Annotated in this window: 59 protein-coding genes and 1 tRNA gene (2 of these 60 running past the window's edge); 27 read left to right on the top strand and 33 right to left on the bottom strand. The window is 53.1% G+C overall.

From position 1 onward, the window contains the following. Together GOV45_RS13280 and GOV45_RS13275 are read right to left on the bottom strand one after the other, a co-directional pair. A protein-coding gene (locus GOV45_RS13280) for an ABC transporter transmembrane domain-containing protein (protein ID WP_170478605.1) crosses the window boundary here: on the bottom strand, positions 1-1,426 show its 5' portion. Its footprint begins 383 nt before the window's first position; only the first 1,426 of its 1,809 coding nucleotides appear in the window; its start codon is at positions 1,424-1,426; the stop codon falls past the left edge of the window. Positions 1,427-1,586: 160 nt separating this feature from the next. Next, a tRNA-Gly gene (locus tag GOV45_RS13275) sits at positions 1,587-1,660 on the bottom strand. Between the two features lie 208 nt (positions 1,661-1,868). Between GOV45_RS13275 and GOV45_RS13270 the strand changes: the two genes are divergently transcribed. Further along, the gene (locus GOV45_RS13270; protein WP_170478602.1) at positions 1,869-3,317 is read left to right on the top strand and encodes a hypothetical protein; all 1,449 of its coding nucleotides are present in this window, start codon (positions 1,869-1,871) and stop codon (positions 3,315-3,317) included. A gap of 295 nt (positions 3,318-3,612) precedes the next feature. Here GOV45_RS13270 and GOV45_RS13265 read toward each other — a convergent pair whose 3' ends face one another. Continuing rightward, the gene (locus GOV45_RS13265; RefSeq protein ID WP_170478599.1) at positions 3,613-3,945 is read right to left on the bottom strand and encodes a hypothetical protein; all 333 of its coding nucleotides are present in this window, start codon (positions 3,943-3,945) and stop codon (positions 3,613-3,615) included. 196 nt (positions 3,946-4,141) lie between these two features. On the opposite strand from GOV45_RS13265, the gene GOV45_RS23635 reads away from it, so the two are divergent. After that, positions 4,142-5,383: a PqqD family protein gene (locus GOV45_RS23635; RefSeq protein WP_170478596.1), complete on the top strand. Its 1,242-nt coding sequence runs from the start codon at positions 4,142-4,144 to the stop codon at positions 5,381-5,383. Between the two features lie 64 nt (positions 5,384-5,447). Here the strand turns inward: GOV45_RS23635 and GOV45_RS13255 are convergent, their stop codons facing one another. Further along, positions 5,448-5,765 (bottom strand): hypothetical protein, encoded by a 318-nt coding sequence (locus GOV45_RS13255; RefSeq protein ID WP_170478594.1) that lies wholly within the window; start codon positions 5,763-5,765, stop codon positions 5,448-5,450. Between GOV45_RS13255 and GOV45_RS13250 the strand changes: the two genes are divergently transcribed. From GOV45_RS13250 to GOV45_RS13240, 3 genes are read left to right on the top strand one after another with little or no spacing between them, the layout of a single operon-like run. Next, positions 5,764-6,021: a PepSY domain-containing protein gene (locus GOV45_RS13250; protein WP_170478591.1), complete on the top strand. Its 258-nt coding sequence runs from the start codon at positions 5,764-5,766 to the stop codon at positions 6,019-6,021. The genes GOV45_RS13255 and GOV45_RS13250 overlap by 2 nt on opposite strands. After that, complete coding sequence (locus GOV45_RS13245; protein WP_170478588.1) at positions 6,022-6,687, top strand: response regulator; 666 nt, start codon at positions 6,022-6,024, stop codon at positions 6,685-6,687. After that, complete coding sequence (locus GOV45_RS13240) at positions 6,684-8,039, top strand: sensor histidine kinase (RefSeq protein ID WP_170478585.1); 1,356 nt, start codon at positions 6,684-6,686, stop codon at positions 8,037-8,039. Before GOV45_RS13245 ends, GOV45_RS13240 begins: the two co-directional genes overlap by 4 nt. A gap of 245 nt (positions 8,040-8,284) precedes the next feature. On the opposite strand, the gene GOV45_RS13235 is transcribed toward GOV45_RS13240, so the two are convergent. Together GOV45_RS13235 and GOV45_RS13230 are read right to left on the bottom strand one after the other, a co-directional pair. Continuing rightward, positions 8,285-8,851, bottom strand: a complete 567-nt coding sequence (locus GOV45_RS13235; protein ID WP_170478582.1) for a tetratricopeptide repeat protein — start codon at positions 8,849-8,851, stop codon at positions 8,285-8,287. Between the two features lie 30 nt (positions 8,852-8,881). Next, on the bottom strand, positions 8,882-9,370 hold the full coding sequence (locus tag GOV45_RS13230) for an Lrp/AsnC family transcriptional regulator (protein ID WP_170478579.1): 489 nt from the start codon (positions 9,368-9,370) through the stop codon (positions 8,882-8,884). A 102-nt stretch (positions 9,371-9,472) separates the two neighbouring features. Here GOV45_RS13230 and putA point away from each other — a divergent pair, with 102 nt between their 5' ends. Further along, positions 9,473-12,874: a bifunctional proline dehydrogenase/L-glutamate gamma-semialdehyde dehydrogenase PutA gene (gene putA / locus GOV45_RS13225; protein ID WP_170478577.1), complete on the top strand. Its 3,402-nt coding sequence runs from the start codon at positions 9,473-9,475 to the stop codon at positions 12,872-12,874. Between the two features lie 42 nt (positions 12,875-12,916). Next, entirely contained in the window at positions 12,917-13,660 is a 744-nt protein-coding gene (locus GOV45_RS13220; protein WP_170478575.1) for a rhomboid family intramembrane serine protease, read from the top strand. Positions 13,661-13,685: 25 nt separating this feature from the next. Here the strand turns inward: GOV45_RS13220 and GOV45_RS13215 are convergent, their stop codons facing one another. Then, complete coding sequence (locus GOV45_RS13215; protein WP_170478572.1) at positions 13,686-14,471, bottom strand: inositol monophosphatase family protein; 786 nt, start codon at positions 14,469-14,471, stop codon at positions 13,686-13,688. A gap of 96 nt (positions 14,472-14,567) precedes the next feature. Then, positions 14,568-15,473, bottom strand: a complete 906-nt coding sequence (locus tag GOV45_RS13210; RefSeq protein WP_170478569.1) for a LysR family transcriptional regulator — start codon at positions 15,471-15,473, stop codon at positions 14,568-14,570. A 96-nt stretch (positions 15,474-15,569) separates the two neighbouring features. Between GOV45_RS13210 and metF the strand changes: the two genes are divergently transcribed. Beyond that, positions 15,570-16,436, top strand: coding sequence for a methylenetetrahydrofolate reductase [NAD(P)H] (gene metF / locus GOV45_RS13205; protein WP_170478566.1), 867 nt, complete (start codon positions 15,570-15,572; stop codon positions 16,434-16,436). A gap of 295 nt (positions 16,437-16,731) precedes the next feature. After that, complete coding sequence (locus GOV45_RS13200) at positions 16,732-17,397, top strand: J domain-containing protein (protein WP_170478563.1); 666 nt, start codon at positions 16,732-16,734, stop codon at positions 17,395-17,397. Between the two features lie 68 nt (positions 17,398-17,465). Here the strand turns inward: GOV45_RS13200 and GOV45_RS13195 are convergent, their stop codons facing one another. Then, positions 17,466-17,984: a YHS domain-containing (seleno)protein gene (locus tag GOV45_RS13195; RefSeq protein WP_170478560.1), complete on the bottom strand. Its 519-nt coding sequence runs from the start codon at positions 17,982-17,984 to the stop codon at positions 17,466-17,468. A gap of 244 nt (positions 17,985-18,228) precedes the next feature. On the opposite strand from GOV45_RS13195, the gene yghU reads away from it, so the two are divergent. After that, complete coding sequence (gene yghU, locus GOV45_RS13190; RefSeq protein WP_170478557.1) at positions 18,229-19,104, top strand: glutathione-dependent disulfide-bond oxidoreductase; 876 nt, start codon at positions 18,229-18,231, stop codon at positions 19,102-19,104. 13 nt (positions 19,105-19,117) lie between these two features. Here the strand turns inward: yghU and GOV45_RS13185 are convergent, their stop codons facing one another. Both GOV45_RS13185 and GOV45_RS13180 read right to left on the bottom strand, forming a co-directional pair. Next, entirely contained in the window at positions 19,118-19,906 is a 789-nt protein-coding gene (locus GOV45_RS13185) for an SseB family protein (protein ID WP_170478555.1), read from the bottom strand. Beyond that, positions 19,899-20,486 (bottom strand): uracil-DNA glycosylase family protein, encoded by a 588-nt coding sequence (locus GOV45_RS13180; protein WP_170478552.1) that lies wholly within the window; start codon positions 20,484-20,486, stop codon positions 19,899-19,901. The genes GOV45_RS13185 and GOV45_RS13180 overlap by 8 nt, the downstream gene beginning before the upstream one ends. 217 nt (positions 20,487-20,703) lie before the next feature. On the opposite strand from GOV45_RS13180, the gene GOV45_RS13175 reads away from it, so the two are divergent. The 4 genes from GOV45_RS13175 to GOV45_RS13160 are packed head-to-tail and all read left to right on the top strand — an operon-like array spanning position 20,704 to position 25,260. Continuing rightward, on the top strand, positions 20,704-21,363 hold the full coding sequence (locus GOV45_RS13175; protein WP_170478550.1) for an ABC transporter ATP-binding protein: 660 nt from the start codon (positions 20,704-20,706) through the stop codon (positions 21,361-21,363). Continuing rightward, complete coding sequence (locus tag GOV45_RS13170) at positions 21,341-22,909, top strand: capsule biosynthesis protein (RefSeq protein ID WP_170478547.1); 1,569 nt, start codon at positions 21,341-21,343, stop codon at positions 22,907-22,909. The genes GOV45_RS13175 and GOV45_RS13170 overlap by 23 nt, the downstream gene beginning before the upstream one ends. Before the next feature lie 5 nt (positions 22,910-22,914). Then, complete coding sequence (kdsA, locus tag GOV45_RS13165) at positions 22,915-23,748, top strand: 3-deoxy-8-phosphooctulonate synthase (protein WP_170478544.1); 834 nt, start codon at positions 22,915-22,917, stop codon at positions 23,746-23,748. Positions 23,749-23,763: 15 nt separating this feature from the next. Then, positions 23,764-25,260 (top strand): phosphomannomutase/phosphoglucomutase, encoded by a 1,497-nt coding sequence (locus GOV45_RS13160; RefSeq protein WP_170478541.1) that lies wholly within the window; start codon positions 23,764-23,766, stop codon positions 25,258-25,260. A 39-nt stretch (positions 25,261-25,299) separates the two neighbouring features. Here the strand turns inward: GOV45_RS13160 and GOV45_RS13155 are convergent, their stop codons facing one another. Next, on the bottom strand, positions 25,300-27,258 hold the full coding sequence (locus GOV45_RS13155) for an AsmA family protein (protein ID WP_170478538.1): 1,959 nt from the start codon (positions 27,256-27,258) through the stop codon (positions 25,300-25,302). A 99-nt stretch (positions 27,259-27,357) separates the two neighbouring features. Between GOV45_RS13155 and rimO the strand changes: the two genes are divergently transcribed. Further along, the gene (rimO, locus tag GOV45_RS13150) at positions 27,358-28,755 is read left to right on the top strand and encodes a 30S ribosomal protein S12 methylthiotransferase RimO (protein ID WP_170478536.1); all 1,398 of its coding nucleotides are present in this window, start codon (positions 27,358-27,360) and stop codon (positions 28,753-28,755) included. Positions 28,756-28,764: 9 nt separating this feature from the next. Here the strand turns inward: rimO and GOV45_RS13145 are convergent, their stop codons facing one another. Together GOV45_RS13145 and GOV45_RS13140 are read right to left on the bottom strand one after the other, a co-directional pair. Further along, positions 28,765-29,121 (bottom strand): diacylglycerol kinase, encoded by a 357-nt coding sequence (locus tag GOV45_RS13145; RefSeq protein WP_170478533.1) that lies wholly within the window; start codon positions 29,119-29,121, stop codon positions 28,765-28,767. Between the two features lie 133 nt (positions 29,122-29,254). Then, positions 29,255-29,443, bottom strand: coding sequence for a hypothetical protein (locus GOV45_RS13140; RefSeq protein WP_170478530.1), 189 nt, complete (start codon positions 29,441-29,443; stop codon positions 29,255-29,257). Between the two features lie 228 nt (positions 29,444-29,671). Between GOV45_RS13140 and GOV45_RS13135 the strand changes: the two genes are divergently transcribed. Further along, positions 29,672-29,914, top strand: a complete 243-nt coding sequence (locus GOV45_RS13135) for a CDGSH iron-sulfur domain-containing protein (protein WP_170478527.1) — start codon at positions 29,672-29,674, stop codon at positions 29,912-29,914. A gap of 6 nt (positions 29,915-29,920) precedes the next feature. On the opposite strand, the gene GOV45_RS13130 is transcribed toward GOV45_RS13135, so the two are convergent. From GOV45_RS13130 to GOV45_RS13115, 5 genes are all read right to left on the bottom strand, one after another. After that, a complete protein-coding gene (locus GOV45_RS13130) occupies positions 29,921-30,178 on the bottom strand; it encodes a DUF6455 family protein (RefSeq protein WP_170478524.1) in 258 nt (85 codons plus the stop codon). After that, positions 30,178-30,447, bottom strand: coding sequence for a DUF6455 family protein (locus GOV45_RS23630; protein WP_367648680.1), 270 nt, complete (start codon positions 30,445-30,447; stop codon positions 30,178-30,180). Before GOV45_RS23630 ends, GOV45_RS13130 begins: the two co-directional genes overlap by 1 nt. 14 nt (positions 30,448-30,461) lie before the next feature. Beyond that, a complete protein-coding gene (locus GOV45_RS13125; protein WP_170478521.1) occupies positions 30,462-30,713 on the bottom strand; it encodes a DUF6455 family protein in 252 nt (83 codons plus the stop codon). Positions 30,714-30,791: 78 nt separating this feature from the next. Then, on the bottom strand, positions 30,792-31,151 hold the full coding sequence (locus tag GOV45_RS13120) for a YigZ family protein (protein WP_170478519.1): 360 nt from the start codon (positions 31,149-31,151) through the stop codon (positions 30,792-30,794). Beyond that, entirely contained in the window at positions 31,148-31,852 is a 705-nt protein-coding gene (locus GOV45_RS13115) for a M48 family metallopeptidase (RefSeq protein WP_170478516.1), read from the bottom strand. The genes GOV45_RS13120 and GOV45_RS13115 overlap by 4 nt, the downstream gene beginning before the upstream one ends. A 122-nt stretch (positions 31,853-31,974) precedes the next feature. Here GOV45_RS13115 and GOV45_RS13110 point away from each other — a divergent pair, with 122 nt between their 5' ends. From GOV45_RS13110 to GOV45_RS13100, 3 genes are all read left to right on the top strand, one after another. Next, on the top strand, positions 31,975-32,223 hold the full coding sequence (locus GOV45_RS13110) for a hypothetical protein (protein WP_170478513.1): 249 nt from the start codon (positions 31,975-31,977) through the stop codon (positions 32,221-32,223). 148 nt (positions 32,224-32,371) lie between these two features. Beyond that, a complete protein-coding gene (locus GOV45_RS13105) occupies positions 32,372-32,950 on the top strand; it encodes a nitroreductase family protein (protein WP_170478510.1) in 579 nt (192 codons plus the stop codon). Continuing rightward, positions 32,947-33,639: an EI24 domain-containing protein gene (locus GOV45_RS13100; protein WP_170478508.1), complete on the top strand. Its 693-nt coding sequence runs from the start codon at positions 32,947-32,949 to the stop codon at positions 33,637-33,639. Before GOV45_RS13105 ends, GOV45_RS13100 begins: the two co-directional genes overlap by 4 nt. A 9-nt stretch (positions 33,640-33,648) precedes the next feature. On the opposite strand, the gene GOV45_RS13095 is transcribed toward GOV45_RS13100, so the two are convergent. Further along, positions 33,649-33,924, bottom strand: coding sequence for a DUF1467 family protein (locus tag GOV45_RS13095; RefSeq protein WP_170478505.1), 276 nt, complete (start codon positions 33,922-33,924; stop codon positions 33,649-33,651). A gap of 9 nt (positions 33,925-33,933) precedes the next feature. Then, positions 33,934-34,338, bottom strand: coding sequence for a methylmalonyl-CoA epimerase (mce, locus tag GOV45_RS13090; protein ID WP_170478503.1), 405 nt, complete (start codon positions 34,336-34,338; stop codon positions 33,934-33,936). A 135-nt stretch (positions 34,339-34,473) separates the two neighbouring features. Here mce and GOV45_RS13085 point away from each other — a divergent pair, with 135 nt between their 5' ends. Further along, entirely contained in the window at positions 34,474-35,190 is a 717-nt protein-coding gene (locus tag GOV45_RS13085) for a response regulator (RefSeq protein ID WP_170478500.1), read from the top strand. A 251-nt stretch (positions 35,191-35,441) separates the two neighbouring features. On the opposite strand, the gene aspS is transcribed toward GOV45_RS13085, so the two are convergent. From aspS to GOV45_RS13065, 4 genes are all read right to left on the bottom strand, one after another. Continuing rightward, positions 35,442-37,217: an aspartate--tRNA ligase gene (gene aspS, locus GOV45_RS13080; protein ID WP_170478498.1), complete on the bottom strand. Its 1,776-nt coding sequence runs from the start codon at positions 37,215-37,217 to the stop codon at positions 35,442-35,444. Between the two features lie 77 nt (positions 37,218-37,294). Then, positions 37,295-37,966 (bottom strand): CPBP family intramembrane glutamic endopeptidase, encoded by a 672-nt coding sequence (locus GOV45_RS13075; RefSeq protein WP_367648677.1) that lies wholly within the window; start codon positions 37,964-37,966, stop codon positions 37,295-37,297. Beyond that, a complete protein-coding gene (locus GOV45_RS13070; RefSeq protein ID WP_170478495.1) occupies positions 37,963-38,610 on the bottom strand; it encodes an aminotransferase class IV family protein in 648 nt (215 codons plus the stop codon). The genes GOV45_RS13075 and GOV45_RS13070 overlap by 4 nt, the downstream gene beginning before the upstream one ends. Further along, positions 38,565-39,686: an aminodeoxychorismate synthase component I gene (locus tag GOV45_RS13065; protein ID WP_254448003.1), complete on the bottom strand. Its 1,122-nt coding sequence runs from the start codon at positions 39,684-39,686 to the stop codon at positions 38,565-38,567. Before GOV45_RS13065 ends, GOV45_RS13070 begins: the two co-directional genes overlap by 46 nt. 184 nt (positions 39,687-39,870) lie before the next feature. On the opposite strand from GOV45_RS13065, the gene carB reads away from it, so the two are divergent. Together carB and GOV45_RS13055 are read left to right on the top strand one after the other, a co-directional pair. Then, positions 39,871-43,215, top strand: a complete 3,345-nt coding sequence (gene carB, locus GOV45_RS13060) for a carbamoyl-phosphate synthase large subunit (protein ID WP_170478490.1) — start codon at positions 39,871-39,873, stop codon at positions 43,213-43,215. Positions 43,216-43,327: 112 nt separating this feature from the next. After that, the gene (locus tag GOV45_RS13055) at positions 43,328-43,738 is read left to right on the top strand and encodes a VOC family protein (protein ID WP_170478487.1); all 411 of its coding nucleotides are present in this window, start codon (positions 43,328-43,330) and stop codon (positions 43,736-43,738) included. 19 nt (positions 43,739-43,757) lie between these two features. Here GOV45_RS13055 and GOV45_RS13050 read toward each other — a convergent pair whose 3' ends face one another. From GOV45_RS13050 to GOV45_RS13040, 3 genes are read right to left on the bottom strand one after another with little or no spacing between them, the layout of a single operon-like run. Further along, positions 43,758-46,799 carry an efflux RND transporter permease subunit gene (locus GOV45_RS13050; protein ID WP_170478484.1) on the bottom strand — a complete coding sequence of 1,014 codons (3,042 nt, stop codon included), beginning with the start codon at positions 46,797-46,799 and terminating at the stop codon, positions 43,758-43,760. Positions 46,800-46,810: 11 nt separating this feature from the next. Then, positions 46,811-47,848 (bottom strand): efflux RND transporter periplasmic adaptor subunit, encoded by a 1,038-nt coding sequence (locus GOV45_RS13045; RefSeq protein ID WP_170478481.1) that lies wholly within the window; start codon positions 47,846-47,848, stop codon positions 46,811-46,813. Continuing rightward, positions 47,845-48,312, bottom strand: coding sequence for a MarR family winged helix-turn-helix transcriptional regulator (locus GOV45_RS13040; RefSeq protein ID WP_170478478.1), 468 nt, complete (start codon positions 48,310-48,312; stop codon positions 47,845-47,847). The genes GOV45_RS13045 and GOV45_RS13040 overlap by 4 nt, the downstream gene beginning before the upstream one ends. A 156-nt stretch (positions 48,313-48,468) precedes the next feature. Here GOV45_RS13040 and GOV45_RS13035 point away from each other — a divergent pair, with 156 nt between their 5' ends. After that, positions 48,469-49,593, top strand: coding sequence for a beta-ketoacyl-ACP synthase III (locus tag GOV45_RS13035; RefSeq protein ID WP_170478475.1), 1,125 nt, complete (start codon positions 48,469-48,471; stop codon positions 49,591-49,593). 56 nt (positions 49,594-49,649) lie between these two features. On the opposite strand, the gene GOV45_RS13030 is transcribed toward GOV45_RS13035, so the two are convergent. Continuing rightward, positions 49,650-50,111: a hypothetical protein gene (locus tag GOV45_RS13030; protein WP_170478472.1), complete on the bottom strand. Its 462-nt coding sequence runs from the start codon at positions 50,109-50,111 to the stop codon at positions 49,650-49,652. Between the two features lie 357 nt (positions 50,112-50,468). Here GOV45_RS13030 and GOV45_RS13025 point away from each other — a divergent pair, with 357 nt between their 5' ends. Further along, on the top strand, positions 50,469-51,047 hold the full coding sequence (locus tag GOV45_RS13025) for a thymidine kinase (protein WP_170478469.1): 579 nt from the start codon (positions 50,469-50,471) through the stop codon (positions 51,045-51,047). Between the two features lie 137 nt (positions 51,048-51,184). On the opposite strand, the gene GOV45_RS13020 is transcribed toward GOV45_RS13025, so the two are convergent. From GOV45_RS13020 to GOV45_RS13005, 4 genes are all read right to left on the bottom strand, one after another. After that, positions 51,185-51,523, bottom strand: a complete 339-nt coding sequence (locus GOV45_RS13020; RefSeq protein ID WP_170478467.1) for a tRNA-binding protein — start codon at positions 51,521-51,523, stop codon at positions 51,185-51,187. Then, entirely contained in the window at positions 51,516-52,331 is an 816-nt protein-coding gene (gene proC / locus GOV45_RS13015; protein ID WP_170478464.1) for a pyrroline-5-carboxylate reductase, read from the bottom strand. Before proC ends, GOV45_RS13020 begins: the two co-directional genes overlap by 8 nt. A 38-nt stretch (positions 52,332-52,369) precedes the next feature. Continuing rightward, a complete protein-coding gene (locus GOV45_RS13010) occupies positions 52,370-52,870 on the bottom strand; it encodes a YbjN domain-containing protein (RefSeq protein ID WP_170478462.1) in 501 nt (166 codons plus the stop codon). Positions 52,871-53,193: 323 nt separating this feature from the next. After that, positions 53,194-53,442, bottom strand: coding sequence for an accessory factor UbiK family protein (locus GOV45_RS13005; RefSeq protein ID WP_170478459.1), 249 nt, complete (start codon positions 53,440-53,442; stop codon positions 53,194-53,196). A 97-nt stretch (positions 53,443-53,539) separates the two neighbouring features. Here GOV45_RS13005 and lgt point away from each other — a divergent pair, with 97 nt between their 5' ends. The 3 genes in view from lgt to pgeF are tightly spaced (each overlapping or abutting the next) and all read left to right on the top strand, a layout consistent with a single transcriptional unit that may run on beyond the window. Beyond that, the gene (gene lgt / locus GOV45_RS13000) at positions 53,540-54,427 is read left to right on the top strand and encodes a prolipoprotein diacylglyceryl transferase (RefSeq protein ID WP_170478456.1); all 888 of its coding nucleotides are present in this window, start codon (positions 53,540-53,542) and stop codon (positions 54,425-54,427) included. Next, on the top strand, positions 54,424-55,491 hold the full coding sequence (locus tag GOV45_RS12995; protein WP_170478452.1) for a class I SAM-dependent methyltransferase: 1,068 nt from the start codon (positions 54,424-54,426) through the stop codon (positions 55,489-55,491). The genes lgt and GOV45_RS12995 overlap by 4 nt, the downstream gene beginning before the upstream one ends. Next, positions 55,488-56,208 carry the 5' portion of a peptidoglycan editing factor PgeF gene (gene pgeF / locus GOV45_RS12990; protein ID WP_170478449.1) on the top strand. The gene runs 38 nt beyond the window's last position, so the window shows 721 of its 759 coding nt (coding positions 1-721); it begins with the start codon at positions 55,488-55,490; the stop codon falls past the right edge of the window. The genes GOV45_RS12995 and pgeF overlap by 4 nt, the downstream gene beginning before the upstream one ends.

Below are 56,208 nucleotides of genomic sequence, written 5' to 3'. Positions count from 1 at the left end.
CATGCGCGGCCGCAGCTTGTGCAGCTGCCTCAACTTGGGCATCTGTCGCGTCCAACCGTCCGAAGCGAATGTTTTCCCTTGCCGAAGCTGCAAAGATTACAGGATCCTGCGGCACCAAAGCCATGTGCTTGCGGAACTCGGATCGATCGAGATCGCGCAGATCGACTCCGTCCAAACTGACCCGCCCGGAATCCGGATCGTAAAAGCGCTGAATCAACTGAATCACAGTTGTTTTTCCCGCACCCGACGGTCCAACAAACGCTACTGTCTCTCCAGGACGAACCGAAAGCGTCAAATGGTTCAACGCAACCTGTTCCGGACGTGCCGGATAACGAAAGGTAACGTTTTCAAACCGGATCTCTCCGCGCACAGGCTGCGCTATTGTGGCTGTTTCCGGCAAATCGTTTACTGTATCCTGCGCGTTCAGCAACTCGACCAGACGTTCGGTCGCACCTGCCGCGCGCTGCAGTTCGCTCCAGATTTCCGAAAGGGCTGCGACCGAGCCTGCCATAATCACCGAATAAATTACGAACTGGATCAAAACGCCTTCGGTCATAACGCCATTGCGGACATCATTTGCGCCCATCCACAGAACGCCGACTATCCCAGAGAACACCAGAAAGATAACGATGACAGTCAATACCGCCCGAGTTTGAATGCGGCGTAGCGAAACTGAATAGGACGTCTCGATCATGTCGCCAAATTGCTCGCGGCTAGCCTGTTCATGGGTGAACGCCTGAACGGTCTGAACGGCGCCCAGCGCCTCTCCGGCGTTTCCTGAAGACGCAGCAATCCAATCTTGATTTTCGCGGCTGATAACGCGCAAACGGCGACCAAGCACAAGAATTGGAACAATCACGATCGGGATCAGCAATAAAACCAGTCCGGTCAATTTGGCCGATGTCAGCAGCATCAGCGCCAGCCCACCCACAAACATAAGTAGGTTGCGCAAAGCAATCGAAACAGATGACCCCAAAACCGATTGTATCAGCGTTGTGTCTGTCGTGATCCGGCTCAGAACTTCGCCCGTCATGATCCGTTCATAGAACTCGGGACTCATGCCAATAACACGATCAAACACTGCCTTTCGTATATCGGCCACCACACGCTCACCCAAGCGGGTCACAAGTGCATAACGAACGCCCGTACCGACAGCGAGTACCGCAGCAATTCCAAGAGCCGCCAGAAAATACCAATCAAGCAGTTCGCCGTCTTCAATGCGAAAGTTGTCTACAACCCTCCGAACTGCCAAGGGGAGCGTCAGAGTCATGCTGGCGGTAAGCACCAATGCGACCGTTGCACCAGCCATAAGCGCGCGATAGGGCCGCATGAACGGCCAAAGTGACGAAAGAACACCCAATTTTTTAGAGCTTGCCCGATCCTCCTGTGCACCGGGCGCCGAGTTAGCGGTAGGCGATCTTGCCATGTCTGGCCCTTGTTTCCTGATTACGTGTCCGTGGCGACCCCCACGTATCGATTCTTCTTGGCGGCAGGGGCACCCGGGGTCAAGGCGACAACGTTGCCCAGAGACCCAAAAAGGGTCATATGGCGCAAGAAAAGCGTTGTTAGAATGCTAAAAGCTGAGCTGGAGCGGGTAGACGGAATCGAACCGACATAGCCTGCTTGGAAGGCAGGGGCTTTACCATTAAGCTATACCCGCTCAACGTTGTGGCTGATTATTTTATGTGCCGCCCATCGTCAAGCGGGAAGTTCGATTTCTCCTCACGCTTCAAAGAGCGGCACCAATGACACGTTTGCCAACATTCTTTGGATTGGCTGGTCAAATCTTACAACTCTGGTGCCTAGGCTCCTAGATTACGGTGCAAAAGAAGTATTTTTGAAGGGCATGAACACCCGGATTGCAGGCTATGAATAACAATATCGCAAAGAATGCTGCGGCAATTTCGGTACCCGCGGTGTTTTTTCTGTGTGTTGCGTTACTGACCTTGCAGCAGCAGCAGAACATCTGGTTTCCGCTTGATGATGCCTACATCACTATCGGCAACGTTGACACCTTTTTAACTGACCGCACCGATCTATTCGGGAACGCTGCTCCAACCGGCGCGACCAGTTTGGTTCATTTTTTGTCAATGGCCCTGCTATCGCTGATTGTAGATACACCTGTTGCAAGTCTGACCCTGGGGTTCACCAGCGCCGCGCTGTATGCCGTAGGCCTTTGGATTTTTCTGTTCTCAGTGTCTTCATCCAGGATCATTGCTGCCTCGGGGACTGTCGCGGGTATATCTCTGGGGTTCGCGTGGTTTCAATTAATGAATGGCCTCGAAACCGGAATGGCCATGGCCGCGATTGTTTGGGCATTCTACTTCCGGCACACGCAAAAATATCTGGCACTTGCAATTCTGGTTGGGGCCATGCCGTTCATAAGGCCAGAGTTCTATGTTTTGTCAGCCTTATTTTTCGTATCTATTGTAGCTGTCCGTCCCATAGATCTTCGGTCGACAACTATTTTTTTTGCCACATCAGCAGTGACCTATGGCGTTCTGGCGTTAATAAGCTTCTTGACGCTCGGTGGCATTCTCCCGGACACGGCAGGCGCAAAAGAAGTTTTTTTCGCCGACAAAGGTGAAGTATTTTTTAACCGATTACTGATTGCATTGAGCGCCGTTTGGAAAAACGATCTGGTCCTGATTTTTGCAGGTTTGGTTTTTGCTCCACTCTTACGCGGAGGATGGGTCGCTTTGGTCTTTTTCCTGGCGGTCGCTTTATCAGCCGCACTTAAACTGCCGGGTGCGCTGAACCATAACAATTTTAGATACTTGTATCCGTTCCTGCCGGTCGCCATCATTGGATGGGCGGCTTTTCTGGCAAAATGGAAACGTGGCGATCTGGTCTTCGTGATCGCGACCGTGTTTTCCGTGTTGATCTTCGCCACGAGATTCTGGCCGAACTATGCTGATGGCTGGAGAAATGTGGGCCAAAAGAGGGAATTGGCTACCAACTGGATCGCCGAAAACTTGCCACCTAACTCCGTTATCGGAATTCACGACGCGGGTTATATTCCGTGGCGCTTATCGAACCCCTCGGTCCCCACCGAATTCAAATTCGTTGATCTTGTTGGACTGAAATCCCCTGATGCAATTTCATATCACGAAACTTACAGCGATCCGACAAACGGGGCGGAACGTTGGCGCGCCTTGGATGAAATTGCGCGGGTAAACGGGGTCGAATACTTGGTCATTCTGGACGAACACTATTGGAAGAATTTGGAAACCGAATTCAGATTTGCCGGCTGGAGCATCGACTTGGTTTTTGCCAACACTGGGTCTTATCAGGTCTATCGGGCTCACGCCCCGTAACTTGGGCGAAAGTTTAATTTCGGTCTTCGCTGCACATGTTGTAATTGGCAAGACAGCAGCGCAGGCAGCAAATACCTGTAACAAAGTCAGATGGGCGATAATAATCGAAGCCTGACAAAACGCTGACAAGTGCATTCACCGTGATGAAAGATGATAGCTGTTAACAAAGAGCTGAGGCGTGCTTTCCGCACGTTGGGAACGATATGTAAAGGAACGAACAGATGTCTGACAAAACAGAAAAGTCGCTCTCCCGGCGCAAGGCATTGACTAAAATTGGCGGGCTTGCGTTGGTGGCCTACTCGGTACCAGCGCTGACTCCGCTTTCTATGGCACATGCATCTTCGGGCTCAAGCGGTGGGTCTGGGGGTGGTTCAGGCGGCGGATCGGGAGGGGCATCCGGTGGCCGCTCAAGCGGTTCGAGCGGTTCCAGTGGCAGTTCAGGGTCGTCGGGTTCCAGTGGCTCCAGCGGCAGTTCAGGATCTTCGGGCTCAAGCGGAGCCAGTAAAGGAAGCGCAGCATCGGAGGCCAGTGCGGCATCAAAGGCCAGCGCTGCATCGGTTGCCAGCGCAGCATCGGTTGCCAGCGCTGCCTCAGTCGCCAGCGGGGCCAGCAGACCGAAAACAATCACCCGTGAGGAATGCGAGGGTGGCGGTGGAACAGTTGTTGACCGCGGCGACGGCGTTTCCGTTTGCAGCTAATAAGCTGATCGAAGTTTTTCTTACATTAACGTCGGTCTGCCCTTGTATGATACACGGGCAGACCTGATTGCATTGATGCATGGGGGAATTTCGCTAGCATGATATCCGGCAGCTTGGGAACGAAACGTGGTGGATACACAGCATGTGCACTTTGAGGGTTTAGATCATCCGATCGCGCTTGACGGTGCTTCAAAAATTGCGGCGACGATGTCGACAATACTGACGGCCTGGCCACACCATATGGAGCCCGCCAAATCCGACAAAGAGCCATTCGTAACGATACGCCCCGCCCCAAGGGAACGCTGGGAGGTGGTCTGCGCGGATGCGCCTGAGTCCCCCCGGATTTGGAATGAGGTAAACGCATTGTGCGATGTCGTAGCGGAGATGGCATGGGAGAGACTGCGCTCTGAACCCCGACTGTTATGCCTGCATACCGCCGCAGTTGATTTCGGTGGGCGTCTCGTGGTGTTTCCCAATGCACGTCGGGCAGGAAAAAGTACACTTGCGATTGCTCTGGCTCGCCTGGGATTGCCGATCTACACCGATGATTTTCTGCCAATCCGGGTGGATGATGTAACCCGTGAGTGCGTTGGCATCGCGAACGGAGTTCTTCCGCGCCTGCGCCTGCCCGTGCCGGAAGGGTTTAGTAACGCTTTTGACGAATGGGTTGCCAACAACAAGGGTCCTTCGAACCGCCAGTACAAATACCTTGCTGACCTTCCGATCGCACCCTGGGGCGCACAACTGCCACTTGGAGCGATAGTTGTGCTGGACCGTCGCGACGTGCCGACCCACCCTGAACTGGCCGCCATTTCACACGAAGAAGCGCTCGCCGGTCTAATCACTCAAAATTTCGCCCGAACGCGCCATTCTGGCGCCATCCTTCGCTCGATAGATTTGATTTCTCGGCATTTGCCAATCTATCGCCTTAGTTACAACTCCGCCGAGGAGGCTGCAGAATATCTCGCGTCACACCCCAAGCTTTCCGCCCTTCCAGTCGCACGGATTGCCGACACAATGCAGAACGCAAGGCAAGCTCCACTCGACATGTTGGAACGAGGCGCCGCGGATTTCTTGCGGGACAAAAACTATGTGCAGACCCCCGGCGTGACGCAAACAAAAGCCGGTGAGGACCGCTTTCTAGCTGATCAGGACGGGATCGGTATATTTCGCTTGAACCCCATGTCTTCTGCGATCTGGGGCTTATTGGAAGAACCAATTGAACTGGATGAGATTATTGAAATTCTGGCAGCGGCCTTTCCGGATGTTGCGAGGGATCAGATTCTCACCGACTGTGACCGTCTGATGCGTGAACTTGCGAAGGCACAGTTAATTATTCCTTTGGAGGAGGATGTGGTTGCTCAATGAGCAGAGCGAACCACATATCCCGTCGGGCGGCGCTGGTCCGCCTTGGCATTGGCGCCACTACAGCCTACATGGCCCCTGCATTGATTGGGATGAGCGAGGCCAGAGTGTCGGCGAGTTCAGGGACCAGCGGCTCCTCAGGGTCCAGCGGTGGTTCAGGGTCTAGCGGCTCGTCGGGATCCAGTGGTGCATCCGGGTCCAGTGGTGCATCGGGGTCTAGCGGTGCATCCGGGACCAGTGGTGCGTCGGGTGGCAGTGGTGCCTCGAGCGCGTCTGGTTCCAGCGCCCCCAGTGGCCCGTCACAGTCGGGCTCAACGCGAGACGACGACACTTCGGGCAGAAAGAGCGGACCACGCGGGCCCGGTACCTGTCGTTCTTCGTCCATGTCGGGTAGCGCCCAGATCTCACGCCAGGACTACAAGCGCGCGCAACGCGCCATTGCACGTGGTGATGCAAGACCTCTGCAGGAAGTTCTTGGTAAAGTTCAAGCCCGACGCCCGGGAAAATTATTGCAGGTCGGGTTTCCTGAAACGCGTGGCAGACCTATTTTTCAAGTGCTGATCGTTGACTCGAAGGGGGCGGTGGTCTCAGTCACTGTCGATGCGGGTTCGGGTCGCATCACAAACATGCAGGCATGTTGAATGCGTATTCTGATCGTAGAGGATGAACATAAGATCGCCGAGTTGATCGCGGATGTTCTGGAGGGCGAAGGGTTGATCCCAGAGATCGCCTGCGATGGCGAAGAAGGCTGGTTCCTGGGCAGCACCGAGAACTACGCTGCCGCGATTCTGGATATCGGCCTGCCCAAGCGCGACGGGTTGTCGGTCCTGCGGAATTGGCGCAATGAGGGGCTGGAACTACCCGTTATCCTTCTGACGGCGCGGGCAAACTGGAATGAACGTGTCGAAGGTATCGACGCGGGTGCGGACGATTATCTGGGCAAGCCATTTCAAATGGAAGAACTTGTCGCTCGTCTACGAGCACTATTACGTCGGTCCAGCGGGCAGAAAGTCACGACACTCGAGGCCGGGTCGCTCAGGCTCGACCTGCGCCAGATGCGAGTTACAGTTGATGGAAGACCCTTGAAGGTCACGCCCTTGGAATATCGGCTGCTGAGTTACCTGATGCACCATCGCGGTCAGGTGGTGACCCAAGAGGAATTAATCGAAAACATCTACTATCGTGATCAAGAACCCGACAGCAATGCGATCGAAGTTCTGATAGGTCGCCTGCGCCGTAAGATTGGCGGTGGCGTGATCGAAACGCGCCGAGGGTTCGGGTATATAATCGCCGAGGACGAAATATGAAGATGTCGCTGAGCCTGCGTCTGTTACTGGCGGCAGCGCTGACAACGACTCTGGCGCTGGCGGCAACTGCCATCGTTTTCAACATCCTTTTTCGACTCTATTTCGAACACCGTGCCCGTGGTGAGTTGGAGACATATCTCACACTGCTGAGCGGCAATGTAAGTGTGGACGAAGAGGGCAGCGTCGAGGTCGCACCCATTTCGGATCCCCGGTTCGAGCAACCAGTTTCAGGCTATTATTGGCAGGTCCTTGTCGACGACGGCGAACCTATCCTGTCGCCGTCATTCTGGGCGGCTCCGCTGATGCTGGATCGACCTCAAACACCAGGGGTGATTTCCTTTGACGATGTCACTACGGATTCTGGAGAAACGGTCGCCGTGGCCAGTTGGGTTATCACCTTAGGTGAGGCCGAGATACGCCGTGAGATTTTTCTGGCGGTTGCCATCGACCGGGCAGACCTGGATGTCTCGGTCTCAAGGTTCACGACAAATTCGATCATTTGGCTAGCGGTGTTGGGTCTGTTTCTATTGGCTGCAAGCTGGATTCAGGTCCGTTTGGGGCTGAACCCGTTACAAAAGGTACGATCCGAAGTCAGCCGTATCTCGAGGTACCCGGACCAGCGATTGTCTTCGGACTATCCCACAGAAGTTCTGCCGTTGGTCAAAGAGGTGAACCAGTTGCTGGATGCCAACGCCGAAGCTTTAGAACGCGCCCGATCCCGCGCAGGCAACTTGGCGCATGGCCTCAAAACCCCGTTGACAATCATGCACGGTGTGGAGCGCAAGATGCGGAAGTCGGGGCATAACGGTCTCGCCGACGACCTGATGACCGAGATCACCGCTATTCAGCACATTGTAGAGCGAGAGCTGGCATCAAGTCGTGACAGCCAGCAGGTGCTACGGCGCGCGGATGCTAGTGCGATCGTCGCGCGCCTGCAGAGGACGTTTGGCCGCCAACCCGGCGCGGAACACCTTCATTGGATTACCGACCTACCCGAAACGCTTCACCTGCCCTTCGACGAGTTCGATCTGACCGAACTCATGGGCAACCTTTTGGACAATGCAGTGAAATGGTCCAAAAGCAGAATTATCGTGAGCGGCGGGCAAGACGGCACAACCGCGATCCTGACCATCGAGGATGATGGCCCGGGCATACCCGAGTCAGAACATGAATCAGTGCTGAAACGAGGAAGGCGGCTGGACCCGGACCAACCGGGTTCCGGTCTGGGTTTGAACATTGCGCAACGCATGGCACGGGCGCATGGTTGCGACCTATCACTTGATCAATCCGCCCTTGGAGGACTGAAAGTATGCCTTACGTGGCCCTCGGCTCACCCCACGAATAGTGTTTGATCAACCGCCAGAAAAGAAAGGCATTTCCAAAAGTGCGAATTAGCTATTCAGCTAAATCTCAGCCAAAGGACCTGCGTACAATGTTTTCTGCCATTCAGCATCAGGGCGGCAACCGGCCCGATGGCGACACATCGCGTTCTTCAGTTATCGCGATCAAACGAGCAGATAACAGGTGAGCCTGCTAGCGACCGATCAAACGCAAAACGCTCCGCAGCACTATCTTTGGGGCGTTCTTTCGTTGTTGATCAAATGTCTTGGCCAGGCGGCTCAAGCGGCCCACCGGGTGCCATGAGATGGCGCTCCGACAGCCACGGATTTAGTTCCAGCGCCAATGACAAAGCGTCTCGCGCTTCATCAATCCGTTGAAGCCCCAAAAGCGTCAGCGCCCGACCGCTGATCGCCGCAACGTGATTGGGAGAAAGCTCTATCGCCCTATCCAAATCGACAAGCGCAGCTTGAAAGTTTTGCCGTAGGTAATTCGCAAAAGCACGCTGGTTGTAACCCTCGGCATAGGACGGGCAATAAGCGATAAGCTTGTCAAAGTCTTCGATCGCTCCCAACAAGTCCCAAGCATTTCTTCGAGTCATTCCACGATCCAACACGGCTTGAGCACTTTCGTCCGGCGCATCAGTCCAAAACTCCCAAAGCTGTTGGGACAATTCCCGCGCTGCAAGTTCATTTTCAGCTTTCCGGATCTCATCGATTATCCGATCAACACCAGCAGTGTGATCCGGGGCTGGCGGACACTCTTCAGAGCTTGCGGCAACTGTGGTTGCAAACATCAATGCTAAGGCTGTGACAGTTCTTTTCATGACTGTATGGTGATGCAGCTGAAGACTTCGTCAACCCTTACTTTCCAAACCACCCGATACCCCTGTCTCTTTAACGGCCTCCATCGCAACAAAAGTTGACGTGCTTGCAACATGCGGCAGAGAAGATATTTTTTCGGCCAGCACCGCCCTGTATTCAGACATAGAACCGGTTCGAACCTTAAGCAGATAGTCGAAATTTGACGCGATCATGTGAGCTTGTTCGATCTCAGGAATTCTGCGAACGGCGTCGTTGAAGTTACTCAAAGCTTTCTCTCTGGTGTCTGTCAGACGCACCTCGACAAAGGCGACATGATCTAGACCCAATCGGATTGGGTCTAAGATCGCTCGGTAGCCTTTAATTACGCCTTCGGCTTCAAGCCGCTTCAATCGTGCTTGAGTAGGCGATTTGGAAAGACCAATGCGACGGGCGAGGTCTGCCACAGAAATCCGACCATCTTCCGCCAGAATCGCCAACATTGATCGATCAAAGCGATCCAGCTCAAAAAAGTCGTATCGCATCGCAAATCCTTAAAATTTTGGTCCATTGACCTTTGTTATAACCAAAGTTGTTCGATTGTCCTGAAAAATTGCCGCTATACTGCACAAAAGACCGGAGGTTACATGTCTCATTCCTTGCGCACCCTCATCGACGCTCAGACCTATGCCGACCATGACGCTGTATTGGAGAAATTGATCGCGCAGGCTGAACTCGGCACAGACCAAAGAAAGGCAATCTGCGCGGCAGCCGCGCAATTGGTTCGCGACATACGGTCCAGTACATCGCCCGGGATGATGGAGGTCTTCTTGGCTGAATACGGCCTGTCCACCGACGAAGGCGTGGCACTTATGTGTCTGGCCGAGGCATTGTTGCGCGTTCCCGACGCCGACACGATCGACGCACTGATCGAAGATAAGATTGCGCCGTCGGATTGGGGCAAACATTTGGGGCAATCCTCGTCCTCTCTGGTCAATGCTTCCACTTGGGCATTAATGCTGACTGGACGCGTATTGGACGAAGGGCAATCTTCTCCGGTTAGCGCGCTGCGTGGCGCCATAAAGCGGCTTGGCGAGCCAGTGATCCGCACCGCCGTTGGACGGGCCATGAAAGAGATGGGACGGCAGTTCGTCCTGGGTGAAACCATCCAATCCGCCATGTCCCGAGCGCGTGGGATGGAAAGCAAAGGTTACACTTATTCATACGATATGTTGGGCGAAGCCGCGCGCACCGAGGCGGATGCCGCGCGTTACCACCTGTCCTATTCTCGAGCCATCGCTGCGATTGCAGAGGCGTGTGCGCATGATGATATTCGCGCCAACCCTGGAATTTCGGTTAAACTTTCAGCTTTGCACCCTCGGTATGAACTGGCGCAGGAACAGCGCGTCATGGACGAGCTGGTTCCGCGCTTGCGTGCGCTGGCACTGCTAGCCAAGGCTGCCGGAATGGGGCTGAACGTGGATGCTGAAGAAGCAGACCGCCTTTCCCTTTCTCTACAGGTGATCGAAGCGGTGATGGCTGAACCAGCGCTGTCGGGATGGGATGGGTTCGGTATAGTTGTTCAAGCCTACGGCCCACGTGCAGGGCTGGTTTTGGACACGTTGTATCAGATGGCCGAGCGGCACGACCGCAAGCTGATGGTCCGACTAGTGAAAGGGGCCTATTGGGACACCGAGATCAAGCGGGCCCAAATCGAAGGCGTCGATGGATTCCCTGTCTTTACAAAAAAAGCGGTGACAGACGTTTCATACATCGCAAATGCCCGTAAATTGTTGAATATGACCGATCGGATTTATCCGCAGTTCGCCACCCACAATGCCCATACCGTCAGCGCGATCCTTCACATGGCCGATGACCAGCCATTTGAGTTTCAGCGGCTGCACGGGATGGGTGAAACCCTGCATCAGATCGTTAAAGATCAAAAGAAAACCCGTTGCCGCATCTATGCCCCTGTGGGCGCTCATCGCGACCTGTTGGCTTATCTCGTCCGGCGATTGTTGGAAAATGGCGCAAACTCATCCTTCGTGAACCAGATCGTAGATGAGGAGGTGCAGCCAGAAGAGGTTGCCGCCGATCCGTTCGAAGCAATTCAAGAACCGCAACGCCATTTGCCAAAAGGTCCAGAGCTGTTTGAACCCGAACGCGCCAATTCACGCGGCTTCGACCTGCATCATACGCCGACACTGGACATGATCGACGCGGCGCGAGACGCCTATCGTAACCACCAATGGTCGTCTGGCCCGCTTTTGTCGGGTGAGTCACAACCCGAAGCCGCACAGATCGTGAGTAATCCGTCTAATCCGCAAGACAAGCCCGGTTCAGTCAAAACGACTAGTCATGAAGACATCGAACAGGCGCTTGCCTGTGCAAATCCATGGCGAGTCCCCGCGCCTGAACGTTCCCGCATTTTGAACAAGGCGGCCGAACTTTACGAGGCGCATTTTGGTGAGCTGTTTGCGCTGCTCGCACGCGAGGCTGGAAAGTCTGTTCCCGATGCAGTTGCTGAGCTGCGCGAGGCGGTCGATTTCCTACGATATTACGCTGCAAACATCCCAGATCGTGAACCGGCAGGTGTTTTCGCCTGTATCAGCCCTTGGAATTTTCCTCTGGCTATCTTCACCGGTCAAATTTCGGCGGCACTTGCGACCGGAAACGCGGTTCTTGCCAAACCCGCACCACAGACTCCGCTAATTGCCCATCGAGCAATACAACTGCTGCTTGAGGCTGGCGTGCCGAGCGATGCACTGCAACTATTACCAGGCGGGCCCGAGGTGGGGTCAGCATTGACGTCAGATGCGCGCGTGTCCGGTGTGGCGTTCACCGGATCGACTACAACCGCACAAAGAATTCGGCAGTCGATGGCCGATAACTTGCGCCCGGGCACGCCTCTGATCGCCGAAACAGGCGGCCTGAACGCAATGATCGTCGACAGCACAGCCCTGCCGGAACAGGTCGTCCAGTCAATAATTGAAAGCGCATTTCAGTCTGCTGGACAAAGATGTTCTGCGCTTCGCTGCCTTTATCTTCAGGAAGAAATCGCCGACGACGTTCTGACAATGCTGATCGGTGCAATGGACGCATTACAACTTGGAGACCCTTGGTTGCTTTCCACGGATTGCGGTCCAGTCATCGATAACCTTGCGCTGCAATCAATCGCGGACCATGTATCCAGCGCTCGCGCGGAAGGGCGAGTTTTGAAAGAATTGGACACTCCAACCGAAGGAAATTTTATCGCCCCGACGCTTATCGAAATTCCGGGTATTGCCGCCTTGGAACGCGAGGTTTTTGGTCCTGTACTGCATGTCGCTCGTTACAGGTCACAAGATATCGACAAAGTAATAACAGAGATTAATGCAACCGGTTATGGCCTAACCTTTGGGCTGCACACACGCATAGATGACCGCGTACAACATGTGACCGAATCAATTCACGCCGGAAACATTTACGTGAACCGAAATCAAATCGGCGCCATTGTCGGCTCGCAACCATTTGGCGGTGAGGGCTTATCTGGAACCGGGCCTAAGGCGGGCGGCCCGAACTATATGAAACGGTTCTGCGCCCCAGACAGGCAATCCGTTGCGGAGTCATGGCCCGGTGCAATGTCTGAAATTCCCGCGCCGACTGGACAAGCCGCAGAACCCAAGACACATACTCTGCCCGGCCCAACTGGGGAGTCCAACAGGCTTACAGAATTTCCACGCGCGCCACTGTTATGCCTAGGACCTGGAAAAAGCACCGTCCAAGAACAAGCAGATGCTGTTCAGGCGTTAGGGGGTGTTACGATTCAAACGACAGGTGAATTGGATCTGCATCGGTTGGAACACCTAGATAATTTTTCTGGCGTTTTATGGTGGGGTGACGAAGAAACAGCGCGTGAGATAGAACGTCACCTTGCACGGAGAATTGGTCCTATCTTGCCTTTGATCCCCGGAAAACCCGATCGAACTCGAGTTTTGGCAGAGCGTCAGGTCTGCGTCGATACCACTGCAGCGGGGGGCAACGCAGCATTATTGGGGGGTGCGAATTAAGCATGACTTGACGTAGGGCTTTGAAAAGCACAGCGTCCCGTCATGTTTCCTATACGCGACCACAACCCCTCAGGCCGTACGCCTTATGTCGTTTACTCTCTTATGGCTGCAAATGTTCTGATCTTCCTCAGCTATGTGGGGATTATGAACGACATTCAACTGATTAACCGTCTTTACTATGACTACGCAATCATACCTGCCCGCGTTTCGGACGGTGTCGCGCTTGAAACGCTGATAACATCAATGTTCTTGCATGGCGGCTGGATGCACCTGGCTGGAAACATGCTGTTTCTTTGGATATTTGGCGACAACATGGAAGACGAAATGGGGCACCTACCCTTTTTGTTGTTCTACTTGATGGCAGGGGTATGTGCTGGACTGATTCATGTGATTACCGCACCCCAGTCGGTTGTTCCTACTATTGGCGCATCCGGAGCAATTGCCGCCGTGATGGGGGGGTATCTATTGCTCTTTCCAAAGGCCCGAGTGGATATTTTGCTGATCCTGATTGTTTATTTCAGAATCTTTACGATACCAGCCTTTGTCATGTTGGGGGTTTGGCTTGGTATGCAATTTTTTGGAAGCCTGGCCAGCGACCCGGACCGTGGCGGCGTGGCTTATTGGGCCCATACGGGCGGATTTATTGTAGGGCTGATACTTTGCATTCCGCTTTGGCTGAAACGCGGTGGAACTGCATTCTGGAGCAGAACCCACGGCCATCCTCCACATCCAGAGCACAAATACAAACTCACGGAATCGCGCATCCCACGCGTACCGCGCAGGTAGTTCAGTTTCTGGTTGAGGGATTTATTTAACCCCTTATCACTTTGGTGAAACTGTCAAAGATAGGCTCATTAGCGCAGATCACTTCGCCATCTTCCAAGATGCTGCCTTCGGGGTTCAAAGCCTGAATAAGGCCACCAGCCTCTTTTACAATGATGATACCCGCGGCCAGATCCCAAGTATTGAGACGACGTTCCCAAAAACCCTCGTACCGGCCGGCAGCTACATATGCCATATCCAGCGCCGCAGCACCCCATCGGCGAACCCCAGCGCACACGGGCATCAAACGTGCCAAGTCTTGCAGCGTTTCCGGCAAGTCGGATCGCCCGCCATACGGAAGCCCAGTAGAGAAAACGGATTCGATCATGCGATGGCGGCCAGATACGCGGATGCGCATATCATTCATCCAAGCGCCTTCACCCTTTTCTGCAAAGAACATCTCGTCCTTGGCGGCGTCATAGATTACGCCAGAAACAATTTTGCCTTTGTGTTCCAACGCAATTGATATCGCCCAGTGTGGCAAACCGTGCAAAAAATTAGTAGTACCATCCAAAGGATCGACTATCCACCGACGGGTCGGGTCCTCTCCGTCAATCGCTCCGCCCTCTTCGGCCAGCCAACCATAGGTCGGACGTGCACCAAGAAGTTCTTCTTTAAGGATCGCTTCAGCGGCGATATCTGCCTTAGACACGAAGTCGCCTGCGCCCTTCATGGAAACTTGCAGGTGCTCGACTTCACGGAAATCCTTGACCAGAGAGCGCCCAGCCTTTCGCGCGGCTTTGATCATGATGTTGAGATTTGCACTGCCAACCATTGTTCCAAGGCTCCTGTCCGGTCAAACCGCGCGTATACTGGGGCAATGCGTCCTTGCCAAGAGGTATGATATGCATACCTGCCCCGCGTTTTTCACCTATTCTGCTTGCAACTTGCGGGCCTCGGTTCGAGCCAGCTTTACCAGCTCTTGCACAAAAGGCTTTTCCAGATCCTCGCTCCGCACGGCAGCATACAGCCGTCGCGTTATCCCGTCTTTTGTGAGCGGGCGCGTCACATAGTCCGAGTTGTATTTAACTTCGCGCACCACCCAGTCCGGTAAGACGGAGATACCGCGGTTGGAAGCCACCAAAAGCAGGATCACGGCCGTAAGTTCAACTTGTCGGATCGCAGACGGTTCCACACGCGCCGGGATCAGTAGTTGGCTGAACACATCCAGTCGGGTGCGTTCGACTGGATAAGTAATTAAGGTCTGCCCTCTGAAATCATCAGCTTCGATATATTTTTTTTGCGCGAGCGGGTGGGTGGAAGCGGCCACGAAAACTGCATTGTAATCAAAGAGTTCTACAAACTCGATTCCCGGCAAATCCTCAGGGTCAGAGGACACCACCAGATCAACTTCTTCTTTCTGCAGCGCAGGTAATGCGTCGAAGGCCAGACCCGGACGAATATCTACATCGACATCAGGCCAAGTTTTTCGGAAACTCTCCAGCACTGGGAACAGCCATTCAAAACAAGCATGACATTCGATGGCAATATGCATGCGCCCCGTTCGACCATCCCGCAAAGAAGAAAACTCGTCCTGCATCGCTTCGACTTGTGGAAGTATCTGTTCAGCAAGACGCAGTAGACGCAAACCGGCGGCAGACAACTTCATGGGTTTCGACCGGCGCAGGAAAAGCTCGACGCCCGCCTGATCTTCCAACCCTTTGATCTGATGACTTAACGCAGACTGCGTAATGTTCAGTTGATCCGCTGCACGCGCCAAGCCTCCGCATTCGTGGATCGCTTTGATGGTACGAAGATGCCGGAATTCAATGTGCATCCCAAACAGGCCTCATGTTGTTGTTGAATAATATGAGTTTGTTTCACCATTAAACCCGTGGCACAAAGAATGCAATGAAACCCCCAAGAGGCCACCATGACCAAGCCTGAGATTTCTTTTGAGTTCTTTCCCCCCAAAACTTTGGAAGCCTCGTTCCGGCTGTGGGATACCGTTCAAACGCTTGCCCCGTTGGAGCCTCGTTTCGTTTCCGTCACTTACGGCGCCGGGGGGACAACTCGGGAATTAACGCGGGATGCTGTGGCAACCCTTCACAAGTCGTCGGGCTTGCCTGTTGCCGCGCACCTTACTTGCGTGGACGCAACCCGGTCAGAAACACTTGCAATCGCAGATGGATTTGCCAAGGCAGGTGTGCGTGACATCGTAGCTTTGCGCGGTGATCCACCAAAGGGACAAAACAGTTTCGTTCCCCACCCTGATGGTTTCGAAAACTCTGTAGAGCTTATCTCAGCGCTGGCAGAAACCAATCGCTTCAATATCCGAGTAGGCGCATATCCGGATATTCATCCAGAAGCTCAAAATGCTCGCACCGATGTTGATTGGCTGAAAGCTAAGCTGGACGCCGGAGCAGATGAAGCACTGACGCAGTTTTTCTTTGAGGCCGAAACCTTTTTCCGTTTTCGCGACGCATGCGCAAAGGCGGGAATCGACAAACCCATCGTTCCGGGAATTCTTCCGATTGAAAACTGGAAAGGCGCACGTAATTTTGCGCTGCGCTGCGGGACGCGCATTCCAGCCTGGGTGGAACATGCTTTTGAAAAGGCGATTCGAGATGATCGCGAAGATTTACTTGCCACAGCACTATGTACAGAACTGTGTTCTGATCTGATCGACGGTGGCGTCGACAAATTACATTTCTACACACTCAACCGACCGGAACTGACGCGGGATGTCTGCTTTGCGTTGGGCATTACTCCGCGAGCGGAACTGCAAAACGTTGCGTAATCGCGTTTCGGTTGGCCATCGAAGCGCCCATGGAGACATTGGCGCGAGTTTCTAGATGCGATCAGTTCGATTGGGCACTCCGGACCCCACGTAAACCGGCAACAGTTAGTCAATAAAGTTGGGTATTGTCCCCATTTTTGAGACTTATGCGCGAAAAACTGGATGATCTGAAGACAATCACGCACGCCCAACGGTTACTGTAACCGAAACTGCGGCCAATAAACGCGCAAATTTGACAAAAAAACTAACCCGAGCACACTAGCCATAGTTCAAGTTTTAACGAGTTTTCCAGGTTATGGAACCAGTCGACAACATCAAGGCGCGGGTCGAAGCCCTTCAAGCACTTGGCCTATCACATGGCGCAAATGCCAGCGATATTCGCGACGCCTGGCGTGACATAGCCTTTCATTCTCATCCGGATCACACGGGTGGTGACTATTCTGGATTCTCGAAGGCGAAAACCGCATACGATTTCCTTCGCAAAGAGGGTCTGACAGCGAATAAGCCCGACAAGTCAAGTTTGCCCCGGCGACCACAGTTGAAAAAAAGACTGATCGATTTGGATGCCAACGAAATTGAGCACTGTCGGAGCATGCTGCGTCCGAACCAAGTTCTTCCTCATGCCGGGAACAAACAGCGTGCGGCAGAAGATAGCGACGCCCAGGGATTGGCCTCGAGCCATGTCCCAGAGGCAATAGGATGTTTCGGACGTGAGCTTACATATTTCGTTGCGACACCTGTTTGCGAGGGCTCAAATCGAGTTGTTTTGCCGACTTCGGTTTTGGCCAGTTGTCGTAAGGGCGAACCTGAAATTTTGACATTCCAGTCAAAAAGCACAGGGGCCGGAGAAGTTGTAGTTCCCGACGCTATTCGCGAGCGGAAGTTCCCTGGCGCCAAAAGTGTCAAAATTCGCTTCGAAGCAGATCAGAGCTCGCGTGAAACTTTTTGCCTTGCCTCCTAATAGCACGGTTATCGAAAGGCCGACGCCCGGACTGAAAAGCCCGGGCGTTTTCGCATATTTTGATGCGATCAGTTTGAGATTGGACCCTCTGAGGTGAACTTGGGAATAACGCTGGTCGAGGCTGCATCGGCTTCGATGTCGGGCCAGTTTCCTTCTGCCAAATTGATATTGCCCGGGACATCTTCTTCCCAAAATCCTACGACTACATCGGTGATGTTGAGGTACAGTTTATCATCGACAATACGCCAAAGATTTGGGTTGGCTGGAACTTTACCGCCGCGCGACACACCGTATGCGCAGTGACCATCGTAGGCCGGGGCATAATAGGCTGGATTCGCAAGAAATTTTTCTCGGTTTTCCTCGCTAGCGAATGCCCAAGTCGCACCGTTGTATTCGGCCGTAATGTCGGCGCGACCGCGAACAGGCTCGGGCTGAGCCTGGCCAATCGGGACCTGGTCGAGGCTTCGGTAAGAGACGACATCGTAGCCCGAGATAGCGAACCCAGTACCGTCGACGTATTGATCTCCGGCAAATGCAGGCGCAGCAAAGGCCAGAGCTGCAGCTACGGCAATCGCAAAATGTTTCATGTGACAATCCTCATATCCATTCGGTTTCAGGGCGCCCGATTTGCGGGTCTATCCGAACAATAAATGATTTCATGCAATCGCGAAGCACCGCTCGCGCCCCTGTGACATCCCACGAGAAAACGTGAGGCTGAGGGCATGGTTTGTTACAAAATCAACGAAAGATCAGGGGTTGGACTTTGCCACTTGCAATATTAGCTGTCACGACAGCGACCCAGCGACAAGGCAAGGATAAGGAACGCACAACATGAGCGAAGAATCCAACTATACCCCTCCAAAGGTCTGGACATGGGACAGTGAAAGCGGCGGTCAATTTGCCAAGATCAACCGCCCCATATCCGGGGCAACTCATGACAAGGACCTGCCAACCGGGAAACACCCGATGCAGCTTTACTCGCTGGCGACCCCCAACGGGGTTAAAGTAACTATCATGCTGGAGGAACTGCTGGCTTTGGGGCATTCCGGAGCCGAATACAACGCCTGGCTAATAAAAATTGGTGACGGCGATCAATTTGGGTCAGGGTTTGTGGAAGCCAACCCAAATTCCAAGATCCCAGCCCTTTGGGATCGTTCTGGGGAAAAACCTGTCCGCGTTTTCGAAAGCGCATCGATTCTTTTTCATCTGGCTGAAAAATTCGGTGTCTTCCTACCCGTGTCTGGTCCGGAACGGACCGAAGTGATGAATTGGGTTTTTTGGCAGATGGGCAGCGCCCCTTACCTAGGTGGCGGCTTCGGACATTTCTACGCCTATGCGCCAGAGAAGTGGCAATATCCAATTGACCGATTTGCGATGGAAACCAAACGGCAACTTGACGTTTTGGACCGTCAACTAGCTGACAAAACCTACGTTGCTGGCGAGGAATACACCATCGCCGATATGGCCATCTGGCCGTGGTACGGACAGCTAGTCCTAGGCCGTCTGTATGACGCTGCAGAGTTTCTGGACGTCGAATCCTATGAAAATGTGATGCGCTGGGCCAAGGCCATAGATGCACGGCCCGCAGTTCAGCGGGGCCGTATGGTCAACAGAACTTTTGGCGCACCGCACACACAACTGCACGAACGTCATGATGCCGGCGACTTTGAAACCAGGACACAGGACAAGCTAGAGCCCACCGGCTGATAGTTGGCTCCAGTCACTTTAAGATGGGGGGCCGCTCGGGATCTCTTCCCGGAGCGGCCCTTTCCATTTCAGTGACCTTAGGTTGCGGCAGATCGAATCGCAGTCCTACCTTGGCCAAAGCAATCGCTGCTGGGGACTCCGCATCGAAGAAACCGACGTCAAGTGCTCCGGCTTCAACTCCGGAAAACGTCAAAGCCTCGGACACCGCCCGCGCCAGCGCAGGTTCCGCGCCTTCAATAGCTGCCACAAAACCCAACAGGTGACCTTGACCACCTGCAGCAGTTTTTGTGCCTGCCAAATAGGCTGAGACGGCCAGACCAGTCGCCGACGCCAATTTAATATCTAATGCCTGCAATAGCCTGTCGGGTAAACCTTTTGGAGGCAGAAATTCCTTGAACCTTTGAAGAACTTCTTCCGGCCCATGTTTCAGCGTGTCGGTCAACCACGCCAATGCTTCGGGTGGTATTAACGTTGATGAACGTGCGACATCCAGATTCAGGCCAAGACCAATACCTCTATCGGAAAGCATCGTCGACAGCACTCGCCCGGACAAAGCAACATATGGAACAGGCCGGCCCGCAAAGCGCGCCAGACGGTCTTCGCGATCAAAGGCCAACACAAAGCGACCATCCGCAACGTCAAATAATTCGGGCGATATGTTTTCATCACGGGCCTCTTCGGTCAGCAACAGAAACAGCTCGCTGTCGGCAAGCCGCTCAAAAAATCGCAATCTTGCCTCGTCATTCGTTTCAGCGGATTCCATTTCCGCATGGGCTTGATCCAGTATTGTTTCTTCAGTCATTCAGAACCTCTTGCACCCGCTGACGCAAAACCGGCAACAAATCCGCCTCGAACCACGGGTTTTTCTTCAGCCATGCCGTATTTCGCCAAGACGGGTGTGGCAAGGCGAAGACGCGCGGCGCATAGTCTCGCCACCTGCGCACAAGATCCGTTACAGGTGTTTGGGTGCCAAGGTGATACTTGTGCGCATAGCCTCCAACAAGAACCGTCAGACGGATATCGCCTATCGCGGACATTACTTTGTCATGCCATGTTCGTCGGCAAATCGGAGGAGGCGGTAAATCTGCATTGCGCGAATTATATCCGGGAAAGCAAAATGCCATTGGAACGATTGATACCAGAGAACGGTCGTAAAACGCCTTTTCATCCAACCCCAGCCACTCGCGCAGACGATCACCAGAAGGGTCAGTAAACGGCCTGCCCGACTCGTGCACGCGTGCGCCGGGAGCCTGACCCGCGACCAAGATAGGTGTTCCGGGAGTGAACCAAACCACTGGGCGAGGTTCGTGGGCCGTCGCCGTTTTCGCAAATCGATCAGCGCACAACCTACAGTTTTCAATGTCTTTGATCAGGGTCCGCATCCATTTCCCAGAACGTATTTGCTGTTATTTAGGTTAAATATGTTCTGAATGAGGGTCGGCCAACAATAGGGTAACACTCGCCAATAGGTCACATATTAGGCAAGATCTGTGTATGCTCATTGATCATTTGTTTCATACTTCGGCATAATGTATCCAAACTAGATCGGTAGAAGACGCGCTTTCTAGCCGACAAAGAACGAGCGAATACAGGCTGCGCATGCTGGAATTTGAAAATGTCAGCAAGTCATTCTGGACCGGAACCCGCCGCAAGGTAATTCTGGACAGGGTTTCATTTCGCGTGGATCTGGGGTCTTCACTTGGGGTGCTGGCACCAAATGGAACCGGAAAAACCACGTTGATCAACATGATGGCCGGCCTTGAGAAACCCGATGAAGGCGTGATCCGGCGCGACTGTCGAGTGTCCTTTCCAATGGGTTTCACAGGAGGCGTGGCTAAGCGTTTGTCGGCATTGGAAAACGCGCGCTATATCGCAAATATCTATGGTATGGATCCCGATTACGTCGAAGCCTATTGCAGATGGCTATGTAACCTCGGCGAGTATTTCGACCAACCGCTTGGTACTTATTCGTCAGGTATGAAAGCTCGGTTCACTTTCGCCCTGATGTTGGCGCTGGATTTCGACATGTACCTTATTGATGAAGGGATGCCATCGACCACCGATGTCGAATTCAATAAAAAAGCCGGGGACATTCTTCGCGAGAGGTTACGCACCACGACTTTGGTGATCGTTTCCCACAACCCAAAGACTTTGGAAAAATTTGCCCGGCAAGCAGCGGTTCTTGTAGACGGGCAATTGTACATGTTTGAAACCTTGGAAGAGGCAAAGCAGCTTTATGACTACCAAACCCAAGGCTAAAAAGTATAACCCCAATCGATCGCCCGGCGGCGAAGGCACCGCCGAGGCGCGCTCGGACGCGATTGACCGGATTCGGCGCGCGACTCAAGGCAACGTAATAAAAGAAGATACCGGATCGTCCACCAATATTGACGAAATTAAGCGCGAAGGTTTGACTGGCCGGCAATTACGCGTCGCAAGGCGACTAGCGAAAAAGAACGGTCTGTCTGCCAACTCTGACTATGACGCGGTACGCTTGCTCAGGCAGATAGGGCTGGATCCTTTTCAAAGGGCTAATCTTCTGGAACTGGCCGCCAACGATCAACCCACACCGGATTCCGGTAAGGTTAAGGTTTTACTTCCGCAAATCACCGAGGACCCCAAAGACAACCTGCCCGGACCAGAACTTTCGCCCTCAGAGAGGCGGGAGTACGAAATCGGTCAAATTCAAAAAGACATTGCGCAACGCCGGCGGCGCAAGCTGCTTACTATGTTCGCTCGGCTGGCTGTCTTTGTGATGCTTCCTACGCTTTTGGTGGGCTACTACTTTTATCGCGTTGCCACTCCGATGTATGCCAGCTCGTCAGCATTTTCGATCTTGCAAGCGGACGGCGCAGCCGGGGCAATTGGCGGTTTCCTGTCCGGAACTCAATACGCCACTGCACAGGATTCGGTTGCGAGCCAGGAGTTTCTTGAATCCAAAGATGCATTGGAGCGGTTGAACCGCGACACCGGATTTGATGAGGTGTTCAAACAGGAATGGATCGACCCGATTCAACGCCTGTCACCTGATGCTTCCCTCGAGGAAACCCACAAGCTCTATAAAAAAATGGTGACTATTGGATATGATCCCTCGGATGGAATTGTCCGAATGGAAGTCGCAACGCCAGATCCTGAATATTCGGTCGAAGTGTCACGACGACTTATCCAGTATGCCGAAGAGACGATTAATGCGTTGTCCGTGCTCAAACGCGAAGACCAGATGCGCGAAGCTATGAAAAGCTTTGAGGATGCGCAAGATGCACGCAGGAGGGCGCAGGAGGATCTAATCGAATTGCAGCTCCAGGGAGCCGTACTAGACCCGCAAAGCGTAATCGCAAGCTTGCGGGCACGCATTGATCAATTCGAGATTCAACTTCAGGACAAAGAACTGCAACTTGCCGCATTGCTAGACAATCTGCGGCCCAATCAGGCCAAAGTTGAAGGCGTTCAGGCGGATATAGAGCGTCTGCAGGCGGTTCTGAACGAACTTAACGCCGAGATGCTGGATGTATCGGCCGGGGAAAACTCGCTTGCGCGCTTGAACGTTCGAATTCAAATGGCTCAGGCCGATCTGGCTGCGCGGGACATGATGTTGCAATCTGCCTTGCAACAAGTGGAAACAACACGCACCGAAGCAAACCGAAAGGTCCGTTACCTGACCGTGTCAGTGAACCCGGTGGCCAGCCAAGAGGCCGGTTATCCGCGGAAGTTCGAAAATACGATTTTGGCATTCTTGTTGTTTGCTGGTATCTACCTCATGATCTCGCTTACTGCGTCGGTCCTTCGAGAACAGGTATCTTCGTAAAACAAATGAAACATGTAAAAATCGCCGATCTTACCGTCGGTAACGACCTTCCACTGACCATTATCGCTGGCCCCTGCCAGCTTGAGACAGCGGACCACGCGCAGATGATTGCGGGCACCATGAAAGAAGCCTGTGACGCTGCGGGCGCGCAGTATGTATTCAAAGCCTCCTTTGATAAGGCTAACCGCACCTCTCTGTCCGGTAAACGCGGCATGGGAATCGATGCAGGGCTGAAGGTTCTGGACGACATCCGCAAGACCATCGGCGTTCCGGTTTTGACCGATGTGCATACCGAGGCCCAATGCGCCATCGCGGCTGAGATCGTTGATGTGCTGCAAATCCCCGCTTTCCTGTGCCGACAGACGGATATGCTATTGGCGGCAGGCAATACTGGGGCCGTCATCAACGTCAAAAAAGGGCAGTTTCTTGCACCTTGGGAGATGCCGAACATTATCTCGAAAATCGAGAGCACGGGTAATCAGAACATCTTGTTGACCGAACGTGGGACGTCTTTTGGCTACAACACCCTCGTTGCCGATATGCGGTCGCTGCCGCAGATGGCCCAGACCGGATACCCAGTTGTGATGGATGCAACGCATTCCGTACAGCAACCCGGAGGTCAAGGAGGTTCCTCCGGCGGCCAGCGCGAGTTTGCGCCGGTGATGGCCCGCGCGGCAGTATCGTTAGGAGTTGGAGCAGTATTTATCGAAACGCATCAAGATCCCGACAATGCTCCTTCTGACGGGCCGAACATGATCCCACTGGATCAGATGGGCCAATTAATTGACATATTGATGCGTTTTGATGCGCTTGCCAAAGCTAACCCTGTAAAAATTTAAAGATTGAGAATTGTTATGCCCAAACCAATACCCGAGGTGAGCCCAAACACCTGGAACTTTCTGCGCGACCCGATGATCAAACCAACCGGTTTTCGTGAATACGACGCGCGTTGGAAATACCCTGACGAAATAAACTTGCCCGGCATGACTGCCCTTGGTTTAGGGTTGGGTACCCAGATGCACAGACGCGGCATAGCCCCCGTCATTACAGTGGCTAACGATTATCGCGATTATTCTCTTTCTGTAAAAAACGCTCTTATTCTCGGGCTGATCCAAGCTGGAATCCAGGTCAAGGATATCGGACCTGCCCTCAGCCCCATGGCTTATTTTGCGCAATTCCATCTGGATGTGCCTGCGGTCGCCATGGTGACGGCCAGCCATAATCCAAACGGCTGGACGGGTGTAAAGATGGGGTTCGACCGACCATTGACCCATGGACCGGACGAGATGTCGGAACTGCGGGACATCGTCCTGAACGGAGAAGGCGTAGCCCGCGAAGGGGGATCTTACGAATTTGTCGATGGGGTAAAAGAGGCTTATATCGACGACTTGGTCGGAGATTTCAAAATGTCCCGACCGCTCAAGGTTGTCTGCGCTACAGGCAACGGCACAGCCTCGGCTTTTGCGCCTGAGATTTTTGAGCGGATGGGTGTCGAAGTCGTTCCCAGCCACAACCGGCTGGACTACACATTCCCACACTACAATCCAAACCCCGAGGCCATGGAGATGCTTCGCGACATGGCTGAAACGGTCAAATCAAGCGGCGCCGATCTTGCGCTAGGATTTGACGGAGACGGCGACCGTTGTGGCGTTGTAGATGACGAGGGCGAAGAGATATTTGCCGACAAGGTAGGTGTCATCATGGCACGGGATCTGGCCAAGCTGCACCCCAACTCAACCTTTGTGGCCGATGTTAAATCAACCGGATTGTTTGCGAGCGATCCTGAATTGAAAGCGAACGGAGTCAAAGCCGACTATTGGAAAACCGGCCACAGCCACATGAAGCGGCGGGTGAAGGAAATTGGCGCGCTGGCAGGATTTGAGAAATCGGGACACTATTTTCTGGCCGAGCCCATAGGGCGCGGTTACGACTGCGGCATGCGTGTGGCCGTTGAGATATGTAAACTTATGGATCGTAACCCGCACCAAAGTATGTCTGATCTGCGAAAGGCGCTGCCGAAAACTTGGTCGACCCCGACAATGTCTCCTTTCGCTGCCGACACCGAGAAATACGATATTCTGAAAAGACTGGTCGATAAACTCGTGGAAAAAGCCAACGCCGGAGAGAGTTTCGCAGGGCGCGGGATCAAAGAAGTCGTGACCGTAAATGGGGCTCGAGTCATATTGGACAACGGCAGTTGGGGTCTGGTACGTGCTTCGTCCAACACTCCGAACCTGGTTGTTGTTTGCGAAAGCAGCGAAAGTGAACAGGAAATGCGCGAAATCTTTGCTGAGATCGACGCTGTGATACGCACAGAGCCGGGCGTCGGCGACTATGATCAAAGCATTTGAAGCTGGCAAGCGGGGCGCAATTTGCGCCCCAATTGGTCATTAGTCGCCGCCCAGCAACTTCAAAAGCCCCTTCTTGGCCTCATCTTCTAGCTTTTTCTTGAGGGCGTCCTCAACCTGATCAGTTTCGGTGATTGTAGCGTCGAGTTCATTGCCCACTTTTTTTAGTACTTTTTGCTTAGCATCATCTTCGATTTCTTTGACCTTACCCTCGGCCGCGGCTTCGATAACTTTCGTCAAGTCAGGCTTGATCGAAGGGTCACTCCACGGTCCGACAATACGCACTGGCACCGAAATACCGTCGCCTGAATTTGCACGCAGGGCGACTGGAGTGAACACGTAGTCGATATTGCGAGCACCGAGACCCACTTGCCCTTTTCCGTCCGCCCTGAAGTTGTCCAGCTTCATCAAAAGGTCGTCGTTTTTAAGGTCCCCATCTTTCATTGAAAAACTTGCAGTTAAGCTATTGAAAACTGTGGTCCCCCCTGATCCACTCCCTCGCCCCATCAATCGGTCCAGATCAAGGCCGGATATGACGCCTTTTCCTACGTCAATATCGCCTTTGCCACTCAAGGATCGCATTATTTGTTCTTCGGTTTGACCGACGCCAAGAAACTGTAGCGAGCCAGATGCCTTGCCAGACAGGCGCTTGATGTCACCAAGCGTTTCCAACGCTTCTTTGAGGTCGATATTCTTGGCATTCAAATCGCCGCCAACCGACAGGCCATTGCGGTTGTTAGCAACGACTTGTCCGTTTAGCTGACCTGAGAACAGTGATGCGGGATGCATTTTCAGGACGGCGCGGGAGCGTTCAAGATCAAGCGTAAGATCGCTTTGGCCAAACGTCATGCCGGGGACGGCTATAGATTCCGCCTGTAACCGGATCGAGGCATTCGCCAGAGATAGTGCAGAGGCATCGATGGGGTCAGTAGACCACTTATCACTTGATCCGCTTTTAGATGCTGAACCGGATGTACTGCCAATGGTATTGGTGTCGCTGACCTTCGACAGGTCCAGATTGCGCGTATTCAGGCGCGCTGTCACTTGCGGTGGGTTGGAAATCACAATGTCTGCTTCACCGTTCAAGCGGTTATCGTCTAATTGTGCCGTCATGCCCCGCAGGGAAATCCGGCCATCGCGGGTGTAAGTCATCTGCCCGTCGATTTTCGCAATCCTGCCAAGGCCCTTAGGCACGACAACTCCACCCTGACCAAACGCAGCAAGCATCTTGTGGGTGTCGTTCGCAATAATGTCTACGTTTCCGTCCATTTCACCCGCAAGATTCACGCGCCCTCCGAAACCAATATCTCCACCAGGGGCAAGCAGGGCCACCTGCAACGGCGTGACAACACCAGATGAAAATGCTGGCAAGTCTGGAATCTTCATATCGACCTGAACAGCGCCGCCAGGAACCGGCATCTGGGCCTGCAAATCCATAGGTGCCGATACCTGTGGCCAGCTGGCAAACAGATCAACATCGACAAAATCCATACTCACCTTGCCATTCTCAAGGTAGATCAGCCTGGCGTCTGAAAACTCTAGACGTTCCAGCGTGATTGGCGCTGTTTCAGATTGTTGTGACGACCCTGTGCTGTCAGAGCCTTGTGTAGCCGAAGCGACATTCCCCAAAACCCAATTTCCTCGACCGTCAGATATTTCGAGCCGTATAACCGGGCTTTCAGCGATCACTCGCTTAACGCGCATTTCACCAGAAAAAAGTGCCGTAGCATCTACACCGACAGACAAGCTTTTGGCACTTAACATCGGCTCGGAGCCGGCCCAGGGGGCGTTGCTAAAGGTAACGGGACCGGTTTCCATCCCAAGTACAGGCCAGAAGGACAGATGAACATCGCCTGAAAGTGTCAGTTCACGCCCGGTTCTGGCTTTTACCTGTTCTGCGAGAATAGCTCCAAGTTTATCCGCAGGCATCAACAGCAGGGCACCGATGATCAATCCGAAAACTGCTACAAAAATGATAAGGAGTCTTACCAACCACTTCATAGCTGCCACCTGCCTTGTTCGGCTTTTCTGCTCTGATTTAAGTCAGCCCTCAAAAAGTGATATTTGCAAGGGGAAGCTTTCCCCTCTATACGCCGCGCCATGACCACAAACCCACCAAACCTTCGCCCCGACCTCGCGCCTGCTGCGCAGATCACTGACACTCCGCGTCGCGGTCAACCTACGCTTGGAATGGTGTCTCTTGGATGCCCCAAGGCCCTGGTGGACAGTGAACGTATTCTGACCCGGCTTCGCGCAGAAGGATACGGTATTTCCCCTGATTACGCAGGTGCAGATGCCGTAATAGTGAACACATGCGGATTTCTTGACAGCGCAAAGGCAGAATCCCTAGACGCCATTGGTGAAGCGTTGGCGGAAAACGGCAAAGTTATCGTTACCGGCTGCTTGGGGGCCGAGCCGGATTACATCCGGGAACACCACCCTCGCATATTGGCTGTAACCGGCCCGCACCAATATGAACAGGTGCTGGATGCCGTACACGCTGCGGTTCCACCGGACCCAAATCCCTTTGTCGATCTGCTTCCTGCCTCTGGGGTGAAACTTACACCACGCCATTACAGTTACTTGAAAATTTCAGAAGGCTGCAACCACAAGTGCAAGTTCTGCATTATTCCTGATATGCGCGGTAAGTTGGTCAGTAGGCCAGCCCATGCGGTATTGCGTGAAGCGGAAAAGCTGGTCAACAGCGGCGTGCGCGAGCTTTTGGTGATATCTCAGGATACGTCGGCCTACGGTTTGGACCGAAAATACGACATTAACCCTTGGAAAGATCATGACGTGCGCACCCATATCACGGATTTGGCCCGCGAGCTGGGTCAGCTGGACGCATGGGTGAGGCTGCATTACGTCTATCCTTATCCCCATGTACGGGACCTAATACCGTTAATGGCGGACGCGGGATGCAATGTACTGCCTTATCTTGATATTCCGTTTCAACACGCTCATCCCGATGTTCTGAAACGCATGGCGCGCCCTGCTGCAGCCGCCAAGACATTGGATGAGATTACCGCGTGGCGTGGGGATTGCCCGGATATTACGTTGCGATCGACCTTTATTGTTGGCTACCCAGGGGAAACAGAGGCCGAGTTTCAAACATTACTGGATTGGATGGATGAGGCCCAGTTAGATCGCGTGGGATGTTTCCAGTACGAAAATGTTGCTGGTGCCCGATCAAATGACCTCCCCGATCACATTGCACCCGAGGTCAAGCAAGACCGCTGGGAACGCTTCATGGAAAAGGCCCAAGCCATATCCGAGGCCAAGCTTGCAGCTAAAGTCGGCAAAACCGTTGAGGTAATCGTGGACGACATTGACGAAGAGGCCGCCACATGCCGGACCAAATCGGACGCTCCGGAAATTGACGGCAATCTTTTTATTGATGAGGGCTTCGGGTCGTTGAAACCGGGCGATATTGTAACTGTCGAAGTTGACGAGGCTGGCGAATATGACTTGTGGGGGCGGATTTCCCCAAAGTCATAGCCGCACCGATCAGATTAGTTGGATTATGGCTAGTGCCCAGGCGATTCCAGCTGAAACAGCCGTCAATGCCACTGCCGCGCTGGCGGCGTCCTTAGCTTGGCCGGCAAGTTTACTATGGTCAGTAGAAGTATGATCGACTGCCCGCTCAATCGCGGTGTTGAACAATTCGGACACAAGAACCATCAGTCCCAGCACAAGGATTAATGTCCGTGCACTGCTGCCAATCGGTAACCAGAAGGCCAAAGTCGCCGAGACCAGGTTAGCCCATACCCAAACCCGAAACGAATATTCATCCCGGTAAGTTGCAACAAGGCCCTGCCAGCTCCACCGGGTTCGGTGGTGCAGTCGCACAAAGAAGTTGCGCATGTACTGGCTCCCGCATTTTGAATTGGCGGAAAATCGCCTGTTCGGTTAAAAATGTGAAGAAAAAACCGCCCGTTGGGCGGCTTTACGATCCTAAGAAAACGGGCGGCCCAAGAATGGGCCGCCTGAATTAAAATTATTGCGTGACCGGGTTACATACGGTCTGACCAGCCTCTGTTGTGGCCAGGCCATAACCTGCCGGACAGCTAGGTGTGCCGTATTTATCATATTCAGGAGTGATATAAACCGGGGTCGGTTCTTCTTGCTGCGAGCAAGCGGTCAGAACTACAGCCGTGGCGCAGATAGCAGCGAATTTGAGTTTCATGTCCGTCAGTCCTCTATTACTTTTCTGATATTGCCCAGTTTTTCGGGGCCGAAATCAGGATACGGCTAAGATAGCGGTCTGGCAACAGCGTTGATAACGTATCTGTGATTTAAAGCGAAACAGCGCTGCAATTATGCAATTTGGTATGATTCACCGAAGGCAAGCTGCCGTTTGATACAGACTGCGTTAGGGTGTTGAAACGACATCAGCGAAGAACGGAGCAGCCATATGTCAGAATCCCCGACCATTGCCCAAAAGGCACCCTATCCCATCGAGGTAACTGAGGGAAAAACCTATTTCTGGTGCGCATGTGGCAAATCTAAACGGCAGCCATTTTGTGACGGTTCGCACAAAGGATCAGGCATTGAACCCGTCAAATTTTCAGCAGAAGCCACCAAGAAAGTGTTTTTTTGCGGTTGCAAACACAGCGCCAACGCGCCGCTATGTGACGGCGGCCACTCCAAGCTTTGATCTTGGTTAGTTCAGCGCGTTCAGATCCTTTGCGTTGATGCAAAATTCAGGCGCGGCCTTTGCCCGCGCCTGCTGCTTGGCCAGCCAGAAGTAGCACTTTTCGCTACAACCTGAATGTTGGCAGCGCGCCACCAATTCAGCAAAACCATCAGCCTTTAATCTGCCTTCCGCAATCGCATCGGTGAACGATACCCCCATGCAACGCGCAACAGAACGGGTAAGCCAAAAGTGTTTCTCGGCTTCATCAAGTGGACTGGGAACCATCAGTTTGCTTTCGATTTTTTGGATTTTAGTGCAGCCAACCTTTCCCGGTTAGGGCAAGTTTGAGGCGCTTGTGACGCTAAATCGTTTCGGTTCAACCATTCCGGACAGCCTGTCGCCCATTCGCATTTACGGCATGATTGCACCATTTCAGCCCAATCGTCGTGACCAAGAATTCCTTCACGATGAGCGGCAGCAAGGTCAATCCCGGTAGTTTGCCCCATACGCAATACTAAACGCAGGTGAGGCATGATCTGCCCGAGCTTTCGCATTTTGTCCGCCGACATCAGGGTTGCAACCTGCGCAGTAGATCGCGATTGCGACAGTATTCCGGCGAATGGTCTATATTGACAGACTGTGCCAAAAGACTTTCACAATGACCGGGGTTCGCGCATTTCGTGCACCTCAATACCGCATCAGAAATCTCATCCATCGCTACAGCGCCAGCGATAGCCGCCTCTTGTAGGTCCACCCCTAATCGGTCGGCCATTTGGTCAACAAGCGCTGCGTGGCGTTTCAACAGTTCGCGGTCCGACATGAGACCTCCTTTCCGTAACACGCTTTGGGAAAGGCTATTACTTTCAGTGTCTCGTGCCCTTGACACAGGTCAAAATCGTCATCCCAGGTTGTCCAGATAGGCGCGCGTTGCGTCCTGTACACGACGAAACCTGTCGCCGCCCAATTTTTTTCCTCCGTACCAGCGAGTTACGATGATCAAATGCTCACTGAGTTCTGCGCGCTCCATCATTCGAAGGATTACCATCCCCGCGCCGGCCTCGCCGTCGTCGGCTTTTAACGACCCTGCGGGCAATACCGCGGCCCAAGAGTTATGCGTGGCTTTTGAATACGCCTTGTCGGATTTGAGTTCGGCCAGCATCGCGTCGATTTGTTCACGGCTCTTCACCTTTCCGCCGGAAACCGCATATTTCGATCCACGATCAGTTAAAACCACACCCAGACACGTCAGCGTCGTCATCTGGTAAGCCCAAGTTTGGCAGACGTATCCAGAACGACCTGCACCCGTTCAGCATTTGGCGGGTGTGAGGCCAGGAATCGATCGCCCGGGTCCGGAATTCGTTGGAAGAATTTCAATCCAATCAAAGGATTATATCCTGCCGCATTTGTGATAATCGTTCCAAGTTGATCAGCTTCCAATTCGAAGGCCCGAGAATAATATTGCGCACCCACCTCTGCGCCCAATTGTTGGGCTCGTTCGATGCCTGCCGCGTCTTCGCCTTGACGTCGCGCAAGATCTCCAAAGATAATTGCGCTTTCCCGAGCGTTTTCAGCCTGACGGGCAATGTGTCCCAGAATATGATGAGCCGCTTCATGACCCATGACAAATGCAATCTCATCCGCGTTTTGTGTGGACTCAATCATGGCCTGAGTGAAAATGATCAATGGGCGTCCATTTTCGTCCAGCGTCTGAAACGCATTTGCCGACGCGCGTCGGTCCAGATCAATGAGAATCACGAAATCACAATTGACGGCTCGGGTCCGGCGGCGGCATTCGGTTCGCGAAGCTTCAGCCACTGACTTGCTGACTTGGTTGAACGACGCGGCCAGCTCCTGCGATTCTGAGGATTTTGGCGTCCATTCTGACGAAGGGATGGCTTCGACATAGGCAGATTCACATGCCGCCAGAGCAAGAACCAACGTCAGGGCGAGACGGCGCATGAGCAAATCCTTTCAGTCGATCTCTCCGGCAGGCTACTATAACGTTGCAATCTTTGTTGTTCCACTGGCGAAATGAAATACAACGGGTTGCAATGCCCTATTTGTATCGGCACTGTGGGGCCATGTTTTCAATTGAGCATGAATTCGACTCGACAGTCATCACATTGGTGGACGAAGGCCCAAAGCCTTTGCAAGAAGACATTGTCATCAACAGCTTTGCCGAGTGCGTAACGATTGAACAACTGGATCCAAGAACGGACAAGGTTCAAAAGATCACCCTTTCGCCTGAGCAGGTTCGTGACCTCGCTGCAGCTCTGGACTTGCCGGAGGGTGTTTATCAGATTCGCGAAACGGACCGTCAGGACATTTAGGTACAACACAAACTGGGCAAGATGTTCAACTCGAACTCCTGTTTTCCGGTTTGATGTTGCAATTGATTTGTCATTCCTACCAGTCTGCCCTTGAAAATATGACCCTACGGGCCGAGATAAGCACCGCCCATGTGAAGAAAGTTAACATATGTCCTTGAAGAACCCTGCAGCGTTGGACTTTCTGCAGTCGCGCCGGTCACGCCCGGCTAAGACGCTGGTCGCTCCTGCGCCTAACCGTGAACAGTTGCTTCCGCTTTTAACAGCTGCCGCGCGTAGTCCGGATCACGGCAAATTAGAGCCGTGGCGCTTTGTTGTTTTAGAAATTGGCGCTTTGCAAAGGCTTGCCGATCTGACGGAAAACCGGGCTGCAGCTATGGGTAAAAACGCAGAAGAGATCGCCAAGGCTCGCAGTCAGTTCGATATGGGTCTTCTGGCCGTGGCTGTCATCGAGGTTCAAAAACCTTCTGAAAAGATACCCGCGATTGAACAAACATACTCGGCCGGAGCCGTTTGTCTGGCGTTGCTGAACGCGGCTCTGGCCGCTGGATGGGGGGCAAATTGGCTATCTGGCTGGCAGGCACACGACCGGGAGTTTTGCAAAAAAGGATTGGGATTGGCTGAAAATGAACGCGTTGCCGGGTTTATCCACATCGCAACTGAAAGCGTGTCACCGCCCGAACGACCCCGTCCAGATGTTTCAGCACTCACACAGTGGGTGTCTGAATGATCATACTGAACGCTTTTATTTCGGCGCTTGGCCAGATCGGTGATCCTAGATTCCGGGGCGTCCTTATGCGGGGCGTCGGCTTGACCCTGTTATTGTTGATTATTGCTTGTGCCGGTGCAATCTGGTTGATCAATATCCGGTCAGGAAGCGAAATTTCCTTGCCCTTCATCGGAGCCGTGCCATGGCTAAACGATGTATTGAACTATTCTGGCATCGTACTGGTTTTGATTTTACCCATTTTTCTTATGGTACCCGTAGCATCTGCCATCACTTCGATGTTTCTAGACGAAGTAGCGCAAGCTGTAGAGGATCGGTATTACCCAAACCTTCCCCAAGTATCGCCTGTTCCCATCGGTGACGCCTTGTGGGACACGATAAGCTTTCTTGGCGTTTTAATCGTGGCGAACCTTTTGGCATTAATTTTCTATGCGATGTTCCCGCCATTTGCGCCTTTCATCTTTTGGGCTATGAATGGATTTCTTCTGGGCCGCGAATACTTCACCCTGGCCGCAATGAGACGGCTTGGACGCGAAGGTGCGCAGAAACTGCGCGCTAAACATTCTACGACTATATGGCTAGCGGGAACGTTAATGGCGATCCCATTATCCGTGCCGTTGCTGAACCTCGTGATCCCTGTCATCGGCGCAGCGACTTTCACACATATCTATCACAAGTTGTCGGACACTTAGGTCTAGGGCTTAATCACGTGGCTCAAGTTGGTTGAGCCAGTCGAAATCGCGAACAGAGATTAAACCGGACAGAATAACTCCGGTGATAATCGCCCATAACACCAATGAGATTCCAGTTGTGATCCAGATTTTCTTTTTTAGATGGTGAACTTCGGGTGCTCCGGCGTGCGTGCCAGGTACAATATCGCCCAGATCACCTTGTGTTTTGATCCGCACCGGCAAGACCACCAAAAGGGTCAGAAACCAAATAACAGCAAAAAGAACCAGTGCAGCGGTTATTGTCATCGGCCCACCTCAGACTTGCTCCAACTCGACCAAGCAACCATTAAAGTCCTTGGGATGCAGGAAGAGTACAGGTTTACCATGCGCACCAATTTTCGGCTCGCCTGAACCCAAAACGCGGGCGCCTGTTTCCTTCAAGTGATCGCGGGCGGCAATGATATCTTCAACTTCATAGCAGACATGGTGGATACCACCTGAAGGGTTCTTTTCAAGGAATCCGTTTATCGGGCTGTTTTCACCCAATGGATACAGAAGTTCGATCTTTGTATTAGGTAGCTCGATAAAGACAACGGTAACACCGTGATCAGGTTCGTCCTTAGGGTCGCCCACCTTTGCGCCCAGCGCATTGCGATATTGTGCCGAAGCTGCATCAAGGTCGGGGACGGCGATAGCGACGTGGTTCAGGCGACCGATCATGGATATCTCCTCTGTTCTGCGTTGCAGCGGTTATGGGCGCTGCCCGGCCAAAGGGCAAGTGCGCCAAATTGCCCGTTAACCCGGTGTTAGCTGAGAGTTCCTAGCGTGGGGCATCTGCTGATTAGGAGTTCTGCCATGGACGATTCGGGACAATTCATAACCCGCCCCACGCCCACTAAAATGCGGCCGCTTCTTGGCCAGACCGTACTTGTGGTCGAAGATAGCCGATATGTTTGCGATGCAATCCGCTTAATGTGTTTGCACAGCGGTGCGCGCTTCAGGCGGGCAGACTGCCTAAAGTCAGCGCGGCGGCATCTGCAGATTTACCGCCCATCTGTTATTGTCGTGGATATGGGCCTGCCTGACGGCATTGGGTCAGATTTGATCGCCGAACTGGCCGATGAAGTCATTCGCATTGACGTCATTCTGGGACTCTCGGGCGATGACGGGGCCGAGGCAGAGGCAATAAATGCAGGGGCAGATGGCTTTTTGAACAAACCACTGAAATCTCTGGCCCAGTTTCAAACCGCGATCTTGCGGCATGTTCCAGAAGATAGGCGGCCTGATGGATCTGACTATATCCGTGACGAAACAATACGACCCGATCCCTTAGCCTATCAGGATGATATGGCACAGATTGCCGATGTGTTGACTGGGCCGACCGACCACCGCAGCTTGGACTACGCAGCCCAGTTTTTAAGTGGTGTTGCACGGGATGCCAACGACACGGTTCTGGCCAATGCAGCGCAACAGCTGGCTTTGGTCCGAGCAAGTGGTACACCCGTGACAGTACAAGCCGCCAGAGTTGCTGGTTTGGTTCAGAACAGGTTAGAGCAGCACGGAGCCGTCTGAATTGGAGATTGCGTATTTCATAACCGCAACCATTCTGTGTGTCTGGGCCTACTTTCAAACGCGGCGTACGGCAAAGGCAATCCGATCCAGCCGAAAAAACCTCGACGAGCTGATTGAACGAGATTGAACCGCAAGTTCTGCACAAGCAACGCGAATTAGTACAGCAAACTCAAGACAGGTCGAGGTTCCGTTCGAACCTATGCCTATCGAAAAACAACAAACCGCCCTGACAAGTAAGGGCGGTTCGGTACTTAATCTTGAGGAATAATTCTCAACCCCAGTTCCATCAACTGATCCGGCGTCGGGTCCGAAGGCGCGTCCATCATCAAATCTTCTGCTCGCTGATTCATCGGGAACATCATGACTTCGCGGATATTTGCTTCGTCTGCCAACAGCATCACAATCCGGTCGATGCCCGCAGCACAACCACCGTGCGGCGGCGCACCATAGTGAAACGCGTTAAACAACGCACCAAATCGGGATTTGACTTCGTCTTCACCGTAACCAGCCAATTCAAACGCTTTCAGCATGATGTCCGGCTTGTGATTTCGGATTGCACCGGACACCAACTCGTATCCGTTGCAGGCAAGGTCGTATTGGTAACCGCGCACATCCAACGGATCGCCTTGTAGGGCTTTCATTCCACCCTGCGGCATAGAAAACGGGTTGTGTTCAAAGTCAATCTCACCGGTTTCTTCGTCCTGCTCATAGATCGGGAAATCCACGATCCACGCAAATGCAAAGCGATCCTTTTCGGCAAGACCCAGTTCATCGCCAATCACGTCACGCGCTTTACCCGCGACTTTTTCAAAGGCTTTCGGCTTGCCTCCCAAAAAGAAGGCCGCATCACCTTTGCCAAGTCCCAGTTGTAAACGGACGGCCTCGGTGCGTTCGGGGCCGATATTCTTGGCCAGCGGTCCCGCCGCCTCCATACCGTTTTCGCCTTCTCGCCAGAAGATATAGCCCATTCCAGGCAAACCCTCTTTTTGCGCAAACGCATTCATTCGATCACAGAACTTACGGCTGCCGCCGCCCGGCGCAGGGATAGCGCGGATTTCGGTTCCTTCTTGCTCTAACAATTTGGCAAAGATCGCAAAGCCGGATCCTCGGAAATGTTCCGACACAACTTGCATCTTAATCGGGTTACGAAGGTCCGGCTTGTCAGTGCCGTACCAGAGCGCAGCATCCTTATAAGAAATCTGTGGCCAGTGCTGGTCAACCTTACGACCACCTCCGAATTCTTCAAAAATGCCGGTCAGAACGGGCTGGATTGTGTCAAAGACGTCCTGCTGTTCAACAAACGACATCTCAAGGTCCAGCTGGTAGAAATCGGTCGGCGAGCGATCCGCGCGAGGGTCTTCGTCTCGAAAGCAGGGCGCGATCTGAAAGTACTTGTCAAAGCCAGACACCATGATCAACTGCTTGAACTGTTGTGGGGCCTGCGGCAGAGCGTAAAACTTCCCTGGATGCAGGCGCGAAGGGACGAGAAAGTCGCGCGCACCTTCGGGTGAGGACGCCGTAATTATCGGCGTCTGATACTCACGAAAGCCCTGATCCCACATGCGGCGACGCATCGAGGCGACAACATCCGACCGCAGGGTCATATTCTGCTGCATCGCCTCGCGACGCAGGTCCAGATAGCGATAGCGCAGCCTGGTTTCTTCTGGGTATTCCTGATCGCCAAACACCATCAGCGGCAGCTCTTCGGCAGCGCCTAGTATTTCCAACTCACGAACGTAAACCTCAATCTCACCTGTTGGAAGTTTTGGGTTCACCAGTTCCGGATCCCGAGCCTTGACAGTGCCGTCGATACGGATGCACCACTCAGAACGAACGGTCTCGAGTTCGGCGAAAGCTGCGCTGTCCCCATCACACAGAACTTGTGTCACGCCAAAATGATCGCGCAGGTCGATGAACAAGACGCCGCCATGATCTCGTACGCGATGCACCCAACCGGAAAGGCGGACGGTTTCACCAACATTGGCGGCGGTCAGGGCGGCGCAGGTGTGGCTGCGGTAGGCGTGCATGCAATATCCCTTCGGGCACAGAATTCGTCGCGCCGATACACCCCGTCGGGCGCGGAAAGTCAAGGCAGGTCGCACCGTCAGAACGGCCTGTTCACATTGCCCGAATAGAAATAGATGCCCAACCCGACAGCGAAGATTATGTTTCCGGCAATCGCGTGGAGTAAAACCGCGTAGAAAAAAGAACCACGCTTGCGGTATGCCCAAGAAAAAATCAGGCCACCGCCAAACGTCATAATGGCGACAATCCAGCTCCAGTACATAAGATGGGCAAGCGAAAAAAGCGCGGCGTTGATCAGGTAAACCTTTCGCCCTTGCGGAAGGATCGCATGATAACGTCGGTAAAACAGGGACCGGAACAACAACTCTTGTGGCAAGGCAGAGGCAATAGGATAGCCAGCCCAGATAAACGCCAGCAGCTCTGGCCTGTTGATCAGAAGGAAATATGCAGCTTCCGGTCGGGTCAACATAACAATGGATGTACAGATCGCGGTCATAAAAACTGAAAAGACCAGCAAATCCTTCCACGACCAATTTCGCCAGTTGTACCTAAGCTCTGCCCAGTAAAATCCCCGAGTAAAGTGCAACAGAACAATGCCTAGTGCGGTGAATGAAAAAAGCGATGGAAACATCCAGTCAGGCGGAAAGAACACAGCGATAATTACAGGGATCGCAACAAAAAATAGGCCGAACTCCAGCTTGAGCCTACTACGGCTTGGTTCAGTTACTGCCCAGTTTTCGTGCTTTTTCACGTTGTAACAAGCTCCGCCCGGATTAGCCCCCGTAGGGAATTGCCCGCATAGACATTTTTCGCCTTCTGCAAATCACTCAATCTCAACGTTGCGGGTCTGGCCTGACCTGTATCGATGAGTTCCTCACGAAGGATTCCAGGCAACACGCCGCTTGCATCCGTCGGGGTAAGCAGGCAACCGTCAGGCGTTTCTAGAAACAAGTTACTGATCGTACCTTCGCATAGCTCGCCCCGTTCGTTAAGAAAGAGCATTTCGTCCACGCCTGATGGCAATGATGCGCGGGCAGCGTCATAGATATGACGCCTAGTGGTCTTGTGGCGAAGCCAAAAGTCGGATGCGTTCAACCTTTCTTTTGAAATCGCCATCTGCCAGAAACATGGATTCCCTGCCAATGCTCCGGTCGTTAAACGAAAATTGCCTTTCGTATCTAGCGTAAGCCGACAGCGCAGTGCATTTTCCCCTTCCGCCTTACTCAATGCTTCAACCGCTGAAACTTTGTCGAAAGGTATTCTAAGCGTAGCCGCAGATCGTGACATGCGCGCAAGATGGCGGTCCCGTCGAATGAACCCCTCTTTTGGCCGAAAGGCCAGCGTTTCGATCAGGCGGAAATCAGGCTCAGCTGGCGGGCAAAGCGGGCTTTCCATAACGCCTCCTCATATTCGGATGGGGCAGTGCTGTCCCAAACTACACCTCCTCCTACATTCAAGGTTGCCAGGTTGTCTTCAACCATCAGGGTACGGATCGCCACGTTAAATTCGGACCGCCCATCCGGAGCGGCCCAACCAATGGTGCCGCAATAAATGTCACGCGGCCAAGGTTCGACTGAAGACAGAACTTCCATCGCTCGGATTTTTGGTGCCCCAGTGATTGAACCGCAGGGAAACAGAGCTGTCAGGATTTCAGACAAACCAATGCCCATTTGCAACTGCGCCTGCACCAAAGACACCATCTGATGGACAGTTGCATATGTTTCGACTTTGAACAGTTCTGGCACCTTAACCGATCCGGCAAGTGCAACACGGCTGATATCATTTCTTAAGAGGTCGACGATCATAAGGTTTTCAGCCAGGTTTTTTTCGTCTGCACTTAAAAAGGCGCGCCTTTGGGCGTCCTCGACAACGTTATCGCCGCGAGGTTGCGTACCCTTCATGGGGCGAGTTTCTATTTGCCCCTCTGCGTCAGTGCGAAAGAACAACTCAGGCGACCGGCTTAGCAAATCCGGTAACCCATCCTGCGCAACCCACGCACCATGTCCCACTGGCTGTCCTGCTGCCAACGCAGCAAACAAATTCCCGATGTCTCCATCAAAAGTTATGTCTATAGGAAAAGTCAGGTTAGCTTGATAGATTTCTCCGGCCCCGATGGCGTCATGAACTGCTCGAAAGGCTTCGGAATAAGTTGCATCATCCCAACGTGGATTGAAGTCCAACACCCCACCGGCGACCTTGGGCAACGGAGATTGATCCGGATCAGCATAGACGCCAAAACACAACAGCGGTAGGCGCCTTCCGTCAGGAATTAGGTTTGTCAGGCGCGGTTCCAAAGCATATCCCAGTTCGTAACTGGCGTATCCAGCCAGCCAAGCGCCACTCGCGCGCGCCTTATCCAGCGCCGCCATAGCATCGGGCACTTCGGCGGCTTGATCCGCACGGATAATGTCGGTGGGGCGCTGAAAACGGGTTCCTCGCCCAGCCGGTCCCTGATCAAAACGAATTTGCAATTGCGACCCCATTTGCCGTGATGCGCGATATAGAGAAAAAGGCAGCAAGTGAAAGGGGTGAAAGCGGCAAATTCGCCACTGTTTCCGATCCCTCTTGAACCTTTTGGCCCGGTCCCTATAACGCAGGACAATTTGGGCGCTTGGGCAGCGTCCGCGACTCGTGCAAAAGCGAAGGGGCCACGCCATGCCGAAGAGAACCGATATCCAATCGATTATGATCATTGGGGCGGGCCCCATTGTCATCGGCCAAGCCTGCGAATTCGACTATTCCGGTGCACAGGCTTGCAAGGCGCTGCGTGAAGAAGGCTATCGTGTCATTCTGGTGAACTCGAACCCGGCCACGATCATGACCGACCCCGGTTTGGCAGACGCGACCTATATTGAACCGATCACGCCTGATGTCGTCGCCAAGATCATCGAGAAAGAGCGCCCCGATGCCCTACTGCCCACGATGGGCGGACAAACCGGCCTGAACACATCGCTTGCCTTGGAAGAGATGGGGGTATTGGACAAGTTCGGTGTCGAGATGATCGGAGCTAAACGCGACGCCATTGAAATGGCCGAAGATCGCAAACTCTTCCGAGAGGCAATGGATCGTCTGGGCCTGGAGAATCCAAAAGCTACAATTGTTACCGCGCCGCGCAAGGAAGACGGTAATGCAGATCTGGATGCAGGTGTTCAAATTGCTTTGGGCGAATTGGAAGAAATCGGTCTGCCCGCAATTATACGCCCCGCCTTTACTTTGGGCGGCACAGGTGGCGGAGTTGCCTATAACCGCGAAGACTTCATTCACTTCTGCCGATCAGGCATGGACGCGTCACCGGTGAACCAAATTTTGGTCGACGAAAGTCTTTTGGGGTGGAAAGAATTCGAAATGGAAGTGGTGCGCGACACTGCCGACAATGCCATTATCGTTTGCTCCATTGAAAACGTCGATCCGATGGGCGTGCACACGGGTGACTCAATCACAGTCGCTCCAGCGCTAACTTTGACGGATAAAGAATATCAGATCATGCGGAACGGTTCGATTGCTGTGTTGCGTGAGATTGGTGTCGAAACAGGTGGTTCAAACGTACAATGGGCGATCAACCCTGACGATGGCCGGATGGTTGTTATCGAAATGAACCCGCGCGTGTCACGTTCTTCTGCGCTTGCTTCCAAGGCGACCGGATTTCCGATAGCCAAAGTCGCAGCGAAACTGGCCGTGGGTTATACGTTGGACGAGTTGGACAACGATATCACAAAGGTTACGCCAGCCTCGTTCGAGCCGACCATTGACTATGTGGTCACCAAGATTCCGAAATTTGCCTTTGAAAAGTTCCCGGGTTCCAAGCCATATCTGACCACCGCGATGAAGTCGGTTGGCGAGGCAATGTCCATTGGCCGCACCATCCATGAGTCCATGCAAAAGGCGCTGGCATCGATGGAGTCAGGACTGACAGGTTTTGATGAGATCGAAATCCCCGGACTGACTGTCGGGTCATGGGACGAAGCCGACGACAAAGCTGCAGTCATGAAGGCAATCAGCTTGCAGACGCCGGATCGTCTTAGGACCATCGCCCAAGCTATGCGGCACGGCCTGACCGATGACGAGATCTTTGGCGTGACAAAATTCGACCCTTGGTTTTTGGCGCGCATTCGCGAAATCATCGAAGCCGAACGAACCATACGCACAGACGGCCTACCCGTCACCGAAGAGGGTATCCGCAAGCTAAAAATGTTGGGCTTCACAGATGCGCGACTGGGCAATTTAACGGGTCGCTCGGAGGACAACGTTCGTCGTGCCCGCCGCAACCTGGGTGTGACAGCCGTATTCAAACGCATTGACACTTGCGCGGCCGAATTTGAGGCACAGACGCCATACATGTATTCGACTTACGAAGCCCCTATGATGGGTGAGGTTGAATGCGAAGCCCGGCCAAGCGACCGTAAAAAGGTTGTCATACTTGGCGGTGGCCCCAACCGCATAGGTCAGGGTATCGAATTTGATTATTGCTGTTGCCATGCATGTTTCGCGCTGACCGATGCAGGGTACGAAACCATAATGGTGAACTGTAACCCCGAAACAGTCAGTACAGACTACGATACTTCGGACAGGCTGTATTTTGAACCGCTGACTTTTGAACACGTTATGGAAATTCTGACCAAGGAACAGGAGAACGGCACCTTGCACGGTGTAATAGTTCAGTTTGGCGGTCAGACTCCGTTGAAACTCGCCAACGCGCTTGAGGCGGAAGGCATTCCGATACTCGGAACGACCCCTGATGCTATCGACCTGGCCGAAGATCGCGAACGTTTTCAAGCCTTGGTCAATGAATTGAACTTGAAGCAGCCAAAGAACGGTATCGCCTCAACCGATTTCGAAGCCATTGAAATCGCAAAAGAACTCGGCTTCCCGCTGGTAATCCGCCCGTCCTACGTGTTGGGTGGACGTGCCATGGAAATTGTGCGCGATATGGACCAGCTAAAGCGATACATTAACGAAGCCGTGGTCGTTTCAGGTGACAGTCCGGTATTGCTGGATAGTTACCTGGCTGGTGCAGTTGAGTTGGACGTGGATGCGCTTTGCGATGGAACGGATGTACATGTCGCCGGCATAATGCAACATATTGAAGAGGCCGGAATTCACTCGGGGGACTCCGCCTGTTCTCTGCCTCCATATTCACTTACCAATGAAATCATCGAAGAAATCAAGAACCAGACATTCAAGCTGGCCAAAGCCCTGAACGTCGTGGGCCTGATGAACGTCCAATTCGCGATCAAAGAAGATGAGATTTATCTTATCGAGGTAAACCCGCGCGCCTCACGTACAGTGCCATTTGTCGCCAAGGCAACGGACAGCGCGATTGCTTCGATTGCCGCTCGCATAATGGCGGGCGAGAAGCTTTCGAACTTCCCGCTGCGCCCGGCCTATCAAGAAGGCAAGGACACCGAGATCGCAGACCAGATGACGCTGGCCGACCCAGACATGCCTTGGTTCTCAGTAAAGGAAGCAGTTCTTCCTTTTGCCCGCTTCCCCGGGGTCGATACACTTCTCGGCCCTGAAATGCGCTCAACGGGTGAAGTCATGGGTTGGGACCGCGATTTCCCCCGCGCCTTTCTCAAGGCTCAGATGGGCGCCGGGATGGTATTGCCTTCGTCCGGTCGGGCGTTTATTTCGATCAAGGACGCGGATAAGACGCCGATGATGCTTGAGGCCGCGCAACTTCTGGCCGCGCAGGGATTCACGCTTGTTGCGACACGAGGCACGCAGTCATGGCTATCAGGACATGGTGTAGACTGTGAGGCCGTGAACAAAGTGTACGAAGGCCGTCCTGACATCGTAGACATGATGAAAGACGGCCAGGTGCAACTGGTGATGAACACTACCGAAGGTGCGCAGGCGGTTGAGGACAGCAAAGCCATCCGATCGATCGCTTTGTTCGACAAAATTCCATATTACACCACTGCTGCCGCCAGCCATGCGGTTGCAATGGCCATAAAGGCGCAAACAGAGGGCGATGTAGGGGTAAAATCCCTACAGGGCTAACGCATGATTTCAACAAAAGACTAGTAGGACCCCGGTGATTACCGGGGTCTCTTTTCTTTGAGAATCTGGTAACCTACTGCATCGTTGACCAGTCAGTCCGTGCAGGTGTCTTATGAATTTATTCACGACATACGGAACGAACGACCTTAGTCGCGCCATTCGGTTTTACGACGCGATATTTTCCGTCCTTGAGCAACCGCGCCTTCCCGGCTGGTCAAGTGGTTGGGCTGGCTGGGGAAAAAATGCGGACCAAGGAACCGGGTTTTGGATATGCCAACCATTTGATGCCCAGCCGGCCAGCGTAGGTAACGGGACGATGATTGCCTTTCCGGCCAAAAGCGCGGATCAGGTTCGACAATTTCATGCGGCTGGTATTAACAACGGCGGAATGAATGAAGGCGTCCCGGGTATTAGAAACCGCTACAAGCCCGACTTCTACGTCGCTTACCTTCGCGATCCGGACGGCAACAAGCTGTCATGCTTTTATTTTCACTATGACTCAGAGATGGATGAAGGCGGCTGAACCTACCGCCCTCGCTTAGTCAAACAGAAGCAAACTCTCGTTTCTCTTCGCGAGAGAAGAAAATTGAGTAAAAAACCGGTGCTGCGACCATTGTGAGGATCGTAGCAAAGGCCAACCCGCCCATGATCGTAACTGCCATCGAGACGAAAAATGCGTCGGTCAGAAGTGGGGCCATACCCAAAATCGTGGTTATAGCCGCCAGCATAACAGGCCTAAGACGTGACACGGACGCCTCGATGATAGCTTTGCGAAGAGGCTCACCCGTAGCACGAACCAAATCAATTTCCTCGACCAGCACGATGCCATTTTTGATCAACATACCCGAAAGGCTTAGCAACCCCAAAAGCGCCGTGAATGTGAAGGGCAGTCCAGTTCCCAGCAGGCCGATCACGACTCCATTGACGGACATTGGCACAAGCAACCATATGATGATCGGCTGCCGGATTGCATTGAACAAAAGGACCGATATCAGAACCATGATCAACAGGCTCAACGGCAATTGCCGACCCAGGCTTTGTTGAGCGTCACCTGAATTTTCATACTCGCCGCCCCACTCCATGTCGTAACCTAAAGGAAGTTCAATTGCTTCGACTGCTGCTCGGACTTCTGAATGGACCTGAGCTGCAGTCATGTCAGGCGGAATGTCTGCGCCAACGGTAATGGTCAGAACCCTGTCGCGACGATGCACCAGCGTATCTAATGATCTGTATTCGAACCCGTCTACCATTTGCTCGATAGGCAAAAAACGCTCGGACTGATCTGAATAAACAACTTGATCGACAATGGAATAGTCTCCATCTGCCGACCTACGCAGAATAATCGGAATCTGTCGGTCGCGCTCGCGTAGAACTCCACCCGTTATCCCGTCTGTCGAGAACTGTAGAGTCGCTGCAATATCCTCACGCGCGACGCCAGCCGTCTGCGCCCGTTCGGTGGCGTATATCGGCTGCACTGCCAATTCTTTTTCACGCCAATCATGATGCACATGCAATGCATTCGGCGAAGCCTGAGACATGACTTGAACAGCCTCTTCCGCAAGCTGACGAAGAACAACCGGATCACTGCCTGAAAAGCGCGCTTGAATCGGATCGCCACCGCCCGGCCCGAAAACCAACCGTCTTGTGCGGAACTCGCCTTCTGGGAATTGCGAAGCCCCAAATGCCGCTAAATCCGCCTGCAAACTTGGGATATCGTCAAGGCTCGCTGTTCTAATGACCATATGACCATAGCTTGGGTTCGGCTTTTCTGCCGAGTAAGTGAGCATGAAACGCGTTGCCCCCTGACCCACAAAAGTTGTGACCGATACGACATCCTCCCGTTCGCTAAGCCAGTTCTCGAAAACGGCCATGTCCTGCGCAGTACGTGCAATTGGCGTACCTTGGGGCAGTTTGTAGTGCACAAAAAACAACGGTGTATTTGAATCGGGGAAAAACTGTTGCTTCATCAGTCCGAAGCCAGCGTAGCATGCGACCGTAATCCCGATGAGACCAGCAACAACCAGCCACTTAAATCTCAGAGCCCAGCGCAGGATCGTCCCGTAGACGCGGAACAAAATTCCTCCATATGCATCGATCTCGCCCTCTTTGCCCTGTTTAAAGAAATAGTGTCCCAGCATCGGGGTCACGGTAATCGCCAAAATCCAGCTAAGCAGCAGCGAGATGCCGATCACAGCAAATAGCGAAAACAGGAACTCTCCGGTCGCATCCGGGCTTAGGCCGATACCGGCAAATGCCATTATGCCAATCACAGTGGCACCAAGCAGAGGTATTTGCGTTTTCGACGCGACATCTTCGGCAGCGTCGCGCGAGGGTTTGCCACGCAACATTGCGATCTGCATCCCTTCGGCCACCACAATGGCGTTATCCACCAGCATTCCCATGGCAATAATCAACGCACCCAGCGAGATCCGTTCCATCTCGATCGAAAACAGGGACATGAACAACAGCGTTCCGACAACGGTCAGCAGCAAGGTTGCGCCAACAACAACAGCTGCCCGCCATCCCATAAAAATGCCCAAAACAGCGACTACGATGGTCACTGACATGGCTAGGTTCACGAGAAAATCGTTCGAAGCCTGTTCTACCACGACATGCTGCTGATATATGGGAAGAATTTCAACGCCATATGGAATATCAGCATCAAGATCCGCGAACTTGGCATCTGCGCGTTTGCCCACTTCAACGATGTTTTCGGTCGCCAAACCAGCGATACCGAGCGTAAACGCTTCGACCCCATCGTATCGGATAATAACCTCGGGGTCGCTTTGCCGAGCACGGTAGACGTCGGCTGTGTCAAAAAGGTTGATGACCTGACCCTGTGATCCAACAGACAACCCAGCAATGGCCGAAACGCTGTCCGATCCTTCCGCTGTCAGAATTGTTGTTCGGTCACTGTCCGACCGCAAGGAACCCGAGGAGTTTACCGAATCTGCATTTGTTATCGCGTCAGTTATAGCCTGTAGCGGTACATTCTGGTTCACGGTTATTGCCAGGTTGGGTTCGATGAAGATGGCTTCTTCCGGCAGGCCTTGAACTTCGACATCGGCAACGCCTTCGACGCTTAGCAATTCCCGTCGCAAAAACGTTGCCAACTCATGCTTTTCAGAATCTGAAAAACCCTCGGCAGTCACAGCGTAGAACAACCCAAAGACATCGCCGAACCCATCATTGACGAAAGGCGCGCCAACGCCGGACGGCAATGCACGTGCCGCGTCCCGTATCTTGGCTCGTAAACGGGTCCAAATATCGGGGAGCTGGTCTCCGTCGTAGATGGACTTGACTTCTACCTCAATGATTGAACGGCCAGGTTGATTTACGGACGTAATGGTGTCCACCTCACCCATCTGCTGAATGGCGGATTCCAAAGGCTCCGAGACTTCCAAGGCGACCTGTTCGGCCGTCGCACCCGGGTATTCTGTAATGATGACCGCATTCTTAATGGTAAAGGCCGGGTCTTCCAATCGCCCTAGCGAAAAAAATCCCCAGATGCCCCCAAATAAGGCGATAAGAATAATCAGCCACGTGTAAATAGGCCGATCAATTGAAGAACGAGCGATATTCATTGATCAGAACCTTAGTTGGAAAGGCCGGTGAAGCGGCGGACGGTTTGACCGTCATCCAATGAGCTTCCACCCGCAACAACAATTTCGTCACCATCAGTGAGCCCCTCCAGAACGCGCACATCACCTGTTTGCGTTGGCTCGATCTTTACGGAAACACGGCTCACTGTTCCCTCATCTGCGCCGACAGGAGAAAACACCATAACGCCCAAGTCACCTTTTGCATCGGCAATTATTGCAGTTGCCGGAGCAACAATGCCAGTGCGGTTATCTTGCACCTTTGCAGTGACAGTCACGGACGAGCCAGGCAAGATTTGCAGGCCTTCTGGTGGTGTTAGGCCAAACTGAATGCGAAATGTCTGTCCCACGCTGGAAGTCTCGGCATCGAATTCGCGAATCTCCAGTGGAAATATCTCGTCACTGACAGGAAACTTTGCCGTGATTTCGATGTCGTCCTGCTGACCCGTGCGCTGGAAAAGAATCTCGGGCACATCCACTTCAATCCGCAACTCCGACATATCGTGAATTCGCACAATTGGCGTGCCTGCTGAAACTGTTGTGAACGCTTCAACTGCCCGGCTGGACACTAACGCGTCAAAAGGTGAGGTAAGTGTGGCGTGTTCCAGTTCATATTCGGCGTCCCGAACAGCAATAGCCGCCAATTGCGCCGCTGTCTCCGCGTCGTCCACGGCAACTTGACTGGCGGCTGTGCCACGCAAACGCGACAGACGCGCAACGGTTCGATCAGCTTGATCCTTTTGCAGTCTTGCCCGGTTCAGTCTTAATTCGAATGGCTCCTGATCAAGACTTGCAATCAACCCACCCTTGGGAATAACGAACCCTTCTGTTATCGGCATGTCAACTATTTGACCACCGACCTGGAATGCAAGATCTACCGTTTGACGCGCGGCGACCCTTCCAAAGAACTGACGCGAGAAGCCCGGCGTGGTTTCGCGAACCTGCATCAGTTTGACAGGTTTCGTTGTTTGATCGGCGAATACAGGTGTGGTGGCAATGGACATAAAAATGCTCAGAAAAATCAGCAACTTCATTTCTTCAACCCTTCGGGAATTCCAATTTCAATAATGTTATCTCGGATTTTTCTCGCCATACGAGCGAACTCGATTGTTTCCATGTCATTCAAGCCTGAGGCGCGGCGAAAGACATCGCCCGCTGCCGTTTCGAGCATGCTGCGTACACGCTTGCCCCGTTCCGTCAACACCAGCAACCAAGCCCTTCGGTCTTCGGGATCGCGCTGACGTGAAAGATGCCCCGATGCTTCCAAAGAATCCGCCGTTGCGGTGATGGTAGACGGGACTGTCAACATATCCGAGGCTAGTACGCCCATGCGTTTGGGTTCATCCAATTTAATCAACATGTGGCATTCCTGATGACTCAGATCGGTTTCGATTTGGTCAAAACTCTCTTCCAGTTTCCAGTACAGAGCATACACACCCATCATTGCCTGAATTTCAGGACTAAGGCGCGCCAGTCGGGAACTAATGTCGTCTGTCATACGGAGACTCCACGCTTCCAAAGCGATTTACTTCATTTTTTGAACCATTCAATATGTGAAATTAAAGATCTATTCAAGTTCCCTCGGGTCAACATCTCTTGATCAAACTCATGTGTGATTGCATTTTGTGCAGATCCGAAACATTCAGGACGCGCCATGTATACGCCCGCCATCACCGGTACCGGAGTCTTTACGCCCAAAAACGTCATAACAAATGCCGAGCTTGTCGAGGCGTTCAATTCTTTCGCCGACAGGAAGAACGCGGAAAACGCTAAAGCCATCGACGCCGGTGAGGTGGAACCGATACAACATTCGTCCGAGGAGTTTATCGTAAAGGCCTCGGGAATTGAGAGCCGCTATGTTATGGACAAATCCGGCGTTCTGAATCCCGAAATCATGCATCCGACCTTGAGGCAGCGATCGGACGAAGAGCCCGGGATAATGACCGAAATGGCTGTCGACGCCTGCGACAAGGCCCTGCAAAAAGCCGGGCGTTCGGCGCAAGAGGTGGACTTGGTGATTTGCGCGGCATCGAACCACGAACGCGCCTACCCTGCAATTGCAATCGAAATCCAACAAGCACTGGGAACAAATGGCTTTGGGTTTGACATGAATGTCGCCTGTTCGTCCGCTACCTTCGGAATACAGGCAGCTGCCGATATGGTACGTTCGGGTTCGGTCAGATCAGCGCTTGTTGTCAATCCCGAGATATGTTCAGGCCATTTGGAATGGCGGGACCGAGATTGCCATTTCATATTTGGCGACGTTGCAACAGCAACTCTGATTGAACGCATGGAAGACGCGAAGGGACCGCATTTCGAAATAGTTTCGACCCGTTGCGCGACCCAATTTTCAAACAACATCCGAAACAACAATGGATTCCTTCGCCGCTCGCGCCCCGACGGCCTGGTCGACAGGCGCGATATGCAATTCATGCAGAACGGTCGCAAAGTATTTAAGGAAGTACTGCCGCTGGTAAGCAAGCATATTTCCAGTCATATGGAAGAAGAATCGATATCCAGCAGAGATCTAAAACGCCTATGGCTGCATCAAGCAAACAAAACCATGAATGATTTCATTGGGAAAAAGGTACTGGGGCGCGAACCCGAACCCGGTGAGCAACCAAATATCCTGCAGGATTATGCGAATACGTCGTCTGCAGGGTCTATTATCGCGTTTTCCAAATATTCGGATGACCTGGAAGAAGGAGACGTTGGACTGATCTGCTCATTTGGCGCGGGGTATTCAGTCGGCTCTGTATTGGTCAAACGGCACGCTTGAGAAGACCGACGTAGTCGCTGAACAACATAGAAAGTGATAGGGTAAAAGCCGGTCGATTAGCTGACGCTTTCCTCTTCCAAATGAAGTTTCATCTCGATCAGTACTTGTTGTAAAAGACTGGTTTCCTTTAGCAGACGCTTTGCCTCGTTCATCGTTATTATGCCGTCTTCGATTGCGGCGTGATATTCCGTCATCAACATCGCAAATCGTTGGCTTAAAGCGATAACGTCCGCATTCACACCTCCGGTGCGCGGAGTATCCGAATTTCGGCAGTCGTAGGACAAAGTAATGTTTTGAAGGTCCGCCAACGCCGACGTCACATGCGGATAGGTCGCAACAGTTTCAAGCCTCGCCACCGCATCTACCGGCATAAACCGATCAGTGTGTTCCGCATTGTCCGAGTAATATCGCCCAAGTGTTGCCTTGGACTTGCCGGTAATTTCGCACGCGGCTTCGATGCCGACATCTTTCACCAATGCCTCCGTGTGCTTTTTCAAATAGGCCCCGATATCTGCCATGTGTGCTACCTTTGCTTCTTACGCAACCGCCCCAATTCTGTCCGTGTCGGGGAAAGGGTGGGCAAATTTCCCATATTTGTCTCACAAATGAAATGCCATAATTCAAGCATCCCTCAGATATGCAGGGATTTTGTGAGTGAGTGGCGGCCGTTCGAGCCGGTAAAGAGTAATGGTGGGGCTGGATTTTCGCCTTGCTACGTTCTGGCCAAATGTTGGCCTGCGGCGGCGCTGTTGTGGAAGCGGGGGTATCCATCCCCAAGAGCTCATGCTCAACCCCGGCAACTGCAATGGCGGCGTCGCGTATTGTACGCTAATTGTTGTCTTGCCCCTCGCGTCCGGGCGAATTAGACCCGCGCCATGGCAAAGTTGTATTTTAACTATTCAACGATGAACGCGGGAAAATCGACCGTATTATTGCAAGCATCCCATAATTATCGCGAACGGGGTATGGAGACATACCTACTGACCGCAAAAATCGACGGACGCGCGGGTTCGGGGCACATAGCATCGCGAATAGGGATCTCGGAACAAGCGGACACCTTCCGAGAAGATGATGATGTTTTCAACATGATTCAAAACCGCTTGAACGCGGGTTCTGTGGCATGTGTTTTTGTGGATGAGGCGCAGTTTCTGACCGAAGATCAGGTGTGGCAACTGGCCCGCGCAGTAGATGATCTAAACGTACCTGTGCTGGCTTACGGTTTGCGTGTCGATTTCCAGGGAAAGCTGTTTCCTGGATCGGCATCCCTTTTGGCGTTAGCCGATGAAATGCGAGAAGTACGTACAATCTGCAAGTGCGGACGCAAGGCTACCATGGTCATCCGTCAGGACGAGAACGGCAATGCGATAACCGAAGGTGCACAGGTACAAATTGGCGGAAATGAAACTTATGTTTCGTTATGCCGCAAGCATTGGCGAGAAGCAGTCGAAGGCTAGACAGGATTTGGCAAGCGGCGACCTACGGCGATTGTTGAGATATTGTCCAGTGCCACGTGCACCATTGTTGTGCGCATTCTTTCGGTTACTTTGCCCTAGTGCGGTATAGGGGCAGCCTAACCCATATCGCACAGCAACTAATGCATCCTGCCACCAAGCGGTACTGGTTGATCTGGACTGATCAGCACAACCTCTCCGTCTTTATCCGGCAATCCCAGAACTAACACATCGGACATGAACCGCCCGATCTGGCGCGGCGGAAAGTTGACGACGGCCATAACCTGTTTTCCGACCAAACCCGAAGGATCATAATGAGCCGTTACCTGAGCGGATGTCTTGCGCTCGCCGATCTCGTCACCAAAGTCTATCCACATCTTGATCGCGGGTTTACGTGCCTCTGGATAAGGTTCCGCACGAACCACCTTGCCGACACGGATATCGACCTTGAGAAAGTCATCGAACGATATCTTACTCACGCGACAGCTCCTTCGAACGTTCTGTCGCCGCCTGAACTGCTCGGTGCAAAAGGTTGGGGAAACCTTCTTCTGTGTGCATCAAAACCTCCAAAGCTGCTTGGGTAGTACCGTTTGGCGAGGTTACATTTTTGCGTAGTTGTGCCGGGTCTTCTTCGGCCGCCATCGCCAAAGCCCCGGCACCCGCAACCGTTGACTTAGCCAACCTCATCGCCAGATCAGGCGACAGACCCTGAGCCTCACCCGCTGCGGCGAGGGTTTCGATCAGGTGAAAGACATAGGCTGGCCCCGAACCGCTGAGGCCAGTGACAGCGTCCATCTGATGCTCATCTTCCAAACGAACAGTTTCGCCAATGGCTGACAGAAGGTTCTCCGCCAACGCTACGTCCGCGTCAGAGGTTTTTGAATTTCCGACCAGCGCCGTTATTCCCTGTCGGATGGCGGCCGGGGTATTGGGCATCGCACGAACGATTGGTGTTTCGCCACCTAATATCTGCTCAAATGTGTCGATCGAAGTACCGGCCGCAACGGATATGAACAGAGTTTCACCGCCGCCCAACGCCTGGATGGTTGGTAGAGCCTCGCCCATCATCTGTGGTTTGACCGCAACCAAAACTACGGCAGGTGCTTCAGGTAGAGCGGCATTGATTCTTACACCTTGCGATTTCAACCAATCCGAGGGGAATGGATCAATCACCCAAACCGACCTTGCGGGCAGACCGTGATCCAGCCAACCCGCCAACATCGCCGATCCCATCTTGCCGCATCCCAGAAGCACGAGTCCCCGTTCAGCAACATGCGACACATCCATCCTTGCCCCTCCCATGCGATGCAGTTCGGGGCAAAGCTTTACGCGCGGCCGTAGGCCTCTGCAATGGCGACTTGCATCGCTTCTTCCGGGGTTCGATTGCCCCAAGTAACCAGTTGGATCGCAGGATAATAACGCTCTGCGCTTAGAACTGCAGCGTTTATCATCGTGTCAATCTGCTCTGGGCTGGCTGCCTGGCCACCAGCCAAAACCAGACCATAGCGATAAACCATCAGTTTCTGATTAGCCCAGTATGTGAATGCTCCGGCCCAGCACTGGTCATTCATCTTATTGAGCAGTTCATACAGTTCAGCCTCACGGTCTGTTGGCGGTTCCATCTCGAAGGAACAGACCATACGCAGCGTTTCGTCATAGTTGGACCAAGCCAGTGTAATTGAATAAGTTCGCCACTGCCCCTCCACTGCCATGGCAATTTGATCATCACCGATCCGGTCGAAATCCCAGTCGTGATGTTCGGCAAGATGTTCAACAATGTCGATTGGATGAAGATCTTCTTCGAGATACTGCTCGGAAAGGGCCATTATGCCACCTCACTAATCTCTAGCAGTTGGGGGCTGGCAGCGCCCCAGCGCTAGTTGCCTGCTCTACAAGCCGGGCTTCCCCCTTGGGCCTGTACTAAATATGGTGCGATGTGGCAGAGTCTGTGGCAACCCCCATTTTTGGGGAAATGTGCAATAAGTTGTGGATAGTAGGCAACGCCGATCAAAATATTGGCAAAGATTGTAGCTTTGCCTTGATTAATTGCCGCGATGCGTCAAGATACACCGCACCGCAAGATCCCACGTATGGGCCGCGCGGTGTACATCTTTGCCATTTTTTTCTGAAGTCGACAGTAGCCTGCACGCTACTTGTTCAGTTGCGCCTCAATTTCCGCAAGACGCGCTTCTAACGCTGCATTTTCTTCGCGTGCTTTTTGGGCCATGGCGCGAACAGCATCAAATTCTTCGCGTGTCACGAAATCACGATCAGCCAACCAACGATCTATCATCGACTTCATCGCATTCTCGGCTTCTTCCCGGGCGCCCTGGGCAACACCCATAGCGTTGGTCATAAGTTGGGACATGTCGTCCAAAATTTTGTTACGGGTCTGCATGTCTGTACTCCGATAGCGTACTCAATTCCTATATGGGCAATGTATCGCGCAGGCTCAAGGTTGACTTGACCCGTGCACCCCGGGCAATGAGACGCACATGCAGGCTGTAATAGACTTCCCCGAATTATCCCCCGAACTTTTTTCGATCTCGATTTTCGGGATGGAACTTGCACTCAGATGGTACGCGCTGGCTTATATTGCGGGCATTCTGATCGCATGGCGCATGGCTGCTGGGGCGATTCGTCGGCCTACTCTTTGGCCCGCAGATACACCGCCCATCAAGCCCGAACAGCTGGAAGATTTCATTACGTGGATCATCCTGGGCGTGATTCTGGGTGGGCGTTTGGGATTTGTTCTGTTCTACCAACCCGGATATTACCTTTCGCATCCGCTAGAGATTTTGATGGTCTGGCAAGGTGGTATGGCGTTTCATGGCGGGCTCTTGGGTGTCGTGATCGCGACATATATTTTCGCGCGAAGACATGACATAGCAATTTTATCATTAGCCGATTTAGTCGCGTATACGGTTCCGCCCGGGCTGTTTCTTGGACGATTGGCAAATTTCATCAATGCCGAACTATGGGGCCGACCATCTGAGTTGCCTTGGGCTGTTATTTTTCCCGGCGCTGCTGCGCAGGACTGTCCCGGAGTTATTGCTGGCGTATGCGCACGGCATCCCTCGCAACTGTATGAGGCGATATTGGAAGGGTTGCTTTTGGGTGGGTTGCTTTTGTGGCTGGTTTATCGTCGCGATTGTTTTCGCACTCCCGGGTTTGTCATGGGCGTCTTTTTAGCGGGGTATGGCATTTCGAGATTCATCGTCGAATTCTTTCGCCAACCTGATGTGCAATTCGTTTCGGCAGGAAACCCACTAGGATTGGCTTTTCATATTGGCGGATACGGACTGACAATGGGGCAGATTTTGTCACTCCCAATGATTGCACTGGGCGTTTGGTTTGCCTTACGCGCCCGGCGAAACGCATGAGCTTAAAAGATATTCTTATCGCGCGAATTCAGCAAAACGGTCCGCTCACCGTGGCCGACTATATGACGGAATGCTTGTTACACCCAAAACATGGGTACTATACCAACCGCGATCCACTGGGTTCGCGGGGTGATTTCACAACCGCACCCGAAATAAGTCAGATGTTCGGAGAATTGATCGGGCTATGCATCGCGCAATGTTGGGTGGATCAGGGCCGGCCCGCACAAATTTGCCTTGCCGAATTGGGACCTGGGCGCGGAACGTTGATGGCGGATATTCTCCGTGCGACGCGACAAGTGCCCGGATTTCACGATGCCGCTGAAATCTTTTTGCTCGAAGCATCACCGACCCTGCGAGAAATTCAGCGTGAAACGTTGCGGGATTACTCGCCAAAGTGGAGCTCCTCAATCTCAGATTTGCCCGCACTTCCGCTATTCCTTATCGCAAACGAATTTTTCGACGCACTACCGATTCGCCAGTTCTTAAGGGATGGCGATGGATGGCGCGAACGGTTGGTTGGGTCGGACGGAAAATCCTTAAATTTTGGCCTTGGGACGCGGGCCGCTCAAACTTTGCTCAAGGACCGACTCACTGACACTAATGACGGTGATCTGGTCGAATGTTGTGCAGCGGCAGTTCCAATCATATCCTCGGCTGCGGAACGGATTGCGACCTGTGGCGGCATGGCCCTGATCGTCGATTACGGTGATTGGCGGGCATTGGGCGACACCTTTCAGGCCCTTCGGGACCACAAACATTCCGATCCACTTGAAGAGCCGGGAAAGGCAGATTTGACGGCTCATGTAGATTTCGAAGCCATAGCGCGCTCAGCCCAATCGGCAGGATGCAGTTTTTCGCGCCTCACCCCGCAAGGCGTGTATTTGGAGCGTTTGGGGATAACTGCGCGGGCACAGAGCTTGGCCTCGTCACTTCAAGGCCAGGCGCTCGAAGCGCATATCTTGGCACATCGACGGTTGACGCATCCCAATGAAATGGGAAACCTGTTCAAGGTGCTTGGTATTTACCCGCCATCTGCAGCGCCGCCACCGGGATTGGAGCCATGACCTTGGAAATTCTCACCTCGGAATTGCTATCGCCTGTCAAACACGGGTTCTTCAGCAGGCGTGGCGGCGCGTCTTCCGGGATCTTTGCCGGATTGAATTGTGGTTTTGGCTCATCAGATCTGACTGAAGCCGTGGCATTGAATCGCCGACGTGTCGCTGAGGCAATGGAGGTTGGGCCGGATGCGTTGGTTGGGGTACATCAGGTGCATTCCCCCGCTGTGCTAACTGTGGATTCGCCGATCGAAGGAAGTAAACCCAAGGCGGATGCCCTTGTTACTTCCACACCTGGTCTCGCCCTGACCGTCCTCACCGCAGATTGCCAACCAGTTTTATTCTCTGATCCAGATGCAAAAGTTATTGGTGCCGCGCATGCAGGCTGGCGTGGGGCACTGGACGGCGTTTTGGAAGCGACACTGGACGCGATGGAATCGCTCGGCGCCAGACGGAGTAATACTTCAGCCGTTATTGGTCCTACAATTTCGCAGCGGGCTTACGAAGTTGGCCCTGAATTTATGGACGAGTTTTTGATGGCATCGCACGACAATGCCAGATTTTTTGCCAATGGACAGGGCGACAGACTGCATTTTGACCTACCTGCCTTTGGCCTGCACAGACTTCGCGAAGCTGGCGTGGGACAGTCTGAATGGACGCGGCATTGCACATATTCTGACCCGGAAAAGTTTTTTTCCTATCGACGCGCCACCCACGCCAAAGAGG

It is taken from the genome of Ruegeria arenilitoris (assembly GCF_013035425.1).
In the GTDB taxonomy this organism is placed as follows: domain Bacteria; phylum Pseudomonadota; class Alphaproteobacteria; order Rhodobacterales; family Rhodobacteraceae; genus Ruegeria; species Ruegeria arenilitoris_A.
Note: the sequence above shows the minus strand (reverse complement) of the source record. Positions and strands in the feature narration are given on the sequence as shown.

Coding starts and splice junctions, on each gene's coding strand:
- yghU (WP_170478557.1), top strand. CDS start 18,229: ATGAGCGAAGAATCCAACTATACCCCTCCAAAGGTCTGGACATGGGAC.
- GOV45_RS13155 (WP_170478538.1), bottom strand. CDS start 27,258: ATGAAGTGGTTGGTAAGACTCCTTATCATTTTTGTAGCAGTTTTCGGA.
- GOV45_RS13005 (WP_170478459.1), bottom strand. CDS start 53,442: ATGCAGACCCGTAACAAAATTTTGGACGACATGTCCCAACTTATGACC.
- mce (WP_170478503.1), bottom strand. CDS start 34,338: ATGATCGGTCGCCTGAACCACGTCGCTATCGCCGTCCCCGACCTTGAT.
- GOV45_RS13210 (WP_170478569.1), bottom strand. CDS start 15,473: ATGCACATTGAATTCCGGCATCTTCGTACCATCAAAGCGATCCACGAA.
- GOV45_RS13135 (WP_170478527.1), top strand. CDS start 29,672: ATGTCAGAATCCCCGACCATTGCCCAAAAGGCACCCTATCCCATCGAG.
- rimO (WP_170478536.1), top strand. CDS start 27,358: ATGACCACAAACCCACCAAACCTTCGCCCCGACCTCGCGCCTGCTGCG.
- GOV45_RS13270 (WP_170478602.1), top strand. CDS start 1,869: ATGAATAACAATATCGCAAAGAATGCTGCGGCAATTTCGGTACCCGCG.
- GOV45_RS13230 (WP_170478579.1), bottom strand. CDS start 9,370: ATGCGATACGACTTTTTTGAGCTGGATCGCTTTGATCGATCAATGTTG.
- metF (WP_170478566.1), top strand. CDS start 15,570: ATGACCAAGCCTGAGATTTCTTTTGAGTTCTTTCCCCCCAAAACTTTG.
- GOV45_RS13095 (WP_170478505.1), bottom strand. CDS start 33,924: ATGACAATAACCGCTGCACTGGTTCTTTTTGCTGTTATTTGGTTTCTG.
- GOV45_RS13145 (WP_170478533.1), bottom strand. CDS start 29,121: ATGCGCAACTTCTTTGTGCGACTGCACCACCGAACCCGGTGGAGCTGG.
- GOV45_RS13200 (WP_170478563.1), top strand. CDS start 16,732: ATGGAACCAGTCGACAACATCAAGGCGCGGGTCGAAGCCCTTCAAGCA.
- GOV45_RS13045 (WP_170478481.1), bottom strand. CDS start 47,848: ATGAAGTTGCTGATTTTTCTGAGCATTTTTATGTCCATTGCCACCACA.
- GOV45_RS12995 (WP_170478452.1), top strand. CDS start 54,424: ATGAGCTTAAAAGATATTCTTATCGCGCGAATTCAGCAAAACGGTCCG.
- carB (WP_170478490.1), top strand. CDS start 39,871: ATGCCGAAGAGAACCGATATCCAATCGATTATGATCATTGGGGCGGGC.
- lgt (WP_170478456.1), top strand. CDS start 53,540: ATGCAGGCTGTAATAGACTTCCCCGAATTATCCCCCGAACTTTTTTCG.
- GOV45_RS13250 (WP_170478591.1), top strand. CDS start 5,764: ATGTCGGGTAGCGCCCAGATCTCACGCCAGGACTACAAGCGCGCGCAA.
- GOV45_RS13125 (WP_170478521.1), bottom strand. CDS start 30,713: ATGTCGGACCGCGAACTGTTGAAACGCCACGCAGCGCTTGTTGACCAA.
- GOV45_RS13240 (WP_170478585.1), top strand. CDS start 6,684: ATGAAGATGTCGCTGAGCCTGCGTCTGTTACTGGCGGCAGCGCTGACA.
- GOV45_RS13220 (WP_170478575.1), top strand. CDS start 12,917: ATGTTTCCTATACGCGACCACAACCCCTCAGGCCGTACGCCTTATGTC.
- GOV45_RS13255 (WP_170478594.1), bottom strand. CDS start 5,765: ATGGACGAAGAACGACAGGTACCGGGCCCGCGTGGTCCGCTCTTTCTG.
- GOV45_RS13010 (WP_170478462.1), bottom strand. CDS start 52,870: ATGGCCCTTTCCGAGCAGTATCTCGAAGAAGATCTTCATCCAATCGAC.
- GOV45_RS13185 (WP_170478555.1), bottom strand. CDS start 19,906: ATGACTGAAGAAACAATACTGGATCAAGCCCATGCGGAAATGGAATCC.
- GOV45_RS13170 (WP_170478547.1), top strand. CDS start 21,341: ATGACTACCAAACCCAAGGCTAAAAAGTATAACCCCAATCGATCGCCC.
- GOV45_RS13175 (WP_170478550.1), top strand. CDS start 20,704: ATGCTGGAATTTGAAAATGTCAGCAAGTCATTCTGGACCGGAACCCGC.
- GOV45_RS13160 (WP_170478541.1), top strand. CDS start 23,764: ATGCCCAAACCAATACCCGAGGTGAGCCCAAACACCTGGAACTTTCTG.
- GOV45_RS13030 (WP_170478472.1), bottom strand. CDS start 50,111: ATGGCAGATATCGGGGCCTATTTGAAAAAGCACACGGAGGCATTGGTG.
- GOV45_RS23630 (WP_367648680.1), bottom strand. CDS start 30,447: ATGCGAAAGCTCGGGCAGATCATGCCTCACCTGCGTTTAGTATTGCGT.
- GOV45_RS13050 (WP_170478484.1), bottom strand. CDS start 46,799: ATGAATATCGCTCGTTCTTCAATTGATCGGCCTATTTACACGTGGCTG.
- aspS (WP_170478498.1), bottom strand. CDS start 37,217: ATGCACGCCTACCGCAGCCACACCTGCGCCGCCCTGACCGCCGCCAAT.
- GOV45_RS13245 (WP_170478588.1), top strand. CDS start 6,022: ATGCGTATTCTGATCGTAGAGGATGAACATAAGATCGCCGAGTTGATC.
- kdsA (WP_170478544.1), top strand. CDS start 22,915: ATGAAACATGTAAAAATCGCCGATCTTACCGTCGGTAACGACCTTCCA.
- GOV45_RS13235 (WP_170478582.1), bottom strand. CDS start 8,851: ATGAAAAGAACTGTCACAGCCTTAGCATTGATGTTTGCAACCACAGTT.
- GOV45_RS13055 (WP_170478487.1), top strand. CDS start 43,328: ATGAATTTATTCACGACATACGGAACGAACGACCTTAGTCGCGCCATT.
- GOV45_RS13215 (WP_170478572.1), bottom strand. CDS start 14,471: ATGGTTGGCAGTGCAAATCTCAACATCATGATCAAAGCCGCGCGAAAG.
- GOV45_RS13180 (WP_170478552.1), bottom strand. CDS start 20,486: ATGCGGACCCTGATCAAAGACATTGAAAACTGTAGGTTGTGCGCTGAT.
- GOV45_RS13085 (WP_170478500.1), top strand. CDS start 34,474: ATGGACGATTCGGGACAATTCATAACCCGCCCCACGCCCACTAAAATG.
- GOV45_RS13105 (WP_170478510.1), top strand. CDS start 32,372: ATGTCCTTGAAGAACCCTGCAGCGTTGGACTTTCTGCAGTCGCGCCGG.
- GOV45_RS13115 (WP_170478516.1), bottom strand. CDS start 31,852: ATGCGCCGTCTCGCCCTGACGTTGGTTCTTGCTCTGGCGGCATGTGAA.
- GOV45_RS13120 (WP_170478519.1), bottom strand. CDS start 31,151: ATGACGACGCTGACGTGTCTGGGTGTGGTTTTAACTGATCGTGGATCG.
- GOV45_RS13040 (WP_170478478.1), bottom strand. CDS start 48,312: ATGACAGACGACATTAGTTCCCGACTGGCGCGCCTTAGTCCTGAAATT.
- GOV45_RS13100 (WP_170478508.1), top strand. CDS start 32,947: ATGATCATACTGAACGCTTTTATTTCGGCGCTTGGCCAGATCGGTGAT.
- GOV45_RS13195 (WP_170478560.1), bottom strand. CDS start 17,984: ATGAAACATTTTGCGATTGCCGTAGCTGCAGCTCTGGCCTTTGCTGCG.
- proC (WP_170478464.1), bottom strand. CDS start 52,331: ATGGATGTGTCGCATGTTGCTGAACGGGGACTCGTGCTTCTGGGATGC.
- GOV45_RS13140 (WP_170478530.1), bottom strand. CDS start 29,443: ATGAAACTCAAATTCGCTGCTATCTGCGCCACGGCTGTAGTTCTGACC.
- GOV45_RS13025 (WP_170478469.1), top strand. CDS start 50,469: ATGGCAAAGTTGTATTTTAACTATTCAACGATGAACGCGGGAAAATCG.
- GOV45_RS13130 (WP_170478524.1), bottom strand. CDS start 30,178: ATGGTTCCCAGTCCACTTGATGAAGCCGAGAAACACTTTTGGCTTACC.
- GOV45_RS13070 (WP_170478495.1), bottom strand. CDS start 38,610: ATGGAAAGCCCGCTTTGCCCGCCAGCTGAGCCTGATTTCCGCCTGATC.
- GOV45_RS13110 (WP_170478513.1), top strand. CDS start 31,975: ATGTTTTCAATTGAGCATGAATTCGACTCGACAGTCATCACATTGGTG.
- putA (WP_170478577.1), top strand. CDS start 9,473: ATGTCTCATTCCTTGCGCACCCTCATCGACGCTCAGACCTATGCCGAC.
- GOV45_RS13035 (WP_170478475.1), top strand. CDS start 48,469: ATGTATACGCCCGCCATCACCGGTACCGGAGTCTTTACGCCCAAAAAC.